The organism is Candidatus Enterococcus murrayae, assembly GCF_017315985.1.
Lineage (GTDB): Bacteria > Bacillota > Bacilli > Lactobacillales > Enterococcaceae > Enterococcus_A > Enterococcus_A murrayae.
The window spans coordinates 1-57,671 of sequence record NZ_JAFLVR010000011.1 but is presented as its reverse complement, the minus strand read 5'-3'; the positions used below and the strand labels follow the sequence as shown (position 1 = coordinate 57,671).

57 protein-coding genes, 1 pseudogene and 1 other annotated feature are annotated in these 57,671 nt (G+C 43.0%); of the genes and pseudogenes, 12 read left to right on the top strand and 46 right to left on the bottom strand.

The window, feature by feature from the left end; all coding sequences use genetic code 11:
• Positions 1-127 precede the first annotated feature (127 nt).
• The 10 genes from JZO85_RS05120 to ispE form a co-directional block, all read right to left on the bottom strand.
• Entirely contained in the window at positions 128-847 is a 720-nt protein-coding gene (locus JZO85_RS05120) for an ABC transporter ATP-binding protein (RefSeq protein ID WP_207107447.1), read from the bottom strand.
• Positions 848-851: 4 nt separating this feature from the next.
• Positions 852-1,094 (bottom strand): hypothetical protein, encoded by a 243-nt coding sequence (locus JZO85_RS23090; RefSeq protein ID WP_242550219.1) that lies wholly within the window; start codon positions 1,092-1,094, stop codon positions 852-854.
• Between the two features lie 3 nt (positions 1,095-1,097).
• Positions 1,098-3,278, bottom strand: a complete 2,181-nt coding sequence (locus tag JZO85_RS05115; protein ID WP_242550218.1) for a hypothetical protein — start codon at positions 3,276-3,278, stop codon at positions 1,098-1,100.
• 215 nt (positions 3,279-3,493) lie between these two features.
• A complete protein-coding gene (locus JZO85_RS05110; RefSeq protein ID WP_016179446.1) occupies positions 3,494-4,465 on the bottom strand; it encodes a ribose-phosphate diphosphokinase in 972 nt (323 codons plus the stop codon).
• Positions 4,466-4,562: 97 nt separating this feature from the next.
• Positions 4,563-5,930 (bottom strand): bifunctional UDP-N-acetylglucosamine diphosphorylase/glucosamine-1-phosphate N-acetyltransferase GlmU, encoded by a 1,368-nt coding sequence (gene glmU, locus JZO85_RS05105; protein WP_207107446.1) that lies wholly within the window; start codon positions 5,928-5,930, stop codon positions 4,563-4,565.
• A 258-nt stretch (positions 5,931-6,188) separates the two neighbouring features.
• Positions 6,189-7,007 carry a pur operon repressor gene (purR, locus tag JZO85_RS05100; RefSeq protein WP_088934160.1) on the bottom strand — a complete coding sequence of 273 codons (819 nt, stop codon included), beginning with the start codon at positions 7,005-7,007 and terminating at the stop codon, positions 6,189-6,191.
• Between the two features lie 237 nt (positions 7,008-7,244).
• Entirely contained in the window at positions 7,245-8,075 is an 831-nt protein-coding gene (locus JZO85_RS05095; protein ID WP_207107445.1) for a metal ABC transporter permease, read from the bottom strand.
• The gene (locus tag JZO85_RS05090; RefSeq protein WP_207107444.1) at positions 8,048-8,728 is read right to left on the bottom strand and encodes a metal ABC transporter ATP-binding protein; all 681 of its coding nucleotides are present in this window, start codon (positions 8,726-8,728) and stop codon (positions 8,048-8,050) included. Before JZO85_RS05090 ends, JZO85_RS05095 begins: the two co-directional genes overlap by 28 nt.
• Before the next feature lie 31 nt (positions 8,729-8,759).
• Positions 8,760-9,728 (bottom strand): metal ABC transporter substrate-binding protein, encoded by a 969-nt coding sequence (locus JZO85_RS05085; RefSeq protein WP_207107443.1) that lies wholly within the window; start codon positions 9,726-9,728, stop codon positions 8,760-8,762.
• A gap of 247 nt (positions 9,729-9,975) precedes the next feature.
• Complete coding sequence (gene ispE, locus JZO85_RS05080; RefSeq protein ID WP_242550217.1) at positions 9,976-10,827, bottom strand: 4-(cytidine 5'-diphospho)-2-C-methyl-D-erythritol kinase; 852 nt, start codon at positions 10,825-10,827, stop codon at positions 9,976-9,978.
• A 195-nt stretch (positions 10,828-11,022) separates the two neighbouring features.
• Here ispE and JZO85_RS05075 point away from each other — a divergent pair, with 195 nt between their 5' ends.
• Positions 11,023-11,427, top strand: a complete 405-nt coding sequence (locus tag JZO85_RS05075) for an Hsp20/alpha crystallin family protein (protein WP_207107442.1) — start codon at positions 11,023-11,025, stop codon at positions 11,425-11,427.
• Between the two features lie 83 nt (positions 11,428-11,510).
• On the opposite strand, the gene mprF is transcribed toward JZO85_RS05075, so the two are convergent.
• The 9 genes from mprF to yfmF form a co-directional block, all read right to left on the bottom strand.
• On the bottom strand, positions 11,511-14,072 hold the full coding sequence (gene mprF / locus JZO85_RS05070) for a bifunctional lysylphosphatidylglycerol flippase/synthetase MprF (RefSeq protein ID WP_207107441.1): 2,562 nt from the start codon (positions 14,070-14,072) through the stop codon (positions 11,511-11,513).
• Between the two features lie 289 nt (positions 14,073-14,361).
• Positions 14,362-15,918, bottom strand: coding sequence for a ribonuclease Y (gene rny, locus JZO85_RS05065; protein WP_207107440.1), 1,557 nt, complete (start codon positions 15,916-15,918; stop codon positions 14,362-14,364).
• A gap of 253 nt (positions 15,919-16,171) precedes the next feature.
• Positions 16,172-17,221 (bottom strand): recombinase RecA, encoded by a 1,050-nt coding sequence (recA, locus tag JZO85_RS05060; RefSeq protein WP_207107439.1) that lies wholly within the window; start codon positions 17,219-17,221, stop codon positions 16,172-16,174.
• A 123-nt stretch (positions 17,222-17,344) separates the two neighbouring features.
• A complete protein-coding gene (locus JZO85_RS05055; protein WP_207107438.1) occupies positions 17,345-18,592 on the bottom strand; it encodes a competence/damage-inducible protein A in 1,248 nt (415 codons plus the stop codon).
• Positions 18,593-18,791: 199 nt separating this feature from the next.
• Complete coding sequence (pgsA, locus tag JZO85_RS05050) at positions 18,792-19,373, bottom strand: CDP-diacylglycerol--glycerol-3-phosphate 3-phosphatidyltransferase (RefSeq protein WP_207107437.1); 582 nt, start codon at positions 19,371-19,373, stop codon at positions 18,792-18,794.
• A 35-nt stretch (positions 19,374-19,408) separates the two neighbouring features.
• Positions 19,409-20,275 carry a RodZ domain-containing protein gene (locus JZO85_RS23415; protein ID WP_207107436.1) on the bottom strand — a complete coding sequence of 289 codons (867 nt, stop codon included), beginning with the start codon at positions 20,273-20,275 and terminating at the stop codon, positions 19,409-19,411.
• 70 nt (positions 20,276-20,345) lie between these two features.
• Entirely contained in the window at positions 20,346-21,071 is a 726-nt protein-coding gene (gene ymfI / locus JZO85_RS05040) for an elongation factor P 5-aminopentanone reductase (RefSeq protein ID WP_207107435.1), read from the bottom strand.
• A 1-nt stretch (position 21,072) separates the two neighbouring features.
• Positions 21,073-22,365: an EF-P 5-aminopentanol modification-associated protein YfmH gene (yfmH, locus tag JZO85_RS05035; RefSeq protein WP_207107434.1), complete on the bottom strand. Its 1,293-nt coding sequence runs from the start codon at positions 22,363-22,365 to the stop codon at positions 21,073-21,075.
• Positions 22,358-23,620, bottom strand: a complete 1,263-nt coding sequence (gene yfmF / locus JZO85_RS05030; RefSeq protein WP_207107433.1) for an EF-P 5-aminopentanol modification-associated protein YfmF — start codon at positions 23,618-23,620, stop codon at positions 22,358-22,360. The genes yfmH and yfmF overlap by 8 nt, the downstream gene beginning before the upstream one ends.
• A gap of 265 nt (positions 23,621-23,885) precedes the next feature.
• On the opposite strand from yfmF, the gene mscL reads away from it, so the two are divergent.
• A complete protein-coding gene (gene mscL / locus JZO85_RS05025; protein ID WP_207107432.1) occupies positions 23,886-24,326 on the top strand; it encodes a large conductance mechanosensitive channel protein MscL in 441 nt (146 codons plus the stop codon).
• 29 nt (positions 24,327-24,355) lie between these two features.
• Here mscL and JZO85_RS05020 read toward each other — a convergent pair whose 3' ends face one another.
• The 13 genes from JZO85_RS05020 to JZO85_RS04960 all read right to left on the bottom strand — a co-directional run bounded on the left by JZO85_RS05020 (position 24,356) and on the right by JZO85_RS04960 (position 37,200).
• Positions 24,356-24,601 carry a Veg family protein gene (locus JZO85_RS05020; RefSeq protein ID WP_010742697.1) on the bottom strand — a complete coding sequence of 82 codons (246 nt, stop codon included), beginning with the start codon at positions 24,599-24,601 and terminating at the stop codon, positions 24,356-24,358.
• A gap of 111 nt (positions 24,602-24,712) precedes the next feature.
• Complete coding sequence (locus JZO85_RS05015; protein WP_207107431.1) at positions 24,713-25,270, bottom strand: sigma-70 family RNA polymerase sigma factor; 558 nt, start codon at positions 25,268-25,270, stop codon at positions 24,713-24,715.
• Between the two features lie 73 nt (positions 25,271-25,343).
• Positions 25,344-25,871 carry an NYN domain-containing protein gene (locus JZO85_RS05010; RefSeq protein ID WP_207107430.1) on the bottom strand — a complete coding sequence of 176 codons (528 nt, stop codon included), beginning with the start codon at positions 25,869-25,871 and terminating at the stop codon, positions 25,344-25,346.
• Entirely contained in the window at positions 25,871-26,704 is an 834-nt protein-coding gene (rlmB, locus tag JZO85_RS05005; protein ID WP_207107429.1) for a 23S rRNA (guanosine(2251)-2'-O)-methyltransferase RlmB, read from the bottom strand. The genes JZO85_RS05010 and rlmB overlap by 1 nt, the downstream gene beginning before the upstream one ends.
• Positions 26,694-27,092 carry a Mini-ribonuclease 3 gene (locus JZO85_RS05000; RefSeq protein WP_207107428.1) on the bottom strand — a complete coding sequence of 133 codons (399 nt, stop codon included), beginning with the start codon at positions 27,090-27,092 and terminating at the stop codon, positions 26,694-26,696. Before JZO85_RS05000 ends, rlmB begins: the two co-directional genes overlap by 11 nt.
• Positions 27,092-28,501, bottom strand: a complete 1,410-nt coding sequence (cysS, locus tag JZO85_RS04995; protein WP_207107427.1) for a cysteine--tRNA ligase — start codon at positions 28,499-28,501, stop codon at positions 27,092-27,094. The genes JZO85_RS05000 and cysS overlap by 1 nt, the downstream gene beginning before the upstream one ends.
• The gene (gene epsC / locus JZO85_RS04990) at positions 28,494-29,027 is read right to left on the bottom strand and encodes a serine O-acetyltransferase EpsC (protein WP_207107426.1); all 534 of its coding nucleotides are present in this window, start codon (positions 29,025-29,027) and stop codon (positions 28,494-28,496) included. Before epsC ends, cysS begins: the two co-directional genes overlap by 8 nt.
• 179 nt (positions 29,028-29,206) lie before the next feature.
• Positions 29,207-29,411: a binding site (T-box leader), on the bottom strand.
• Positions 29,408-30,865 carry a glutamate--tRNA ligase gene (gene gltX / locus JZO85_RS04985; RefSeq protein ID WP_207107425.1) on the bottom strand — a complete coding sequence of 486 codons (1,458 nt, stop codon included), beginning with the start codon at positions 30,863-30,865 and terminating at the stop codon, positions 29,408-29,410. (Overlaps the previous feature by 4 nt.)
• A 97-nt stretch (positions 30,866-30,962) precedes the next feature.
• Complete coding sequence (locus JZO85_RS04980) at positions 30,963-32,117, bottom strand: PIN/TRAM domain-containing protein (RefSeq protein WP_207107424.1); 1,155 nt, start codon at positions 32,115-32,117, stop codon at positions 30,963-30,965.
• 87 nt (positions 32,118-32,204) lie between these two features.
• Entirely contained in the window at positions 32,205-33,578 is a 1,374-nt protein-coding gene (radA, locus tag JZO85_RS04975; RefSeq protein WP_207107423.1) for a DNA repair protein RadA, read from the bottom strand.
• A gap of 18 nt (positions 33,579-33,596) precedes the next feature.
• Positions 33,597-34,103 (bottom strand): dCTP deaminase/dUTPase family protein, encoded by a 507-nt coding sequence (locus JZO85_RS04970; protein WP_207107422.1) that lies wholly within the window; start codon positions 34,101-34,103, stop codon positions 33,597-33,599.
• A 237-nt stretch (positions 34,104-34,340) separates the two neighbouring features.
• A complete protein-coding gene (locus JZO85_RS04965; RefSeq protein ID WP_207107421.1) occupies positions 34,341-36,140 on the bottom strand; it encodes a glycerophosphoryl diester phosphodiesterase membrane domain-containing protein in 1,800 nt (599 codons plus the stop codon).
• Positions 36,141-36,243: 103 nt separating this feature from the next.
• Positions 36,244-37,200, bottom strand: a complete 957-nt coding sequence (locus JZO85_RS04960) for a cation diffusion facilitator family transporter (protein WP_207107550.1) — start codon at positions 37,198-37,200, stop codon at positions 36,244-36,246.
• Between the two features lie 138 nt (positions 37,201-37,338).
• Here JZO85_RS04960 and JZO85_RS04955 point away from each other — a divergent pair, with 138 nt between their 5' ends.
• The gene (locus JZO85_RS04955) at positions 37,339-37,710 is read left to right on the top strand and encodes a TIGR02328 family protein (RefSeq protein WP_207107420.1); all 372 of its coding nucleotides are present in this window, start codon (positions 37,339-37,341) and stop codon (positions 37,708-37,710) included.
• Here JZO85_RS04955 and JZO85_RS04950 read toward each other — a convergent pair.
• The gene (locus tag JZO85_RS04950) at positions 37,700-38,446 is read right to left on the bottom strand and encodes a TIGR03915 family putative DNA repair protein (RefSeq protein WP_207107419.1); all 747 of its coding nucleotides are present in this window, start codon (positions 38,444-38,446) and stop codon (positions 37,700-37,702) included. The genes JZO85_RS04955 and JZO85_RS04950 overlap by 11 nt on opposite strands.
• A gap of 5 nt (positions 38,447-38,451) precedes the next feature.
• The gene (locus tag JZO85_RS04945; protein WP_207107418.1) at positions 38,452-39,747 is read right to left on the bottom strand and encodes a putative DNA modification/repair radical SAM protein; all 1,296 of its coding nucleotides are present in this window, start codon (positions 39,745-39,747) and stop codon (positions 38,452-38,454) included.
• Positions 39,748-39,934: 187 nt separating this feature from the next.
• On the opposite strand from JZO85_RS04945, the gene JZO85_RS04940 reads away from it, so the two are divergent.
• A complete protein-coding gene (locus JZO85_RS04940) occupies positions 39,935-40,150 on the top strand; it encodes a zinc ribbon domain-containing protein (protein WP_207107417.1) in 216 nt (71 codons plus the stop codon).
• A gap of 42 nt (positions 40,151-40,192) precedes the next feature.
• Here the strand turns inward: JZO85_RS04940 and JZO85_RS04935 are convergent, their stop codons facing one another.
• From JZO85_RS04935 to JZO85_RS04925, 3 genes are all read right to left on the bottom strand, one after another.
• On the bottom strand, positions 40,193-41,500 hold the full coding sequence (locus tag JZO85_RS04935) for a C39 family peptidase (protein WP_207107416.1): 1,308 nt from the start codon (positions 41,498-41,500) through the stop codon (positions 40,193-40,195).
• 200 nt (positions 41,501-41,700) lie between these two features.
• A complete protein-coding gene (locus tag JZO85_RS04930) occupies positions 41,701-43,005 on the bottom strand; it encodes a glycosyltransferase family 2 protein (RefSeq protein WP_207107415.1) in 1,305 nt (434 codons plus the stop codon).
• Entirely contained in the window at positions 42,995-43,507 is a 513-nt protein-coding gene (locus JZO85_RS04925; RefSeq protein WP_207107414.1) for a hypothetical protein, read from the bottom strand. Before JZO85_RS04925 ends, JZO85_RS04930 begins: the two co-directional genes overlap by 11 nt.
• A gap of 188 nt (positions 43,508-43,695) precedes the next feature.
• Between JZO85_RS04925 and JZO85_RS04920 the strand changes: the two genes are divergently transcribed.
• Genes JZO85_RS04920 through JZO85_RS04910 form a run of 3 tightly spaced genes read left to right on the top strand, consistent with a single transcriptional unit; the run spans position 43,696 to position 45,540 of the window.
• A complete protein-coding gene (locus JZO85_RS04920; RefSeq protein WP_207107413.1) occupies positions 43,696-44,160 on the top strand; it encodes a helix-turn-helix domain-containing protein in 465 nt (154 codons plus the stop codon).
• The gene (locus tag JZO85_RS04915) at positions 44,157-44,906 is read left to right on the top strand and encodes an ABC transporter ATP-binding protein (RefSeq protein ID WP_430732911.1); all 750 of its coding nucleotides are present in this window, start codon (positions 44,157-44,159) and stop codon (positions 44,904-44,906) included. The genes JZO85_RS04920 and JZO85_RS04915 overlap by 4 nt, the downstream gene beginning before the upstream one ends.
• A complete protein-coding gene (locus tag JZO85_RS04910; protein WP_207107412.1) occupies positions 44,896-45,540 on the top strand; it encodes an ABC-2 transporter permease in 645 nt (214 codons plus the stop codon). The genes JZO85_RS04915 and JZO85_RS04910 overlap by 11 nt, the downstream gene beginning before the upstream one ends.
• 109 nt (positions 45,541-45,649) lie before the next feature.
• On the opposite strand, the gene JZO85_RS04905 is transcribed toward JZO85_RS04910, so the two are convergent.
• Positions 45,650-45,967, bottom strand: a complete 318-nt coding sequence (locus JZO85_RS04905; protein ID WP_207107411.1) for a hypothetical protein — start codon at positions 45,965-45,967, stop codon at positions 45,650-45,652.
• Between the two features lie 164 nt (positions 45,968-46,131).
• Positions 46,132-46,971: an aldo/keto reductase gene (locus JZO85_RS04900; RefSeq protein WP_207107548.1), complete on the bottom strand. Its 840-nt coding sequence runs from the start codon at positions 46,969-46,971 to the stop codon at positions 46,132-46,134.
• Positions 46,972-47,184: 213 nt separating this feature from the next.
• Here JZO85_RS04900 and JZO85_RS04895 point away from each other — a divergent pair, with 213 nt between their 5' ends.
• Entirely contained in the window at positions 47,185-47,478 is a 294-nt protein-coding gene (locus tag JZO85_RS04895; RefSeq protein WP_207107410.1) for a hypothetical protein, read from the top strand.
• A 16-nt stretch (positions 47,479-47,494) separates the two neighbouring features.
• Here JZO85_RS04895 and JZO85_RS04890 read toward each other — a convergent pair whose 3' ends face one another.
• Positions 47,495-47,878, bottom strand: a complete 384-nt coding sequence (locus JZO85_RS04890) for an MmcQ/YjbR family DNA-binding protein (RefSeq protein WP_207107409.1) — start codon at positions 47,876-47,878, stop codon at positions 47,495-47,497.
• Between the two features lie 67 nt (positions 47,879-47,945).
• Complete coding sequence (locus JZO85_RS04885) at positions 47,946-48,677, bottom strand: GntR family transcriptional regulator (protein ID WP_207107408.1); 732 nt, start codon at positions 48,675-48,677, stop codon at positions 47,946-47,948.
• A 165-nt stretch (positions 48,678-48,842) separates the two neighbouring features.
• Here JZO85_RS04885 and JZO85_RS04880 point away from each other — a divergent pair, with 165 nt between their 5' ends.
• The 4 genes from JZO85_RS04880 to JZO85_RS04865 are packed head-to-tail and all read left to right on the top strand — an operon-like array spanning position 48,843 to position 52,836.
• On the top strand, positions 48,843-50,138 hold the full coding sequence (locus tag JZO85_RS04880) for a PTS sugar transporter subunit IIC (protein WP_207107407.1): 1,296 nt from the start codon (positions 48,843-48,845) through the stop codon (positions 50,136-50,138).
• Positions 50,131-51,156: an ADP-ribosylglycohydrolase family protein gene (locus JZO85_RS04875; protein WP_207107406.1), complete on the top strand. Its 1,026-nt coding sequence runs from the start codon at positions 50,131-50,133 to the stop codon at positions 51,154-51,156. The genes JZO85_RS04880 and JZO85_RS04875 overlap by 8 nt, the downstream gene beginning before the upstream one ends.
• A gap of 42 nt (positions 51,157-51,198) precedes the next feature.
• Complete coding sequence (add, locus tag JZO85_RS04870; RefSeq protein WP_207107405.1) at positions 51,199-52,218, top strand: adenosine deaminase; 1,020 nt, start codon at positions 51,199-51,201, stop codon at positions 52,216-52,218.
• A 3-nt stretch (positions 52,219-52,221) separates the two neighbouring features.
• Positions 52,222-52,836, top strand: a complete 615-nt coding sequence (locus JZO85_RS04865) for a YczE/YyaS/YitT family protein (protein ID WP_207107404.1) — start codon at positions 52,222-52,224, stop codon at positions 52,834-52,836.
• A 143-nt stretch (positions 52,837-52,979) separates the two neighbouring features.
• On the opposite strand, the gene JZO85_RS04860 is transcribed toward JZO85_RS04865, so the two are convergent.
• The 5 genes and pseudogenes from JZO85_RS04860 to JZO85_RS04840 all read right to left on the bottom strand — a co-directional run.
• Complete coding sequence (locus tag JZO85_RS04860) at positions 52,980-53,714, bottom strand: ABC transporter permease (protein WP_347401782.1); 735 nt, start codon at positions 53,712-53,714, stop codon at positions 52,980-52,982.
• Complete coding sequence (locus tag JZO85_RS04855; protein WP_207107402.1) at positions 53,698-54,618, bottom strand: ABC transporter ATP-binding protein; 921 nt, start codon at positions 54,616-54,618, stop codon at positions 53,698-53,700. The genes JZO85_RS04860 and JZO85_RS04855 overlap by 17 nt, the downstream gene beginning before the upstream one ends.
• A 78-nt stretch (positions 54,619-54,696) precedes the next feature.
• On the bottom strand, positions 54,697-55,602 hold the full coding sequence (locus tag JZO85_RS04850) for a sensor histidine kinase (RefSeq protein ID WP_207107401.1): 906 nt from the start codon (positions 55,600-55,602) through the stop codon (positions 54,697-54,699).
• A gap of 3 nt (positions 55,603-55,605) precedes the next feature.
• On the bottom strand, positions 55,606-56,307 hold the full coding sequence (locus tag JZO85_RS04845; protein ID WP_207107400.1) for a response regulator transcription factor: 702 nt from the start codon (positions 56,305-56,307) through the stop codon (positions 55,606-55,608).
• 774 nt (positions 56,308-57,081) lie between these two features.
• A pseudogene (locus tag JZO85_RS04840) lies at positions 57,082-57,671 on the bottom strand (glycosyltransferase family 1 protein); the annotation flags it as partial.

Genomic DNA, 57,671 nt, shown 5'->3' with positions numbered 1-57,671 from the left:
CTTTTTTTTGCTAATGGCACTGTTTTAATTATTAGATTGAACATGCTTGAAGTTTCTATTCACTCCCATATGTTTACAGCAAAGAAGCGTCCGAAAAATCGGACGCTTCTTTTTACATACATGCAAATTACACTTCCAGCATTTTTTCAGCGATCCGAGCCTCTGATCCGACAACATTCAATAGTCGATCATAGATTTGCCCGTCCTTCAAAAAGATGACATCTTTAGCGGCCTGAGCTACTTTGCTGTCATGAGTGATCATTACGATCGTGATTCCTAAGTCCTGATTGATCTGCTGAAATATTTTGATTACCTCTGCTCCAGCGTTGCTATCTAAATTTCCCGTTGGTTCATCTGCCAAAATAATTTGCGGCTCATTCATAAGTGCTCGGCAAATTGCCGCTCGCTGTTTTTCCCCTACGGATAATTCATGCGGCAATTTGTCCAGCAAATGCTCGATTCGCAAAACTTGGAAAAACGGTGTCATCCGTTCTTCTGCTTTTACGGTATCCTGCTTATCCAAAATCGCAGGCAACAGAATATTCTCTCTCACAGTAATACTCTCCATCAAATTAAAATCCTGAAACACGAAGCCAATTTTTCGTCTGCGTATATCAGATATCTCATCGGGAAAAAGTTTATGCGTCACTCGGTTCTCAAATACTACCTCTCCTGTAGTTGGCGGATGCATCAGACCTAAAATTTTTAGCAGCGTGGTCTTTCCACAACCAGAGCGCCCCATGATACAAGTGAAATCTCCATAATTGATAGTCAGATCAATTCCCTTGAGTACTTCTTGCCGCCCATAATTTTTAGTAATAGCCGCGGCTTTAATGATTGGCTCCATTTACTTACCTCCACTTTTCAATTCTGCGATAGATCAAGCTTGCGATAACCAGCCAGCCTAATAAATAAATACTGTAATCCATTAGGAAGAAGCGGCTAAATTCCAGCCATTCCTGCCTCGAGAAGAATCGCAGCATCCCCATAATTCCAATAAAGCCAGCACTCAGCAGAAACCCAGCGACTATCGGCAGCAACGTAAAGAGACCCACCTGCTGTTTTAAAACCCTTCGCTGCTCTTTTTCCGGCATTCCTTATTGATCCAATAGTCTCCTTCGAGCGATCAAACTGGCCTGCTCGCTCTCAAATTTTGCTACCAACAGCCCAACACTCATAAAAATGCATACAATTAACGTAAAAATCAGTAGTAAAATCTGCAAATAATTCTCCGTAACGACATTATCTTCACGTTGTTTTTTTTCGTATATCGGCTCGATTGTTGAATCCCATCGCTTATCGTCTATATAGCTTTTCTTCAAGAAGCTCAACGAATTACTATTTTTTTGGACGCCATTAACCAAGAATAATTGACGAGGACTTTCCTTCTTGGCAAGTTCTCTAAATTCTTCATCTGCTAAAACAAGAATATTTTCCTGCAATCCTCGTTGAAACATACCAGTTAAGACTAAACGTTCTTGACTTTTTATATTGCGCATCGGAAAAATCAAATCAACATTTGCTGTGTTGTAGCTTTCCAGTGGTGTACCGACCCTTAGGCGCGGTCGCGTGCTTTGGGGATCCCAATCGATCGGTTGTCCGCGAATACTGATCGATTGCTGATAAACCACATGCCATTGTCCTTTTTTTAAATGCAGCGGGTGTTTCGCAAGTTTATTTGCTTGTCGCAGCTGCTGGTACGACGTCTCCGAAATACCGATATGCTGTCCTTGTATAAACATGACAGGTCGACTAGTTCCGAACGCTTCCCATTCAGGATCGCCATCGACAGATGTTACTGGATAGAAAGGATATTTTTCCCACGCTGCTTCGTTCTGATTCAAGGTTGCTTCTACCTGCTGAACCTCCGGCTGTTTGACCTTTGCGACTACTTCATAAGGAAACAAATCGGATACCGACGTTTGTTGAAAGGTCACTAAGCGTGGTAAAAAGAAGCCGATTGTTAATACCTGTAATAGCGTCGCTACTATTAAACTATTCATACTTTTATGGAATCGGTAAAATAAATCATTGCGTGAAAGCAATAGACTGATTTTTCCACGCTTGTATTTAACATAGAGTCCGCCTCCGCCTAGAAATAGTCCCCATAAAGCAACGACCAGTGATCCTACCACTAATAATGTCTCCGCTGATTTTCGACGGTGGAACCACCAAAAAGTAATAGCTAGTGCAATCAAGCCCACTAATAGAAACAGTAGTGTCCAGCGTTGGTTCGGCCGATCCGGCTTTGCCTGCTCTCGCGGTTCAAACTGGATCAGGCGTAATATTTTCTCCTGATGAAAGGACATTGCCAGTGTCAACAGACCGACATACAGTAAGAATGCCCAGCCAAAGCCAGATAGTTCTCTGGCAATCAGTAAACTAAGTGTTCCGCCAATCAGGATTCCCGCTAATGCACAAAAACTAAATTCTTCTAAAAGCATTGCCAAAAAGGTCTTTTTTCGAATGCCTAGCTGAATAAATAATTCCATGTGCTTCGCTTTAAAATCAACATACAAGCCATCCATAAAGGCCAAAAACAATAGCAGCAATAGCAATAGAACGCCGCCTGACTCAATAAAAATCCGCAAAAGCCCCGTCCTATCAAGGATGGAATCCTGCGTATGGGTTCCACTAAATTCCTTATAGGTAAAAAAAAGAATTACTAGTGTAAAAAAGACCAGTGCATTGGCAACTATCAGCAGCAAATAATTCTTTTGATGAAAGCGAAAATTCCTACGAATCATCTGGTGAAACGCCGGGGGATATTTTCCCGGAAAGGCTAATCGTCGTTTGCGATCTTCATTATAGGATTTTTCGATTTTTTGCAGCTCTGCATATTTTCGATCCCGCTCAATTTTATCTTCTAAATATCGATTCAAAAGAAATTCCAGTGCACCCAAAATCAAGATTAGAACAAGCCAGATACTGCTAGAATAGAATTGAATGAAAATGAAGTAAAAGAACATCGTGAAATACAACCATGCTACTTTAGCTGATTGTAAAAAAGAGACGCTTCGATGACGAGTGGTCAAAACGGCATCAAGGATATAGAGCAGTGCTAATATCAGAAATATTCCCGTACCCACTAAAACGCCAATCCCAGAAGAAAACTCGTTTTGCCAGAAATGTAAAAAATTCCCGCTGATGAGACTGCGAAGCCAGACCTCAAGTAAGCTGAAGCGCTGATTGACACCGCCGATTATTTTTAAAAATGAAGCAATTATTAAAACTCCATAGCCCGCAGCCATGGTAATTCGATCCATTCTCTTTTGCATGATACCCTCCTCAGACAGACTTTTACACTTATTATCATATCAGAAGGAAGTTCTCATGAAAGCGTTTATTCCAAATTTTTTGATCCATTAAATTATCTTCAAAAATAGGATAACGTGAGAAGAAGCGCATTTTCTTATGTTTATAGTTTTTTCTAATTTGCGAGAAGTTGCGCTGAAAAAAAGGCATCCTATTTAAGGATGCCTAGTAAGTAAAATTATTTTTTATGTGTTTCAAACAACGGGCTGACTGGTTTGTTTTCATGGATACGTTTGATCGCATCCCCCATTAATTCACCAACACTGATTTCGTCGATTTTATCGATCTTGCGTTCATCAGATAAGTAGATTGAATCTGTTACAACTAAATGTTCGATCGCTGAATCTTGGATCCGCTGCATTGCCGGACCGGATAATACAGGATGCGTACATGAAGCGTATACTTGTTTCGCACCAGCTTCTTTTAATGCATTTGCAGCTAGTGTAATCGTACCAGCTGTGTCGATCATGTCATCGATAATGACACATGTCTTCCCATCGACCTTCCCAATGATATTCATTACTTCGGCAACATTCGCTTTCGGACGACGTTTGTCGATGATCGCGATTGGTGCTTTCAAGAATTCGGCTAATTTACGCGCACGTGTTACCCCACCATGGTCTGGTGAAACAACCACGACATCGTCGCCGCAAATCCCTTTTTCTAAGAAGTAATCAGCGATCAATGGCGCGCCCATTAAGTGATCCACAGGGATATCAAAGAATCCTTGGATTTGAGAGGCATGAAGATCTAACGTCAATAGACGTGTTGCGCCAGCTTTTTCGATCATGTTAGCAACAAGTTTAGCAGTAATTGGTTCCCGTGCACGCGCTTTACGGTCCTGACGGGCATACCCGTAATAAGGCATTACGACATTGATTGTTTTTGCACTCGCACGTTTCAAAGCATCGATCATAATCAAAAGTTCCATTAAATTATCATTTACCGGACTACTTGTTGACTGAACGACATAGACATGACAGCCGCGAATACTTTCTTCAATATTTACTTGAATTTCACCATCGCTAAATTGGGTAACTGAACTTTTTCCTAGTTCAACACCGACTTCTTCAGCGATTTTCTCAGCTAAGGGACGATTTGAGTTCAAAGCAAAAATTTTCAATCTTGGATCAAAATAGTGTTTCGACATGGGGACCTCCACTTTCTTTTTAAGCATACGTTACCGATTATATACCATTTCAAATAAAATACTAGTCATTTCCATTTAAGAAATCAAGAGAATTCCCTTAAAATGGCAAACGATTTGCATATCCTGCTTTATTCACCTGACGGGCACGAGCAATCGCCATATCTCCTTCAGCGATATCATCCGTAATCGTCGAACCGGCTGCTGTGACGCTATGATCTGCGATAGTGACTGGTGCGATGATATTTGTCCCTGAACCGATAAAGACATGATCACCTACATTAGTATGATGTTTGTTCTTGCCGTCATAGTTAACAAAAACAACACCGCAGCCAACATTGATATCTTTTCCAAGCGTCGCATCGCCAACGTAAGTCAAGTGACCGACTTTGGTATTTTCACCGATCGTCGCCTTTTTGACTTCTACGTAATTCCCGATATGCGCATTCGCACCGATGTCTGCCTGCGGACGCAAATGGGCATTAGGGCCAACATCTGCATTTTTACGAACAATACATTCTTCTAAGACGGAAGCTTTGATTTCTACATTGTCTTCTATCGTGCTGTCGACGATTTTGGAGTGTGCGCCGATAATACAATCCGAACCGATTACAGTCTTTCCTTGAATTTGCACACCCGGCTCGATGATCGTATCTGAACCGATCTCGATTCCGGCATCTATATACGTAGTTGCCGGATCAATAAAGGTCACACCATTGACCATATGTTGACGATTGATCCGACGACGCATGATCCCATTCGCATTCGCTAAAGCAATACGATCATTTACACCTAATGATTCTTCAAAGTCCTCTGTTTGATAGGCAGCGACCGTTTGATCTTCGTTCTTTAATATTTCAACGATATCCGTTAGATAGTATTCCCCTTGCGCGTTGTTGGTACCGATTTTTTCCAGCGCTGCAAATAACTGTTTATTATCGAAGCAATAGGTTCCCGTATTGATTTCTTGAGTACGAGCTTCCTCTGGCGTCGCATCTTTTTGTTCAACGATTTTTTCTACGATGCCGACATGATCTCGCAGGATACGCCCGTAGCCTGTTGGGTCTTCTGCATGAGCTGTCAAAATCGTCGCACTTGCCTTTTTCCCTTGATGGTAATCAAAAAGATTATTCAACGTTTGAGTCGTAAGCAAAGGCGTGTCCCCGCTGATAACCAAAGTGGTTCCTTCTTTGCCTTTTAAAAATTCTGCCGCCTGCATAACCGCATGACCCGTACCTAGTTGTTCTGCCTGCAGAGCGTATTGACTGCGTTCACCTAACTGCTCTTTAACCATTTCCGCGCCATGACCTACGATCGTTACGATCTCAGTTGGCTGTGTTTCAACCACACGTTCAATGATGTGCTCCACCATCGGTTTTCCCGCTACTGGATGCAAGACCTTGTATAATTTTGATTTCATGCGAGTTCCCTTACCCGCTGCTAAAATAATCGCATAACGATTTTCCAAAAGAAGTCACTCCTATTTCGTTTTAATGTATTCATTTTCCTTAAAAAATGAGTCTGATCCTCAACACGCATATCATTCTACTAATTATGCTGAAAGTATAACGTAGAACTGACATCCTATTTCGTTTTAATAAGCACTGAAATTTCTATTAATTTTTAAACACTCATACTATTTTACTAGCCCGACGCAAAAAAGGCTAGTCCGTCAGACCCTCCATAAAAAAACTGGAGAGCCCAAACAGCTTAGCATTTCTAGCAGCTATTTATCAAAGCAGTTGCCTGGTACGACCGTGATAGTCTTCGTGCTGGTGTCAACATCCTGCACAAACAACAATGAATTATAGTCATCGATGGCGCGTTCGCCTTTGAACTTAGATTCTGCAAAAACAGTGATTCCCACAAGCTCCGCTTCAAATTCTTCAATCAAACTCTTCATACCATTGACGGTCCCGCCGCCCTTCATGAAGTCATCCACGATCAAAACTTTCGAACCGCGCTTCAAACTGCGTTTTGATAATTCCATTTTTTCAATACGTTCAGAAGAACCGGAAACGTAATTTACACTGACAGTTGATCCTTCCGTGATTTTTGAATCCCGACGGACAATCACGAATGGTGCGTTTAAATAATATGAGACTGCTTGGGCGATCGGCACCCCTTTTGTTGCAACAGTCATAACTGCATCGACTTTCTTATCCAAATATTGAGCAGCAATAATACGACCAACTTTACGCAGCAAGTCTGGTTGCCCTAACATATCAGACAAATACACGTAACCTCCAGGCAATAAACGATCTTCCTCTGACAAACGCTCAGCTAAAGAGCCAATGTATTCCTGCGCTTCCTCATCCGTAATGCTCGGTGTAAAAACAACACCGCCTGCTGCACCTGGAATTGTTTCTAAGAACCCTGTTCCTCGTTCTTTGAAGGTTTTCTTTACAATGGCTAAATCTTCACTGATAGAAGATTTTGCCGAACCATATCTGGCCGCAAAAAAAGTCAATGGAATCAAGTCATGTGGATGATCCAACAAATATTGTGTCATGTCGATTAATCGTTCGCTTCGACGCACTTTCACGTAATTCACTCCTATTTCGTTTTAATATTTTTTTCTCGATGAAAAAAATTTTGATTCTCAACGCGTATTCATGTCCTGCTTCCATAAAGAAAGAGCACACGACTGCCTATTCTGATTTATCGTTTCCCATTATAAGGGTTTAACCAATAAAATTCGAGCATTTTCTCGTTTTAAAGTCGAAAAGTTCGGAATTTATTAATTATTCCACAAAAAAAGAGGAAAAGCTTTCGCTTTCCTCTATTTCTGCTGCTGTTTTCGCTGAATCATGATCCGTAATTGCCGAATGCCATTAAGGATTAGGAACAATAAAATGAAGCCCAGCGTGATCGTTGCCCCTGGCGGTGTATCTAAATAATACGAACCAGTCAGTCCGCCAATCATTCCAACGAACCCAACAAGGACGCTGACTAGGATCACGATGTTGAAGCTTTTTCCCACGCGCATCCCAATCGCAGCTGGCAGTACCATAATCGCCGAGATAAGCAAAGCTCCCGCGATCGGAATCATAATAGCGATCGCCACCCCCGTCACAACATTGAAAATCATCGACATCGTGCGGATCGGCAAACCGTCTACAGCCGCAATATCTTCATCAAAGGTCAAAACATACATCGGACGTTTAAATAGTAAAAACAGAACGCCGACTAAAACAAACAATATTCCTAGAAAAATGACCTGCTCCCATGTGATCGTTACGATCGATCCAAAAAGATAAGATTGGATGCTGACTGCCGAGCTTCCCGGTGCTAAACTCATTAAAACCAATGCTACTGCCAAGCCCGCTGCCATCAAAATCGCAATAGATATTTCCGAATAAGAGCTGTACATATTCTGTAAATATTCCATGATAACTGCCGCAGCTACAACGACCAGCAATGTGGTGCCAGTTGGATTCAAATTTAAGAAGAAGCCCAGCGCTACTCCGGCTAATGAAACGTGGGACAGCGTATCCGCCATCAGTGATTGACGACGAATGACCAAAAACACCCCCAGCATCGGCGCAATTCCAGCAATAAAAATAGCCGCTAGGAAGGCACGTCTCATGAACTCATATGAAAGCAACGCCATTTGGAATTCTCCTTTCGCACCAATCGGATATGTCGATCAATATATTTTTTGGTATCCTCATGATCATGAGTGATCATCAAAATACTTTTGTCGTGTGCGTGTGCACTATGACGCAGCAACTCATAAAAATCATTCCGAGATTTTTCATCCATCCCGGTGGTTGGTTCATCTAAAATCAACAAATCTGGATCTTTTGCAAATAAACGAGCCAGACTGATTCGTTGCTTTTGTCCGCCAGATAACTCGCCGACTTTTTTATGGCGCATGTTCCACATGTCCACCGATTCCAAAGCCTTCTGTACATGCTCGTAGTCTCGTGAAGATAGTTTTTTAAACCATTTGCCCTGCGGATAACGCCCAGACTCTACTAACTCCAGAACAGTGCTGGGAAAACCAGCATTAAAAGAGGCCACTTGCTGCGGGATATAACCGATACTCAATTTTTTCCCTTGGGCATTCTTCTTTGCAATCGTGACTTTCCCGCTACTGGGCTTTAATAAACCTAATGTCGCTTTGATCAATGTCGATTTTGCGGCACCATTTTCTCCAGTCAAAATGACAAACTCCCCCGGATCAACGTGATAGGACACATTTTCCAAAACTGGTTCGTTGTCATAATAGAATGAGAGGTCTTCCACCTCGATATACGACATTTTCGTCTCTCCTTTTAAAATAATTCTCCTACTAATGAATACTTTCCTTCAAAGCCTCTAAATTTTCTCGCATCACAGAAACATAATCTTCACCGTTTTTGATTTGTTTTTCCGTCAAGCTTTCTAACGGGTTCAACACTTCCAGCTTTACGCCCGTCTCTTTAGACAATGTTTCGGCAACTTTAGATGAGGCATTCTCTTCAAAATAAATCACTTTGACCTGATGATCGTCCACATAATGCTTCAACTCGCTCAAACGACTAGGAGAGGGCTCCTGATCTGGCGAAATTCCTGCGATCGCTTCTTGTGTTAACCCATATTGCTTAGCTAAATAGCCAAAAGCCGCATGCTGTGTCACAAATGTTTTGTTCTTCGCATCCATAAATGCCGTTTGATAGTCTTTGTCCAATGTTTTCAGCTCATCAATATAACTTGCCGCATTTTTTTCAAATGACGCTTTATCCGCTGGATACTTCTTACTTAACTGATCCCGAATCGCTTCAACTTCCTTGATTGCTAAAACAGGATCCAGCCACACATGAGGATCTAAATCGTGGTCATGCCCGTGCTCTTCGTGTTCTTTTGCATCATGGTCATCATGAGCTTCCTCATGGTCATGATCAGCGCTATCCATCAAAGTAATGCTTTTAGAAGCTTGAATGATGGCTGTTTTTTTCGTATCAATGGTGTCCGTCAAATTATCCGTCCATGTTTCCAGCTCTGGACTATTATAAACAAACACATCCGAATCTGAAATTTTAGCTAAGTCTTTAGCTGACGGCTCAAAATCATGCGGCTCCGTACCTGCAGGGATCAGCAATTCCACATCGCCTTTGTCCCCAACCACTTGCTTGGTGAACTCATACATCGGGTAAAAGGTTGTCATCACCTGAATTTTTTTATCAGATGAGACTTCTTTTTTCTCTTCGCTGCCACAAGCAGTCAGTAAAACTGATAGTAACACAGTTCCTATTAAAAGCAGTCCTTTTTGCATCTTCATCTATTAAAACACCTTCTCTTCTCTTTTTAAGACAAGATTTAATTTAACAGATGTTTTTCTATCCGTCAACACAAAACGTAAAAATTACGATTTACACCCGAGTAATCCTGTTAAATCGTAAAATAAATGACCTGTCATTCATATGAAAAGCGAGACCTGTATCCGATTCATTTCTTTTTCGATGTTATTTTATATTGTCTGATAGTTAAAATTTTCCGAAAAGCAAAAAAAATAGACCCCTTGAGATCTATTTTAACGTACGAACGAGATAGACTTCATCGCAAAAACCCTTCAACGCATTAAACACATGCTTCGCTCGCGAATATTTCCGACACAAGGCATAAACTGTCGGACCGCTGCCGCTCATCATTGCGGCATCAGCACCATACTTCAGCATACGATCCTTCAGCTGTTGGATAACCGGATGCTTCCTAATCGTCACAACTTCCATTGAGTTGCCTAAATTTTCTGTCATTCTCTGATAATCATTTTCTTCGATCGCCGACACAAGTGCAGCAATATCAGGATGATATAAATCCTCCATCACGATTTGAGCAAAAATCGTCCGTGTTGAAACACTCATTCTCGGTTTCACTACCACGACCCAGCATTGCGGCATCGGAGCGATCGGCGTGACCTTTTCTCCAAAACCTTCAACTAATGATGTTTGTCCATATACGCAATAAGGAACATCCGAGCCGACTTCCGCACCTAAGCTGGCTATTTCTTCAATCGACAGACCTAAGTTCCATAAGCGATTCACTGCTCGCAGTGCTGCCGCAGAATCCGTCGAGCCTCCGCCTAATCCTGCCGCCACAGGAATCTCTTTATGGATTTTGACCCGCAGTCCTTTTTTTATATCAAAGCGCTCCTTGACCAAATCCAGCGCCTCATAAACATGGTTCTTTTTATCCGTGGGTAAAAAAGCCTTGTTGGTCTCAATAATGATTTTATCTTCTGGAATCTCTTCCAAATACAAACGATCCGCTAGATCGATGCTCGCCATAACCATCGCCAGCTCATGCAAGCCATCCGGTCGTTTGCCTAAAATGTCGAGGCCCAAGTTGATTTTTGCTGGGGCTTTCTCCATAATTTCCATTTTCTCACCCGTTCAAATTTTTCACTAGACGATTCTATCATAGCCCATCCTAAATGTATAGATAATTCATTCTAGCATAGGCACCCCAAATTAGTTGAATAATTCCTCCCGAGGCTTTACCATGAGATTAGGAGATGCCGCAGCGAATTTATGTGTTGTCAGAAAAGTATTCATTACGAATTAGGAGGAAACGATATGAATCTACTACCGAAAAACGATTGGCTAGATGGAGAAGATTTAGTTGGCAAGCTGATGAACACGTTTTGGGATGATCGGAAAATGAGTGTAGATATTCGCGATTTAGATGATCATTATGAAGTAAAAGCAGATCTTCCTGGATTTGAAAAATCAGAAATTTCCGTTCATTACAACAATGACATTCTTTCAATCGATGCCGAGCACACAGCTGAAAATGAAGTCAAAAATGATGGCCGCTTTGTCCGCAGAGAGCGTTCCAGCAGTGCTTACCACCGTCAATTTGTCGTCAAGGATATTGTTGAAGAAGAAATCAACGCAAAATTTGAAAATGGCGTACTTACTTTAAAACTGCCTAAAACAGAGTACGAAGAAAAAAATGGCAAATCGATCACGATCGATTAAGACCAGAATAGAAAAAAATACCGACCGCCAAAAGTTAGATGGTTTGTCTAACCTTTGGCGGTCGGTTCAATTTGTTCATTCTTTTATACTTCGATCATCTCTTCTGAAATGGTTACCCCTTTATTCTTTCCTCGACCAATCAACAATAATAGCTGCAAAGCAGAGAACACGAAGCTGCTGTCCTTCATATAAGCAAAGTATCTCGGACGCCAATGATCGACATAAACCGTTTTTTCTTCTGCTACCTGCTGAAAGGCATAGATTGAATGTCCATATTTATAAATCAAGTTCATGATCCGTTCCTCTAAAAAGGCAAAGGAGGTTTCGCCAACCTTCGCTAACGGTGCCATGCCTTGATAGACTTCACCATAGCCCTGCTTTTTCAGCTCATCCATTAAATGCAATTTCAAAAAGGTCGGCAATTCGTTAGGAACATCATTTCGAAAACGTAACAGATCAAAGGAGGCTTTTTCCTGATCAACCGGCTGCTCTGTAATAAAACCAACAATTCGATTCTGCGGATCACGAGCGATTCCAACATTACTAGTTTCGATATAAGCGCGATCAAAACGTCCCACAGAGAAACACTTCTCTTTTTCTCCATTCAGCCATTCATCGGAAATTTCCTCCAGCTCGTCAAAGACCTCTTCCGGCAGCTTCTCAAAATAGATAAACTGATATCCTTCATTAGTCAGTCGTTTAAACTCAAAGCGGTCCGAAAAAACATCCAGCTTATGCTGAGTGAAGTCTGTCACGCCCGTTTCACCGATCTTATCAAAATGGAAACCTAAATCATGTAAAAGGAGTACGTACTCTTCCGATATCTTATAAAACGCTAACTGATACCCAAGCTTATCGGCATGCTCCATAAAAGCAAAAGTTGCCGCCTGCCATTTTTCAGGATTTCCCACGGGATCTCCTAAAACAAAACACTTATTGGCTCTCGTTTGAAACCCAAAAACAATTTGATCATTGCCATTTTCTTGATAATAGAAATATTGATAGCCTGACACTCGTAAATAGTGGCTGGCCGGTGTACCGCCATAACGATTAATCAGATAATTGAATCGTTTTTCATCCCATGCCGCTCCAATTTTAGTCTCGCTTTGTGTCAAATATTGATAGAGAATGGCTAAACACAAAATCGATAAAATCAATCCGATTAAGCCGGAAAACCAAATCTCCTCTGACGGAAAAGCAAAATACTTCGTCGACAAACGTTCCGTACTCCAAATTTGTCCACTGTGATAGCCGGCCACTGCATAGAAGATGAACAGCAGACCGAACAAAATACCGTCAAAAACCAATCCACCCCAAGAATAAATAAAACGTTCCCGATAGAATTCTTTGCGAGACATCCAAACGATCAGTAAAATCACCAAGTAAACCACAATCAAACGAACGGATGCCGTTCGAGCGACTGTATTGATAATCCCGAAGATCAGCAATAAAATTGTCGGCCAGAATGCCCGTTTTACCTTCTGCGAGATTCCCCGGGCAAAGCCCAGCAGCAAGAATCCGATCAACAAATTCAGCGTCTGATCCAAGAAATCAAATGAGAATGGCAGCAATACTTGAAACAATCGACTGATATTTGACAAATTCGTCAATGTCGATAGCAAAATCATCATAATTCCCGCAAAATATACTGCGCTGACCATGATCACATGAGCCAGTTTTTGTGAAAGCAGCCGCGGTAAATTATCAAAGTAACGGTTCATTTTGACACTGGTATTGGTCAAAAAGATCACGATCCCTGTGACAAACGGAACTAGATAATAGAATATCCGATAAAATAATATCCAGACAACTGCAGTACTTTGATTCAGACCGAGGTGTCCTAACCCTAAAATCATCATGACATCGAAGGTCCCAGCACCTCCTGGTACCATCGTCAGCATCCCTAAGCCCGTTGCGATCACAAACATTGGGTATACTTCTCCAATATTTAACCGCACACCCATGAGATAACCAACTGTTAAGAAAACAGCTAAGGCCCCAAGCCATTGGCCTAATGAAGCTAAGTATAGTTCAAAAATTTGCTTCATTCGAAATTCTTTAAAAATCGTCCGACGGCGGGCATAGACAAAGCCGAATAAAATCGGTGCAAAAGCTCCGCCAATCAATAGCCAAAGTCGGTATCGAACGAACGGATTCTGCGTTCGAAAGAAAAACAGATCTAAAGAGGTGATAAAGGCCATAATGGACAGTCCTGCCAGCATGAAAATAGCAATTTTAGAGATAACGGCTAAAACCTTTTTCTTCTCCATCCCTTTGCCATAAAAGCTTGAGCGCAGACTCACTCCGACGACCCCGCCAAAGCCGGCTAAGTTATTGATTGTATTGGTGGTCCAAGCCGAGACCAGCCATTCTTTGCGATTCATTCGTGAACGTCCCGCTGTTTCCAGCGTCGTAATTGCCACATGATCATACAAAAGCATGGGCAGAACGCCGCATAGGCCGATCCCAAACATACTTAATAATGAAACCTGATCCTGTTGTTTGATCGTTTGCCAAACGGTTTGCCAACTCATTCCATGGGCGATATTTTTTACCTGATTCGCGACAAAAAATAAGACGATCCCAAAGAAGATAATCTTGAGTAAGGTAGCATAGCGTTTGAACCAGCGACTGATAGTCGTCATCCTTCTACTCCATTCTTTCTTTTCTTGTACTCTATTTTAAATGAATTCTTGTTTTGAAGCTATCCTTTTAAAATTATGATTCCCTTAAAAATATATTTGTTATAATTTTGACGCAATTCTTCATGATTTCATGGAATAATTGAAGCTATATAATAAAATTGCTGGTATTCAAATTGCAGGAAAGTACGTTTTTCAGTTCGCATAAAGTCAAGAAGTCATTTTTACAGGGTTGCCGTAAAATTATGAGTAAAAGGGAAAAAATAAAAAGCCTCAAAACTGAGGCTTTTTACTATTTTGCATAATCGGTTGCTCGTGTTTCACGAATAACGACCACTTTGATGTGTCCTGGATAATCCAATTCATCTTCGATTCTGCGGCGAATGTCGCGAACTAAACGAACGGAATCTAAATCAGAGATTTCTTCTGGTTTGACCATGACACGTACTTCACGCCCTGCTTGGACAGCAAAGCTTGAATCCACTCCGTCAAAACTATTTGAAATATTTTCCAAGTTTTCCAAACGACGGATATAGTTTTCTAAGGACTCGCTCCGTGCCCCTGGTCTAGCGGCTGACACTGCATCGGCAGCGGCTACTAAAACAGAGATTACTGAAGTTGCTTCTGTATCCCCATGGTGAGAGGCAATAGCATTGATCACAACAGGGTTTTCACGATATTTGGCAGCTAACTCTGCACCAATTTCAACGTGAGAGCCTTCGATTTCATGATCGAGTGCTTTACCAATGTCATGAAGCAAGCCTGCGCGCTGTGCCAATTGAACATTTTCGCCTAACTCTGCAGCTAAAACGCCCGTTAGTTTGGCCACTTCGATCGAGTGGTTCAGTACATTTTGACCATAGCTGGTCCGGAAATGTAACCGTCCTAAAATCTTGATCAAATCTGGATGCAAGGTGTGGGCGCCCACTTCAAAGGCTGCCTGTTCCCCGTATTCACGAATACGCTCATCCATTTCTTTGCGAGATTTTTCAACCATTTCTTCGATCCGTGCCGGATGAATCCGACCATCTTGAATCAATTTCTCTAACGTCATACGGGCAATTTCCCGTCTGATTGGATCAAAGCCGGATAGAACGACTGCTTCTGGCGTATCATCGATGATCAAATCGATCCCCGTCAATGTTTCCAATGTCCGAATATTACGGCCTTCACGTCCAATAATGCGACCTTTCATCTCATCATTTGGCAGCGTAACTACCGAAACAGTCGTTTCAGAAACAGCATCGGCACCACAACGTTGAATAGCCATCGCCAAAAGATTTTTGGCTTTGCGATCGGCTTCTTCTTTCGCACGTTGCTCAGATTCCTTGACCATCACAGTTAACTCATGGTTCAATTCCTCTTCAGTCGTCTTCATAATTACTTCTTTCGCTTCATCTTTCGTTAAAGAAGCAACTTGTTCCAATTTTGTTTGTTGTTCTTCAATCAGTTGTTCTACATCTTTTTCTCGCTCGTCAATTAATTGCTGTCTAGCACTGATTTTTGTTTCTTTTTCTTCCAGTGAGTGCTCACGCTTCTCGAGAGAGTCGTCTTTACGATCTAAAGTCTGTTCTCTTTGAAGCAAGCGATTTTCTTGCGATTTTAATTCTTGTCTGCTTTCTTTCAACTCACTTTCAACTTGTGCGCGATACTGCTGGTTTTCTTCCTTGGCTTCCAACAAAGCTTCTTTCTTTAAGGTCTCTGCTTCTTTATTTGCATGCGTAATGATCCCTCTAGCTGTGTTTTGTGCCCCATCAATTTCTTTTTCATGGCGTGCTTTTGCTGCCACGAAACCCAAACCAAGACCGACAATTAAACCGATGATAGCGAGGAGAATAGGAACTAACATTAAATCCACCTCCGTACTATCTTATTTACCTATCTGTAGTTTTTTGATAAACGAATGTCAAATTATCAATATGCCTACTTGCATATGTGTGAGAGTCACACAACTTTATTCTAATGTTTGTCTGATAGCGTGTCAACTTTATTTCTCTTTTGCCAACGGCTCTAATAAAGCGCTTTGATTTGTTTTGAAAAGTCACGAAAAAAAACACTAATGACCCCGCGACTACGCATTGTCATTAGTGTCCATTTGTTTTTTATTCATCTAATGGTAGTTCTTCTTGTCCGGCTTCATCTGCTTCCGCCACATCGCCTTCTTCTCCGATGCCGTAAGCTGCCCGAACCCGCGTAGCGACCTCTGCCATCATTTCTGGATGATCCGCCAGATATTTCTTGGCATTTTCACGCCCTTGGCCGATTCGGTCCTCTTTATAGCCATACCAAGCGCCGCTCTTGTCGATAATGTCTTGTTCTACAGCCATGTCTAAGAGTTCGCCTTCTTGCGAGATTCCCCGACCGTACATCAAATCTACCTCAGCGATTTTAAACGGAGGAGCCACCTTGTTTTTCACAACTTTGATCTTCGTACGGTTACCAATGATGTCTGTCCCGTTTTTCAATTGTTCAGCACGACGGACTTCTAAACGAACCGTTGCGTAGAATTTCAATGCACGTCCACCAGGGGTCGTTTCAGGGTTACCGAACATTACGCCGACTTTTTCCCGAATTTGGTTGATGAAGACGGCGATCGTCTTCGTTTTGTTGATCGAGCCGGATAATTTACGCAATGCTTGCGACATCAAACGAGCTTGCAAACCAACATGGGCATCTCCCATTTCACCATCGATCTCAGCTCGAGGGACTAACGCCGCTACCGAGTCAATCACAATAATATCTACTGCCCCACTGGACACTAATGCGTCCGCGATTTCCAGCCCTTGCTCACCAGTATCTGGTTGAGAAAGCAGCAGCTCATCGATGTTTACGCCTAAACGTTGTGCGTATTGAGGGTCCAATGCGTGTTCAGCGTCGATAAAGGCCGCTGTCCCGCCATGTTTTTGAACTTCCGCGATAGCATGCAATGCTACCGTTGTTTTACCAGAACTTTCTGGACCATAAACTTCAATAATCCGTCCGCGAGGGTAACCACCCACACCCAATGCAACGTCTAGCGCTAAAGAGCCGCTTGGAATCGTTGAAATCTGCTGGTCGACCTTTTCTCCTAATTTCATGATCGAACCTTTTCCGTAGTTCTTTTCAATCTTCTTCATTGCAGCATCTAAAGCTGCCTTGCGATCATTAGCCAATAACTGATCCTCCTATTTCGTATAATAAACATGCTTTCCACATCATTATTGCTTTTTCAATATCCCTAGTTTATCGGTTTAAAATCAAAAAAGCAAGCAAAAAACGAACAAACATTCGGTTTTTTAATTTTTATTTAGAATTGCTCTTCGAAGCATATCCAAGCCCTTCATCACTGAACTATGTCGAACGTAAAAACGATCACGAGTAAAATGGTTCTCTGTGACGATCGTTTTGCCATTTTTTTGTGCTAATCCAATATAAACAGTCCCTTTTGGTTTTCCTTCTAATTCATCAGGGCCGGCCACGCCAGTAAAGGACAACGCATAATCGGTACCAGCAAGGCGCAGAGCAGCCTCTGCCATCTCCTTAGCACATTCTTCGCTGACAACACCGGTGCGCTCTAAAAGAGCCGGATCAATTCCTAGGAAGTCCGCCTTTGTCTCTTTTGAGTAGGTTACAAAACCTCCTGGGAAAACTGCTGAAACTCCTGGAATCGTGCCTAAAGTTGCTTGAAATTCACCCGCAGTTAAACTTTCTGCCGCTGTAATACTCAAGCCTCTTTCTTTTAACAAATCTACGACAACTTGAACTAAGCTGTTCTCTTCACCATAGCCGTAAAAGAATTCGCCAACTTTGGCTAAAATTTCTGCTTCTGTCTGATCTAATAAAGCATTCGCGGAGAGTTCATCTTCCGTTTTCGCAGTGATGCGCAATGTCACTTCGTTGGGCTTCGCGTAAGGCGCGATCGTCGGATTCGACTGCTGTTCGATCATTTCTGCCAGATCGGTCACTAATTTCGATTCACCAATACCGAAAAAGCGCAATACTCGTGAAGTTAATTTTTCTGTCGTAGGAAATTCCTTCTCCAGTAATGGACGCGCCTGCTCCAAGAACATCGGTTTCAGTTCACTTGGAGGTCCTGGTAATAGAATGTAATTATTTTTTTCACCTTTGTATAAGCAGCCGATTGCTAGACCCGTTCGGTTCGGCAATGGGATCCCATCTTGCAATGTTTCGATTTGCCGCAAGTTATTCGGTGTCATAGTGCTTTGCCGTTGTGCAAAGAACCCATTTAATGCCTCTAAGCCTGCTTGATTTTGAACGAGTGGAACACCTACATGGTCAGCTAATACATTTTTTGTCAAATCATCGTCAGTTGGTCCTAACCCGCCGCATAAAAGAATCAATTCACTGCGTGTATCCGCTAATTGAAGCAATTCTTCCAAACGCTGCGGATTGTCGCCAACAACGGTATGGAAATAGACTTCGATTCCCATATCCGCTAGTTTTTCTGATAGGAAAGTCGCATTGGTATTCACGACCTGCCCTAATAAAAGTTCTGTGCCCACGGCAATAATTTCTGCTTTCATTCGTCCCTCTTCTTTCTAAAGATACGCCATTTTTTCTCAACTATAACAGAAAAAACTGAATTTAAGGAGTGATTGGCAAACTTATTTATCGGTGTACGCATGATCACTCTATTTTTGGTTTTTTTAGTCTACTTCATTTTAATGTACGCAAACGACGTAAAAAAGAACGATACCTAAGAGTATCGCTCCAAAATTTCTATTACATCGAGCCTTTAAAGATCGATGTGTTTTTAGCAAAGTAGTCATATCCTGAATAAATCGTGAAGAATAGGCAGACATACAACATGATTTGATCCACTGGAATACCGATAAAATTAAACGGTACGTTGTTAAGGTAAAGCAATACGATCCCAACCATCTGTGTGGCCGTCTTGATTTTCCCCGGCATCGCTGCGGCCATAACACCGCCGCCTTGCTCCACAATCAATAGACGCAAACCAGTTACTGCTAATTCACGACAAACGATGATAGCGATCACCCATGAAGGTGCTTTTCCTTGCTCCACTAATATGATAAAGGCTGTCATTACAAGCATCTTATCCGCTAATGGATCAGCAAATTTTCCAAAGTTAGTCACTAACCCGCGAGCTCGGGCAATTTTACCATCTAAGTGATCCGTATAGCTGGCTACTGCAAAAATAATTGCTCCGACTAGCTGCGTTACCGCTAAACTAGTATTTCCGATTTGCAATGTTCCCCAATCCCATGGCGCCAATACAACGATCATGAACACCGGAATCATAAAGATCCGAATGACAGTCAATTTATTTGGTAAATTCATTGTTGATTCCTCCTAATTCTATTTAACACACGTCCCTAAGACGCATAGGCGATATTCAGCGTCACATTCTTTTTCAGCAACGAGTCTCCCGGCTGAAAATCAAGTGTCTGATCATTGACTTTGATTTCAGCATATTTCGCCATCCCTACAGTAATCACGGCTTGGGCTGCGTCGTCTGGCAATTCGGTTGTTTGTGATTCTCCTGGTTGCAGCGTGTATTGATACGTCAAAGCACCGTTTATCTGTACACCGACCCATACGCGTTCTTTTCCCGTGAAAGTGATTTTTAATGGTTTTTCCGCATTCTCCACTTTCATCGTTGCCTCGTTCGTTGTATTATTTTCCATCGCAAACGCCATTTTAGGTTTTTCCGGTTTCTTCGATGATTCCGTTGTCGGTTTCGGCTGCGTTGATGAAACCTTTTCCGCTGAGGATGAAGAAACATCTGAACGTTCAACTTGAACAGAACTATTTTCTGGAATAATTGCAGTCTCTTGATGGTCTAACCAAGTTATGTAGCCTACCACAGCAATAATCGCTAATGCCACGAGTCCCAAAACGACCATCGGCATCGTCGCCCTAAAACGAGCGCGGGTAGGATTTTCAGCATGTTTATTTTTTCTTAGCTCGTCGACAGTTTCCAATTCCGGATAACTCGGCAACGGCTGATCCTTGCCATCCAAAACATCGATCAAATGATTGCCGTCAAGTTTCACCTCATCAGCATATTGTCGAATGAACGTCCGCAAATAGTAATCACTAGGCAATTCTTGAAAGTCGTTTTCTTCGATTGCCAGCAAATAACGTTTTTGGATTTTCGTGCGCTGCTGCAGTTCATCTAGACTGATTTTTTTATCGATACGGGCTTTGCGTAACGTTTCTCCAATATTAATACTAGCCACTTGATTCTCTACTCCTAATTCATAGTTTGGACTGAAATCCTAATTCATAGTAATGAAGCAACGCTTGTCCTTATTCCATCCAACCGCCAGCAACAGGCAGAACAATCCCCGTTGTATAACCGGCTTCTTTAGAAAATAAATAGTTGCAGGCTGCCGCGACCTCTTTGGGATCTGCTAAGCGGCCTAAAGGGATTTCTGCTTTCAAATCAGACAATTCTTGTGAATCCCAATTGTCATTCATTTTAGTCTGTACAGCTCCGGGTGCGACAACATTCACAGTAATACCTAATGTTGCAACCTCTTTGGCATAAGCCTTCGCGAAGGCTTCCTGAGCTCCTTTGACAGCACTGTAGACCGTTTCCATACTGCTTCCGCGATGTCCGTAAACAGAGCCGATGAAAACGACTCGACCATTTTTATTGGCGGCCAATTTTTCTTGCAGTCCCTGCAATAAAAGCAGCGGTGTTTTCAAATGAACCCGCCACAAAGCCTCCATTTGGTCAGCCTTCGTCTCTGGCAACAACTCGTAAAAAGTGAAGCCCGAAGCAAAAACAATCCCATCAACTTGGAATAACTGTTGCAAAAAATGAGGGATTTCCGCTTCCCTCAACATGTCTAAGGATACCATAAAAAAATCTTGCTGAGGATAACGTTTCTGTAAGTCTGAAACGAAATTTAAAACTTTTTCTTTTTGCTGATTGTAGTGGCAATAGAGGGACCAGCCTTGCCCCGCCAATTTTTCGCAAACGGCTCGCCCGATATCGCCGCTTGCGCCCATCACTAATGCATAAGGCATCTTATGCCTCCTTCTCCATATAAAAGCGGGTGAACGCCTCTTTACGGATAAATAATTCTCCCGCAGCTAAAACATCGGCCAGTTCAATTTCCTGAATGATTTCTGGCATATCGAACAATGTCCATTCACCATATAAAGATTGAGTGAATTGATTTGCGACATATTCTAAAGAATTTAATGATTGGAAATATTTCCCTAGCATTTTTTTCTTCAATAAAGCCAGATTCTTTTCATTAACCTCCGGATCGGTCGCAAAATTCAGTAAAATCGTCGTCAAATGATCGGCCAGTTTTTGCGGCTCTTCACTGTCTCCGCCAAAATCAGCAAAATAGAAACTGCGATCCAACGAAAATTCATACCCGAAACTGTCATCCAACAGCCCTTCATTGTACAATCGCAAATAATTTTGTGAGGTTGTTCCTACCAACATTTGGAACAGCAGATCCATTGAAATTTTGAAGATCAAGCGTTTCTTATTATCAGCAGGCAGCTCCGCCAATCCTTTCACACCCACGATCGCTTTTGGTATCGTGATTGGCATTTTTTCTTCACTAAGCTTGATGATCTCGTCGGGTGTTTCTTGCGGAAAACGTCGTTGGATTGGTTCTGGCGCTTCAAACGTTTTTTCCGCTTGATTCTTACGAATGAACGCCATCAAAGCTTCCGGTTCCAGATTTCCTACGACGAATAGCGTCATGTTGCTAGGGTGATAAAAAGTATTGTAGCAAGTATACAGATCTTCCGCTGTAATCTCCGCAATAGAATCGATTGTTCCAGCAATATCGATGTGCAGCGGATGTTTCGGGTACATATTCTTTAAAATAGCGAAGAACTGCTGCCAGTTTGGATCATCTTGATACATTTGGATTTCCTGACCAATGATCCCCTGCTCTTTTTGCACGGATTCTTCAGTGAAATATGGCTCTTGGACAAAATCTAATAGTGTCGCTAAATTCAATTCCAATTGATCCGTCGTTGAGAACAGATAACTCGTTCGAGTAAAGCTGGTGAAAGCATTCGCTGATGCACCCTGCTCACCAAATTTTTGGAATACATCCCCGTCTTCCTTTTCAAACATTTTGTGTTCTAAAAAGTGGGCAATTCCGTCGGGGACTTTAATGTAGTCTGTTCCGCCACGCGGGATAAATTCATTGTCGATCGAACCGTAATTCGTGCTGAACAACCCATATGTCTTATGATAACCAGCTTTTGGCAATAAATAGACGGTTAAACCATTTGGTAAAACTTCTTTATATAAGGTCTCGTTGATTTTTTGATATGCTACTTTAGCCATTCTGCTGCCCTCCATCTAAAAAGAAGATTGCTTGCAGACGTATTTTTTTAGCGACCCTTTGAACATCTTTTGGTGTCACAGCCGCCAAGCGTCTTAGCCATTCTTCGTCTGTTAGTTTACTTTGCGGCAACCATTGCGCCAAGTAAGTTGTCTCGATTGTATTTTGCATGCTGTCTAACCCTAATAAGTAATGATTCTTCAACATCGCTTTGGTTTGCTGAAAAGCCAAATCAGTAAATTGACCAGCCTGCAGTTCGATCAATTGTTCATCAATTAAATGCAATACTTTCTCACGGTCATCGCTATTGATTCCAGTCTGCACCTGCAAGTATCCGCGGAAGGTATCAAAGGAGCTAGAGGCGTAATAAGCCAAGCTCGCCTTTTCCCGAACATTCATAAATAATTTCGAATGGGGAAAGCCGCCGAATAAGCCATTAAAAACCAGCAGAGCGAAGCGCTCCATATCTTCATAGTAAATATCTGTCGCGTAAGCCAAGTTCAATTTTCCTTGTGTCACCGTCTCTTGTATCTGCTGTTCGCGAATCACATTGTCCTGGTTTTGATAATAATAAATGGCAGGGAAACTTTCTTCCCGATCAACAAACGGCAGGCGCTTGAACAGCTCTTCCATTTCTGCTTCTTCCACGTCACCGATTACAAACAGATCTACTTGATCTTGGGTAATCATCTCATAATAATACGCCGCTAGATTTTCATTCGTTTCATTTTCTAAATCGGCTACCGTACCAAAGCTTGGCACCTTTTGGGCTTCATCTGTGAAATAGGTTTCTTTGATCTTTAACGATGCCATCGTTTGCTTGTCTTCGTGCAGGGTTTCGATATAGCTTTGCAGATTTTCCTTTTCTAATTGAAACGTCTGTTCATCAAATTTCCCATCTTGAATATTGGGATAAAACAGGACTTCCCGCAAGAAATCCATTGCAGCAGGCAAAAGTTTTGGGTCATCGACGTATTTTCCATTAACCACGCCCAGGCCAATATCTAACCAGTGTAAATTTCCTTTTCGCCCAACATTTAAGCCAAAGCTGGCACCATAGAGCTCAGCCAATTGAGCACTCAGCTTCGTCTGATCAGGATATCGTAACGAATTGGTTTCTAATAAGTTCGCCAACAAAGCACGTTTGGTCATGATCTCTTTTGTCAGACGGGTCGTCATACGCCCATAAAATTGAATTGTTTTATACTTTTTCGTCGGAATAACGTGCAGGCGCACGCCTTTTTTCAGTTCAATCATTTATAAAGCTCCTTATTCCTATTTAATGTATTCATTTTTTACATATTGCTGCAAGATAAACGATAGGTGTACTTTCTCCACGCGTTTGCCTTCTCTGAGAAACAGGCAAATCTGCAACAGTATTTTTGTCTTATCACTAAGGCTAATTATAGCACAGGCATGATCTAAGAACTGGAATCAGCTCTAGCGGACAGGCTGTTTTATTTTAAATTTTTTTCTTCTTTCGCTATACTGAAAACAAGGACGAAGAGAGAGGAGTGTCACGATGTTTAAAGAATTTAAAGAGTTCTTGATGCGAGGAAACGTCATTGATCTTGCTGTTGGTGTTGTTATCGGTACTGCATTCACCGCTATTGTGACCAATGTCGTTAACGGATTGATCACGCCATTAGTAGGGTTGATCGTTTCATTATTTACAAAAGGAAAAGACTTAAACGAAGCAATGTCTGTTTTAGACTGGACACCAGTCAAGGGTGTTACCTTTGCCTTTGGTGATGTTGTCAGCGCGTTGATTACCTTCATTATTACTGGTTTTGTGCTATTTTTGATCGTCAAAGCTGCCAACAAAGCCAAAAATACTGCTACAAAAAAAGAAGCTGCTGTACCAGAAGTCAAGGTCCAAACAGCCGAAGACTACTTAGCGGATATCCGCGATCTATTAGTGGAACAGAATAAAGCAGCACAGGAAAACGTGGAAGACAAATAAAAACCATGGAGCGTTATGCTCCATGGTTTTTAAATTGCTTCTGTTAAAAATTCGATCTCTACTGTACGAGTCAATACATCGGAATAGCTGTATGAAACACGTTCGAAAGAATTTTCTTCTGGGTCCAAATCAACCACAAAAACGGAAGGATAAGTCTCGGTTAAGATTCCTTTACGTTGTGTCTGGCGCTTGCGTCCCGTCTGAGCTACAAGCATAATCGGAGCACCAATACGATCTTCCAAGTTTTTCTTGATAGTCGCTAAAGTTGTTGGCATACAGTTCACCTCAACATATATTATAGCACAAATATAAAACTTTTCAATGTTATCATAAGATAAAAAAATTTGCAACTTCTTATCTGACTATCAGTTAGAAAGCCCTTTCAATCATTCGTTCAGTTCATCTATTTTTTTCTTGATTTTATTTTTAGTCCGATTCAGTGCATTATGGACCGCCTTTTCTGTTTCATCCAAATATAGCGCGATCATTTTGGGCTCTACCCCTTTTAAATAATAATTCAAAGCTCGAAGCTCTAAGGGAGACAGCACAACCTCCCCCGTCAATAGCATCTCACTAATAAACAAATCCTCTTCTACAAACTCATGGTACTGAAACTGTTCACTGAAGGCTTCAGAACCGACTTTTTCGATGGAAACGGCCTGCTGTTGGGCGAAACGCTTTTTAGCCCGCTGGCGACGCAAAAGGGAACGGATACGATTTTCAAAAATCATTTTGTAGTACAAACCGAATGTCGTTCCACGACCTTTGCGATAACTTTGCATCGCATCATTCAACGCGATCCGTCCTTCCTGCAGCCAATCATCTAAATCAAAATCGCGTATGTGATACCGAGACTGCATACTGTATACGATTGGCACATATTGACTAAACATTTCTTCAAAGGCAACACTATCAAATTGTTCTGAATCATTCTTTTCTTCCATTCCAAAAAAACACCCCTCTCACAAGTAAAAGCATACACTTTGTCTAAAAATGAAAGGAGTGTTAAAAGTAGATTTATTTTTTTCGGCTTAATTCGTCTAACTTCTGTGACAACTTTTGTAATTGTTCATTATTCCATGGAGAATTGCGGCGAAAATTTTTAAAATGCGTATCTTCGGTATCTCCAGTTATCAATGCTTCCGTTTGTTGAACAGTCTTATACAATTCACGAGCAGAGGTTCGCAAGGCTCCCTGAGAAAAGATTGTCCATTGTTCCGCTAAATCACTGGTCGCTACGGTGACTTGAGTGAGACGATCATTCAATTCTCCTGCGATCCGTTCAATATAGCTGTCAGCTGTTTCATCCTCTTTTGTAAAAACAACTGTCAGCTGATATTTTTTATAGCTTTGAGTGATTCCAGGGACAAACTGCGCATCAAACACGACGATCGTTTCCAATCCTTGGTACTTCGCAAAATTCGACAGACGAAACAACAACGCTTCCCGCGCTTCTTCCAAACGCTCTTGATTTTTTAAGGTGGTCAATTCCGGCCATGCACCAATCATGTTATAACCGTCAACGATCAGCAACTGTTTTTTCATCACTGGTCACTTCGCTTTCGGAAGACTTCATACATCAATAAGCCAGCTGCTACACCCGCATTTAGGCTTTGTACATGACCGGTCATCGGGATCGTCAGCATTTCATCGACTTCTTTTTTCAAGCCGGCACTCATGCCCTTTCCTTCATTGCCAATGATTAAGGCAATCGGGCCAGAAACTTTCCACTGACGATAATCAGTACCTTCCATATCCGTGCCGAAGATCCAATAGCCGGCATCCTTCAATTGTTTGATACTTTGAGCCAGATTTGTCACTCGCGCGATTGGCACATATTCCACCGCGCCAGTCGACGCTTTCGTCACGACAGGCGTAATCCCTACTGAACGATGCTTTGGAATGATTACGCCGGACACACCGCTGGCATCTGCTGTCCGTAAAATAGACCCGAAATTATGGGGATCCTCCAGACTATCTAAAATCAGTAAAAATGGTGCTTCTTCAGAAGATGATTTTGTCAGTAATTCATCCAAGGTCAAATATTCATAAGGGGTTATTCCCATAACAACACCTTGATGAACCCCACCGTCACTTAATGTATCCAGCTTCTGCTTTGGTACCCACTTCACCGGAACGGCTTGTTCTTTTGCCAAAGCTTTCAATTGATCGATCTTATTGCCATGTGCGTCTTCTTGTAAGAATAATTTGTTTCCGCGGCCAGCCTGCAGTGCTTCTACACTGGCATGATGACCGAAGACAAAATTATTTTCTTCGGACTCAACCGCATCGATCGGTTCGTTGCGGTGATCTTTAGGTCGATCATTTTTTCGCTGATTGCGGCGATCAGTTCCCCGCCGTTGTTTTTTATCCTTCATTTACTTCGCCTGCTTTCTCTAAACACCACTTAATCAATTCTTCCAATCGTTCCTGCCGCTCTAATAGATGCAGATAGCCCATCAAGGCCTCAAAACCAGTGGACATACGATAGGTCATGATATCGGTATTTTTCGCAGAGGTATAGCTTTTGGCATTTCTTCCACGCCGATAGATCCCCTGCTCTTCTTCTGTCAGCATACCATCTTCGATCATTTTTTGAATCAACATTGCTTGGGCTTTAGCCGAAACATAATGAGTCGCCATATGATGCAGCTTATTCGGACGTGTCTGTCCTTCTCGAACAAGATAATCCCGCACATGGGTTTCATAAATAGCATCGCCAACATAGGCTAGTGCTAAGGCGTTTAATTGTTTATAGTCTGTCATTATGCTCTTCTCCAACGAACGCCTTGAGGAGTATCTTCTAAGAGTATCCCCTGGTCTTTTAATTGATCACGAATTTCATCGCTGCGGGCAAAATTTTTGTCTTTGCGCGCTTGATTACGTTCTTCAATCAATTGGTCGATTTCCTCATCCAATAGTCCCGCCGTTTGGAACTCAATGCCAAAAACTGCCAGCATCTTTGTGAATTCTTCTAAAGCTGTTGTCAGAACTGCTGCTGAAACCTTATCCTGTTCACTATAATTATTTAGCCATTTAGCTGCTTCATAAACCACGGTGATTCCATTGGCCGCATTGAAGTCATCGTCCATTTCTTCGATAAAGCGATTTTTCAAGGCATGCAATTCACTTAATCTTTCTTGATCCTCCGCTAATTCTGCTTCTGCCGTCGTTTGACGGAAGGCCGCATTTTCAAAGGCTGTACGTAATTTTTGTAAATTTGCTTGTGCGTCCTTCATTGTCGCCTCGCTGTAGCGGATCGGACGGCGGTATTGTGTCGTCGCCATAAAGAAGCGTAAAATTTGCGGATCAATTTCTTTCACTAAATCATGAACGGTCACAAAGTTGCCTAGCGATTTACTCATTTTCGCATCGTCTTCACCAATCGTTACATAGCCATTATGCATCCAATAATTTGCAAATCGCTGACCCGTTTTCGCTTCACTTTGAGCGATCTCATTCTCATGATGAGGAAATTCCAAATCCTGGCCGCCGCCGTGGATATCGATCGTGTCCCCTAAATGTTTAGTCGCCATTACTGAACACTCGATATGCCAGCCTGGCCGACCTTCACCCCAAGGAGATTCCCAAGAAATTTCATCTGGCTTCGCACTTTTCCACAACGCAAAATCCAATGGGTCCTCTTTGATTGCCTGCTCCGCTCCAGTCCGCTGGCTTGCACCAACCTCCAGCTCGTCAATCGACTGATCACTTAGTTCCCCATAATGTTCAAATTTACGCGTACGGTAATAGACATCGCCTTTGGCTTCATAGGCATAGCCCTTTTCAATCAAAGCTTCGATAAACGCTAAGATGTCGGGAATATGATTGATCACTCGCGGATGCAGAGTCGCTGGCTTTACATTTAACGCCGCTGTATCTTCTTTAAAGGCCGCGATAAAACGGTCTGCTACTTCCGGTGCCGTGATTGACAATTCGTTGGCTGCCTTGATGATCTTATCATCCACATCGGTGAAATTCGAAACATAATTCACTTCATACCCGCGATATTCAAAGTAACGGCGGATTACATCAAAGGCAATCGAACTGCGGGCATTTCCAATATGGATGTAGTTATAAACTGTAGGCCCGCAGACATACATTCGAACTTTATTTTCTTCAATAGGTTGAAAAATCTCTTTCTCTCGTGTCAATGTATTGTGTATTTTAATCATGTTGAATTTTCTCCCCTTTTATTTTGACTATTTTTGCAGGTATACCTACAGCGGTCGCGTCAGCTGGTACATTCTTTAATACGACAGCACCAGCCCCGATTTTCGCTCTTTCACCGATCTCAATCGGTCCTAATATTTGGGCATTCGCCGATACAAATGCCCCTTGACGCACAGTCGGATGCCGTTTCCCAGTATCTTTTCCAGTTCCGCCCAACGTTACGCCATGGAACAATACAACATCTCGCTCAACTTCCGCTGTCTCACCGATCACTACACCCATTCCATGATCGATAAAAACACCTGAAGCAATTTTGGCACCCGGATGAATCTCAATCCCTGTCAAAAAACGCCAAAATTGCGAGTGAATCCGTGCCAGTAAAAACCAGCGATGCCGGTAAAGAAAGTGCGAGAATTTATGGAAAAATAATGCATGGACACCTGGATATGTAAGAACTACTTCCGCGCCTGTTCGGACTGCCGGATCATTTCGTTTCGCTGCTGCGATTGCTTCTTGCCACCAACCCATTTACCTCAACTCCTTTTACTCTTTTTTCTGTCAGCGTTCCTCCCTAACTTGGAAAGCGGGCAGATTTATAGTGATATTTTCATTCTCCGATACAGCTAGCTCTTAATAAGGCAATCATTTTTCTAACCTGCTGAAGCAGGAAGAAAAACTGACAAAAAGGCGTCTTTTGAGGTAATTCCTCAAAAGACGCCTTTACGTGGTCCCACTTTTGTTTGCAATAAAGTCTATTGCCTTGAAACAGGTAACGTCTGTGAACCGTCCTTAGCTACGTATCGCCAAGACCACTCGGAGATGCATTTCGCAAGCATAGATCTGACTGCTTTCACCACCCGCAGTCTCTCTGAAAAATCGCCGCTTACTACTTCTTCTCTTCTTTGTGTTTACATTACTTGATCTAAATGTGATAAGGCCTTTTCTTTGCCTAATAATTCAACTGTTTCCGGTAATTCTGGTCCGTGAACCACACCGCTGACAGCTACACGGATCGGCATCCAAAGGTTTTTCCCTTTGATCCCAGTTTCTTTTTGAACTGCTTTGATCGCTGCCAAGACGCCTGCTGCATCTACTGTTTCCATCGCTTCTAGTTGTGCTTTGAAGGCGTTCAAGACTGTTGATACACCTTCACCTGCTAAAACTTCCTTCGCTGCATCATCTAGTTCAAGATGCTCTTGGAAGAACAAGCTGGATACTTCGGTAATTTCTGCTGCGTAACTCATTTGCGGTTGGTATAAGCTGATTATCCGTTTCACCCAATCTTTACGCTCAGGTGTTGGATTTTCTTCGACTTTACCAGCCTGAATCAAATATGGCAAGCACAAATCTGTTAATTTATCTAAATCCATCGCTTTGATGTAATGGTTGTTAACCCATTCTAATTTCTTTTGGTCAAAGGACGCAGGTGATTTGCTCAAACGTTTCGTATCAAACAGCTTGATCAGCTCTTCTTGAGAAAAGATCTCGTCTTCGCCAACTGGTGACCAGCCCAGAAGAGTAATAAAGTTGAACATCGCTTCTGGCAGATAGCCTAATTCACGATATTGCTCGATGAATTGTAGAATGCTTTCATCACGCTTACTTAGTTTTTTACCCGTTTCTGTGTTGATGATCAAGGTCATGTGACCAAAGGTTGGACGCGGCCAACCAAAGGCATCATAGATCATTAATTGCTTTGGTGTATTGGCAATATGGTCGTCGCCACGCAATACGTGGGTAATCTTCATCAAATGATCATCAACTGCCACTGCAAAGTTATACGTCGGCATGCCATCACGTTTTTGAATGATGAAATCACCGCCCACATTGTCAGATTCAAAGCTGATTTCACCCTTGACCATATCCTCAAAAGCAAAGCTGGTGTTGCGAGGAACTCGGAAACGAATCACTGGCTCTAACCCTTGAGCTTCTTTTTCTGCCTGTTCTTCTGGAGTCAGATTGGCACATTTGCCTGAATAGTGAGGCATCTCTCCGCGCGCACGCTGCGCTTCACGTTCTTCTTCCAACTCTTCAGAAGTACAGTAACATTTATACGCCAAATTGCTCATTAGTAATTGATCGATCAGCGGCTGATAAACTTCCCGACGTTCTGATTGACGATAAGGACCATACTTTCCAGGATTTTCTGGTGATTCATCCCAATCAATCCCTAACCATGCTAAATTTTCCAGCTGGCTTTTCTCTCCGCCTTCAATGTTTCTTTTTAAATCGGTGTCCTCGATCCGAATGATGAACTCTCCATCATTGTGGCGAGCAAATAGATAGTTGAACAACGCTGTTCGGGCATTTCCGATGTGTAGGTGTCCAGTCGGACTTGGTGCGTAGCGCACACGAATTTTTGACATATATTAGTTCCTCTTTCCCGCTTATTTAGTAAATGAAAGCCATTTACTACTCAACCCAAATTGTACAATCAATCCACGGTTTAGTAAAGCTGCACTGTTATTTTGCAGTCTTTTCATGTGTGTAGTCTAACTTTTTCTCAGGTGAATCATCTTTGATGTTGCGGCTTGAATGCGCAGGCTTCGCAAAAATCATTCGCCCAGCGGCGGTTTGCAGGGCACTCGTCACGACTACTTCGATATGCTCATTCATGTAATGCTGACCATCTTCCACCACGACCATCGTCCCGTCATCCAAATAAGCAACCCCTTGTTGGCGCTCTGTTCCAGCCTTCACCACTAAAACATTCATGTTCTCGCCTGGAATCACGACTGGTTTCACCGCATTGGCTAGCGCATTGATATTTAAGACTGCCACATTTTGGAATTCTGAAACTTTATTCAAGTTATAGTCATTGGTTACGATCACACCATCTAATAGCTTAGCCAGTTTAATCAATTTACTGTCGACTTCGCTGATATCTTCAAAATCGCCATCATACATTTCAACAGCAATGCCGTCTTCTTTTTGCAATGAATTCAAGATATCCAAACCGCGGCGTCCCCGCACACGTTTCAGGCTATCGCCAGAATCGGCAATATATTGCAATTCATATAACACAAAGTTGGGAATCATCAAGACTCCTTCTAAAAAGCCGCTCATTGCAATATCATAGATTCTCCCGTCGATGATGACGCTCGTATCTAAGATTTTATACTTATGAAAATGATCATCCGCTTTACGCTGTAAAACTTCGCCGTCGTTCGATTCCGCTTTTTTGCTGCGGCCGCTGAAGAATTTCTTCAATTCATCGATCCGCGTCGTTCCCATTCGAAATCCTAAATAGCCTAACAGCAGCATGATCAAGATTGGCAAAGCGCTGTTAATAAATGGAAGCGGGATCTGATATAAAGGGGTCGTCCCAATCAATCCTAGAGTCAATCCGAGGATTGCACCCACCACTCCAAATAAGATATAAGTCAAGCTAAGTTCATTTAATTGTTTTTCAATTTTTTTCACACCAACTGTGATTGGTTCTACGATTGCCAAAGAAATAATATAAAAAATAATTGCACCGATAAGGCCGTTCGTAAGTGAATTATTCAACCACATGTTGTCTGCATAACCAATCGCTGTCCATGCTGTCGGTAGGAAAGTAACTCCTAAACTAATCCCAACAATCAAAACGATTACTGTCAACACACGTTTCTGCATGCCATCCCTCCTAAATTCTATTATTTATTTTAAGCTAAAAAGCTTTGAATAAAGGGTGTGCCGGAAAATCTCCCGACACAGCCTTATTTACCGAAATACTTTTCTTAGTGTTTCTCCTAATGTCGCTACTGGAACCAGCTCGATTCCCTTTGGCGGCGTCCAATCAGCCATATTGTTCTTAGGCAGATAGATTCTTTTAAAGCCTAGTTTGCTGGCTTCCTTGACCCGCTGCTCAATACTGCTGACTCGCCGAATCTCACCAGTTAGACCGATTTCACCGATAAAACATTCGGTTGCTTCCGTGCCGTTTTCTTTATAGCTGGAAGCAATCGCTACAGCCACAGCCAAGTCGATGGCAGGTTCATTTAATTTTACACCGCCTGCTGCTTTCAGATAAGCATCCTGATTCTGCAGCAATAGGCCCGCGCGTTTTTCTAAGACCGCCATGATCAAAGATACGCGATTAAAATCCAATCCGGTCGTCGTTCGTTTCGCATTCCCAAAAACGGTCGGAGTCACCAAGGCCTGCACCTCGACCAGAATCGGCCGACTGCCCTCCATCGCAACAACAATAGCAGAGCCGGTCGCGCCTTCTAGGCGTTCTTCCAAGAACACTTGGGAAGGATTCGCCACTTCGACAAGCCCATTTTCCCGCATCTCAAAGATTCCGATCTCATTGGTAGAGCCAAAACGGTTTTTTACCGCCCGCAGAATACGAAAGCTGTGGTGTTTCTCCCCTTCAAAGTATAAAACGGTGTCCACCATGTGCTCCAACATTCGCGGTCCGGCGATGTTTCCTTCTTTTGTCACGTGGCCCACAATGAAGATGGCGATTCCATTCGTTTTAGCAAGCTTCAATAGCTCAGCGGTTGTTTCACGAACTTGACTGACCGAACCTGCGACACTCGTGATATCTGGCTGGGTCATAGTTTGAATCGAGTCAATGATCACGTAATCTGGCTTCAGATTTTCGATCGTCCGGCTGATCTCGCCCATATCTGTTTCCGCATACAAATAGAAGTCCGTATCGCTTGAGCCTAAACGCTCTGCCCGCAATTTTATCTGCTGGGCACTTTCTTCTCCGGAAACATACAGCACATTGCCGCCAGTCGCCGCTAATTGATGGGATACTTGTAATAATAAGGTGGATTTCCCGATCCCAGGGTCCCCACCAATCAATACCAATGAACCTGGAACGACTCCGCCGCCTAGAACCCGATTCAACTCTGCTAATTCTGTTTGTATTCTGGTCTCTTTTTTGAAGACAACATCCTTCAACTTGGTGGGAGTCGCGCGCTCACCGGTTAGACTGACGCGGTTGCGCCGATCTTCCGGATGATTCTGCTCCACTTCCTCCACCATCGTGTTCCAGTTTCCGCAGTTAGGACACCGCCCCAAATACTTGGGCGAAACATAACCGCATTCTTGGCAGATAAATTGTGTCTTGGTCTTTTTTGCCAAAACGTTCGCCTCACTCGTTTATTTTTTATCCGATGAGCCGAATCCGCCTGTTCTTTCAGCTTCAGCTGCATCGTTGTCGGCTTTAAGAAACGGTAAGAAAATGCCTTGTCCGATTCGTTCGCCCTTTTTAATCTGCACATCCGTCAAACCAAAATTCGAAAATTGAAACATAATATGTCCCTCGTTGTCAGGGTTATTATAATAATCGCTGTCGATCACTCCTACACCGTTGCTTAATGTTAAGAAACGCTTCAGCGGATTGCTGGATCGATTCGCTAATTGCAAATACTCGTCTGACCCCATGTAGGCTTTGATCCCAGTAGAAACCAATACCGGCTTAACGATTTTTTCAGATACTTCCGATCCCTTGGTAAAATGCTGGATAATCTGTTTCCAAACCGCTGGAATCACGATGTCCTCTGCTGCTTCAAAATCATACCCCGCAGCATTTTTCGTTGCTCGTTGGGGCAAATTGATTGCCTTATCTTGATAAGCTTTCGTAACTTCAAAACCTCTTTTTTTCATTTCAAGCTCCCTTTTTATACTACTGAATTGATTTTCTTAAGAAAATCGCTTCTATTTTCAATCGGTATTTCATTCCACTAGACAGTTGTTTCTTACTCACTAGTTGATTTCCTCAACAATAAAGTCAAACAGCCCGCCTTTGTGAAATATATAGCTATTCTACCATAGAGCGGGCATCTGTTCGAAAATCTTTTACGAAAACTCTATGGAAATTTAATGAATTTTTTTCGCTCTTTCCTAGTTCTCACTGATTCGTTCATCCAATGCCGGCAGCCGATTGATATACATTTCGATTCGCTTGGCATACGAAGGACTTTCTTGATAGGTTTTAATCTGCTCCTGCAGCGTTTTAAGATCATCTGTTACAATACCGTTGACGTTTAACGAAACCATTCGATCCATTGAATCCGCGTCATTGACTGTCCAGGCATAGACTTCCTTTTTTTCCAGATGGGCTCTTCGAACGAAATCGCCTGTCAAGGTTGTTTCTTCCATTGTATAAGCGTTTGCCGGTGTTTGCGGGAATACTAAATTATAAGGTAAGACATAACTGACATACAACTTTGGTGCTTTTCTTTTCAGCTCTTCTACTATCTTATAGTCCAGAGAATGGATTCGATGGTGATGAGTCAAAATATCGTCTTGATATTTTTCGATGAATCGATCCATCATCTCTTTAGAATCCGTAGCATTCGTTTTGATTTCAATCAATAATTTCTGCTGATGCTTGTCAGCAAAGGCTAAGTAATCATCAAAGCTGGCGATTGGAGCTACATGCCCATTTTCAACTGCCTGCAGCTCTTGGCTCTCACTCAAGGTTAATTCATGAGTCGCAGCATTTTTTCCAGTTAATTTTCTGAAATTCTTATCATGAAAAACAACGAACTGATGGTCTTTGGTTTCCTGAACATCCATTTCGATATAATCCGGCTTTTCCTTGATGGTAGCGGCCATTGCTGGGATCGTATTTTGCACCCCGTTACCATTATCGACACCACGATGAGAAATCGTTAACGGAATAGAATCCTCTACCCCCGCCAAATAAAGGACGTTGCTAAGCAATGTCGTCCCACCCAAAAAGATAACCAATATTCCTGCCGCAATCCGTGTCCACAGACTTGGGCGAATCAATCGCAGCGGATGTTCACTGCTGATCACCAATGGATAAAACTTTTGAACCAGCATACTGAAATACAAAACAGTCGCCCAGGCCAACATTAACTGGCTGAAAAGCTGGATACTTGTCAAGGTAAGCATCGCACCAATCGCAGGAAAGGGTTTTGGCAAGAAATCCAAGACGACCTGCAGTCCATAGCTCACACCATAGCCCACATATGAAACGATCGTCAAGAACACAGTTAAAATAAAAATTCGCCACGCATAATGCCAATACCGATGATGCGTCAATTCTAAGCTTCTCGCCATCGCCTGTTTGGGCGGCTCGTCAGAGAAAATCATCAACGGCAGCACAAACAATAAACGGATTCCAATATAAGATACTGCAACAGACGCGACCATTAATAATAGAAGAAACAGAATATTTTCACTTAAATAATCCAAAATGAAAACTGGAATCGTGACTTTGCTTAGCAACGGCGTCCGAAAAATCGCATTGGCAAAGGGCAAAATCAACACAAAATAAAATAGAAAGAAAAAGAAGGTGGCTGGACGCAAATGACGCATTTGATAAAGCGATTGCTTGAAAAGCTCCCACAGCGACCGTTCCTCCTTCGTTTGGATACTTTTGATGCTGAACAGTTGAAAGGTGAATTGCAAGAAAACCAATGTCAGCACCAGTGCCAAAAGCAGCAGCAAGGCTGCTAGGACCCCCGGATGTTTCGTTATGATCGTCAGAATATTTGTGTTAGAAACGTAGGGAATCTTCCCTTGTCTTAAAATGAAGGCGATTGAAAACTGGACACTGGGAATTACCAGCATTTCTAAAACAATATTCGTTCCGATGATCAAAAGAATATAACTGCCCCAATGACGGAGAAATTCTCGTGAATAGGTGAAAAAGAATTTTAATGAAGACATTCGTCTCTCTCCTTTTAATAATGATGGAAATGGCTGTCAGCCTGAATTCGAGAACTCATTTTACTCCCTAAAAAGCTGAATTCGGAAAAATCGGGCACAAGAATTATGTGTCCGATTGAGTTTGACGTTTCCGATCATAATCTGGATCGAACTCGTCAGTTTCGATATAAATATACGCCTTTTTATCCGGCAAAGCCTTGCGAATCACACGTTCGATCTGATTGACCACCTCATAGCTGACCCCTTCATAAGAATCAGCAATATCGATCTTCGCAGCAATCATAACTTCTGTGGGGCCCAAATGAACGGTTTTGATATCAATGACTTTTTTGACCTCGTCCCGTTTAAAGGCATCTCGAATCTTCAGCAAATCATTTTTAGAAACACTTTCGCCAATGATCAGGCTGTAAAATTCGCGCGCCAAGAAGATCGAAGCAAACAGCAGCATCATCCCAATCAACAGCCCGCTCAAAGCATCAAACATTGGATTGCCAGTAACCATCGTTAATAATGTCCCCGCAATCGCCAAGACTAAACCGATCACCGCACAGAAATCTTCCGTAAAAATAATCAGGATCTCACTATGCCGGCTTTCGTGTAAAAATGTAAATAAAGGCAGCTTCTCTGTGTTCAGCTCACGTATTTCTTTGATCGCTACCCGCAAAGAGCTTCCTTCGACTAAGATCCCGAAAACTAAGATTACTAATACAATCAAAGGATTGGCGACCTCATGACTGGGATGAAATAGTTTTTCTACCGCTTCCCAAATTCCTAATGCGCCCCCGCCAAAAAACAGCATGGTCGCTACGATCGTACTGAAAAAATATTTCGCCCGTCCCTCACCGAACTGATGGAGCTCACTTTGTCCGCGAGCAGCACGCCGATTACCAAACAATAGTAAAATTTGATTGCTGCAATCCACCACACTGTGGATGCTTTCATTCATCATCGCGGCGCTGCCGCTAAGCATGTAGCCGATAAATTTACTGACTGCGACTAATACATTCGCTAGCAATGCAGCCAGCACCGCCATCGACCCTTGCGTTTTTTTCTCTTCCATATGATTCACTCGCTTCCTGATGCCTCCTATTATAAAACAGAACGGAAAAATCATAAAAGCAAAGCTCTTCAAGCAAATCATTCGTCAGTACTGGCGTTTTATGAAAAAATCAATTAAAACGAGAATGGAGGAAACAATATGAGGCTTTGGCATGAAGCATTGATTCCATTGCTCCCTCGTCAGCAGCTGTTAGGTCAACATCGGGAAGTTGCGGCGTTGCGTGGGAAGGGCTGGGGAAAGAAACACGCCACAGTAGATTACGTCTTTGTTCATCCTTACTATAAGCTATATCAATTTCATTTACTGGTTATGGAGGAGATGAAGCGGCGCGGCTATGCCCCAGGTTCCTTGTGGTATGACCCGCTGTATCGAGGAAAGAAGCTTCCGCCGATGTCCGGTATCGAAACGCTTCCGACTACCCACCCTCTATATCCAGAACACGATGAAAGCTACTTGGAAGAATGTCTCAGCAACCTCGCTCAAAAAGGTGTGTATTTGTCTAAGCCTTGAATTCGGTCATGTTTCCGCGAAAGCGCAGCGGCAGATGATTGCGCTGCGCTGTATAATTCGCCCGTTCATCGATCGTGACCGCCCGCAGGAAGGTTTTCCACTGCTGACGAATGACCTGCTCATCGCTGGCTTCAGCAAATTCCGGACAACTGGTATTTTCCATCAAATGAATGTCGCCATGATCAATGATTCCCAGTAGTTCATGGGTCTCGTCGTAGATCATGATTTTCTCCTGCGGATAGCGCTCCGCAAAATGCGGGCAGAGATACGGCATCACATAATGCTTCGGATTGATTTTGCTGAATAGGACGTCTCCGACATATTCAAAGCGAACAAAGCCGGTTAAGGCGTGATTTTCTCCCAGCATCGTTCGAATGCTTTTTCGTAGTGCTAAAATCGCTGGGTGCCCTAAATGATTCTCTAATAAATCCTTCGTCTGCAAAGCAATCTCAATGGCATCCAGCAAATGGCGCTCCTTCCCCTCAAGCGTGGCATAAAAGCCGTTTTTAATAAAAAGAAAATTTTCCGGCCGCAGCCGCTGCCGTAAACGGCGATAGATTTTCTCCCCGCGGACTGGATCCGTTTCGACCCATTCCGCTAAAAACAAACTTTCTACCGCCGTTTCCGGTGATAAAATCAGCGTTGGAAATTTCTTCTCGCGAAAACTGCGGTCCACGACGGTCATAAAACCAAGAAAGCTCCCGTCATACTCCCAATGCTCCGTTGATTCTCGCAATGTAATCACCTACTTTTCGCATGTTCAAAGCGTTCTACATCAAATAAAGATAATTGTTCACTCGTCGATTGGGTGTTGTGTTTCTTTAATACCTGATATTGCTTCGAGGAGATCAGGGAAGTAATGATCCACTCAGGGTCTTTGATCAAGCCCGCAGGTGTCTCGTGGTTGCAGGCAATGAAATATTGTGCCCGCTTGATAACGATCCCTAATTTTTTCAAATCAGTCAGGTGGAGCCGATAATATTTTCGTGCCTTCACAATATTTTGTGCGCTTTTCGGACCGATCCCCGGTACCCGCAACAGCTGATCATACGGCGCAGTCTGAACATCTACCGGGAAACGCTGGTAGTTTTGCACCGCCCAATTGGCTTTGGGATCAAGATAGAGATTAAAATTCGGCTTGTCCTCCGATAAAATCTCATCGGCCGTAAACTTATAATAGCGCAGCAGCCAATCTGCCTGATACAGGCGATGCTCCCTTAATAACGGCGGCTCTGTCGTCACTGCCGGCAATAGATTGTCTTGATTGACTGGAATATACGCTGAATAATAGACACGCTTCAGCTGGTATTTTTGATACAGATTTTCTGAGATCTTTACGATCGAACGATCACTCTCAGGACTGGCTCCGATAATCATTTGTGTCGATTGCCCAGCCGGCACGAAGCTCGGCCCGCGCCGAAGCGCCGGTAAAAATTCCTGTTCTTTCTTTACCGTCGTAATCTGCTTCATGGGTTTATATAGATCAAACGGATCTTTGTCCGGAGCCAGTAACTTCAGGCTTTCGCGGGAAGGCAGTTCGACATTGACGCTCATGCGATCTGCCAAAAAGCCTAATTCTTCAATCAATTTTTCATCCGCACCGGGAATCGCCTTGACATGGATGTATCCGCGAAAGCCTTTTTCCTCACGCAAAATTTTCAACGTCTTGATCAAAAGCTCGCACGTGTAGTCCGCACTTTTAATGATTGCTGAGCTTAGGAACAAGCCTTCGATGTAATTGCGCATATAGAAATCCATAGTTAAATCCGCCACTTCCTGCGGCGTGAAGGTCGCTCGGGGAATTGCATTTGATTTACGGTTGATACAGTAATGACAATCAAAAATGCAAGCATTGGTAAACAGTAATTTTAGCAACGACACACACCGGCCATCCGGTGTAAAGGAATGGCAAATACCTGAAGCCTGTGTGCTGCCGACTGTCCCTGGCCGTGTATTATTTTCGACGCCGCTGCTGGAACAGGAAACATCGTATTTCGCAGATTCAGCTAGAATGTCAATTTTTCTTTCCAGTTCCATCGAAAATCACTCCTTGTTCATCATCAAATGACTCATGCGCGAACGTATGTTCTTATTTAACCAAAAAAAAGACCGGTTGTCAAAATTAATTTGATAGATACTCCTAAAGACGGATGAAGTCGGCGGCAGATTTGCTATAATTTAAATCAATAAGTAGCAAACTTACTTAATAAAAGGAGTGGGAATAATGGAAAGGAAACAATACGTTTGTGATAAGTGTGGGTCGCAGCATTACACATCTGATCAGTTCCAAGCAACTGGCGGAAACTTTGCGAAGATTTTTGATGTTCAAAATAAAAAATTTACGACGATCAGCTGTAAGCAGTGCGGATATACAGAGCTTTACCGTGGTGAAACTTCTGACGGCTGGAATATCCTTGACTTCCTAATGGGTGGAGGTTAAACAAAAAAAGCGGCAATCGCCGCTTTTTTTGTTTGTCCTCGATTATCGAACAACCACTGCATATTTTCTTGCATTATAGATGTTCTCGAAAGTCGTTCGGTTCAGCCAATAAGAGCCGCTGATGGGATCAGACACGTGGACTTGGTTGCCGGCTTTATTAAAGCCATCCAAGGTGACCGCGTGATTATTATTGGCCGCAACACCAAAGCTCCAATTTCCCCAACGGATTGGTTGAAAATTGATCGTTACCCACGCTACGACAGGATTGCCGTTTTTCACTTCATTAATCAGCGTATTCATCGAGCTGCCAGAAATATTTTGAACATTTCCGTATTTTTGACCCCAGCTTGTCAATGGGGCGGGATAAATCGCTGAATAGGTGTAAGAATTCTCAACAAATGGCGAGCCAACGAAGCCAGTGTTTGGATTCCCATTTGATGACTTAGGAATCGTATTTAAGAACGAGCGCAGACTCCAATTGGTCAGCTTGCCCTTGTACTGCAATGCTTGAAGCAAGGAAGCTCCTTCACAGCCGCTTGGTGCTCCCAGCGCATATTGATCATAATTTCGTACCCCTAGTAATCGGTAGTCCTCATAACTCTGCTCACCGCTGCCGAGCGCATACCATGCAATTCCTTCATAGCGCCAGCCGGCCCTTTTTAACTGATCTCGCTCCGAGGTAATCGGCGTGTAATGGTGCGAACCGGCTTTAGCGTTCGGATTATATAAGCGATAAAGAGGTGTCCCTCCATTTGGTGAATACCAAGCGATCCCTTCATAACGCCAGCCAACTTTTTTTAGATGATCTCGTTCACCGGCATTTAACGTATAGTGGTGGTCCCCCGCATTCGGATTGTACAAGCGATAAACAGGCTTTCCGTCAGCGGGTGCCTGCCAACCAATTCCCTCATAGCGCCAACCGACAGAACGCAGGTGATCTCGTTCACTGAGCGTTTTTGTATAAAAATGTTCCCCGCTATTCGTGTTGTACAGGCGGTACATCGGGAGCGATGCCGCCGCTCTAAAGGTCCGAGTATTCCCTTGGACCAAATCTTCTTTCGGTGCTTGAGTCGCATTTGCTTCTTCCTGGCCGTCCTTGCGAGGAGGTTCTAGCTCTACCACGTCGCCATTTATCACCGCTGTTTGCGGCTGCGAGGCAGAAACGGCAGTTTGATCTGTGGATGATTCCTGCGGCTCAGTCGAAAGAACGCTTTCAGAAGTTTGGCTTTCTAGCGCTGAGCTGCTTGCAGCTATCCCAGAGCTTTGGGTACCTTCCTCTGCGTGAACAAACGCAGGTGCGGCAAATGCTGCCAACGTCAACGAACAAACCAACAGAACACTTTTTTTCATTTGAACATTCCTTTCCTGATTTCATTAAAAATAGAAGAGCAAGCAGCTCTTAGTGAAAATCGCCAGCTTAATCTCATTGATTATTGTACGTTCTCTGGTTCATTCCGTCTCCTACCGAGCTTGTTCAATAATGTACAAAAAAATGCCCATTAAAAGTTCACAAATGGGCATGAACGCTTAACAAGCAAAAGTTGAAGAGGTTATTTACTGATCGACACTCGTGTTGGACTGACCCATGTTCCTGTACCAAAGCCTAGGATCGTTTTAATCGCCGGGATAAAGGTCGTCGCGATCGTCAAGGCGTTCATCATCCAATAGATCAGCATATAAAATGGGGCAAAAATCAGGTATTTCAATTTACGTCCGCCGTCATCAATAATGAGGGCAGCCGCAACTTGCAGAAAGCCGGCCAGCATCTCAAAATTGATGAAAATAAAGGATAAGGTCAGCAGATGGAAGATCTGGTGATACTCCCCATGCACCAGCAAATGAATGATCGTCCCAATAAAAATCGCCAGAAAAAGCCAATAATACAGACTCCACAAAATACTAACTGTTTGGTCTGCAAACAGCAGAAACTGCTCAAAATAGTTGAACGGATGCAATGCTACCTTCTTCATATTTGTCAGCCAGACCTCCGTACCACCTTTGGCCCAGCGTTTGCGTTGACGATAAAGCATCTTCAGTGTATTTGGTACCCCCATGAAGAACATAATGTCTGGTGCAAAGGTGGGAATCCAGCCGTTTAGCTGCTGATCCCACGCGATGCTGATGTCTTCGGTCGCACGATCTTGCCGAAACAAGCCGACATCGATCAAGGCATCCTTGCGATACATCGTATTTGCACCGCTGTAAGCATACATTGTTCCCAGCGTCCCTATTTGGCCTCTTTTAATGACTCCGACGATACTTGAAAATTCGACGGTCTGGGCTTTTTCGATAATTTTTGACCGGTTCTGTACATCCATATTTCCTGTTACTGCTGCCACATTTTGATCGGCCTCAGTCCTAAAATAGTTTATGTATTTCCAAAGCGCATCTGCTTCGGGAATCGTATCTGCGTCGTTGCTTAATATGTACTCCCCTTTAGCAAATCCCACACCGATATTAAACGCATGTGCTTTGCCCTTATTTTTTTCAATACGCAGCACTCGCAGGCGGGGATAACGGTCCTGCAGCCGGGCTAAAATCCCTGGTGTCTGATCGGTGGAACCATCATCGGTGACCAGCACCTCATAGTTATGGTAATTCAACTCGCTGAGCAAATATACCAGCGTATCTTCAATCACCACTTCTTCGTTGTGCGCAGGTACCATAATTGTCACCAGCGGCTCTTCTGCAGTCGGAATTTCTTTGAAGTCTGTTTTCTTATGACGAAATAGCAAGCGATAACAAATAACTTCAATCAACCAAACAAATGCCCCTAGTACTGGATAACTGACCAAAATAAACAGCAACACATTCACTACCGCGTTTAGGACCGGATACCCCGTGTCAATCGTCATGCTGTTCAGCCTCCCTATAGAGTTTGCGAATGGTGTCGTCTGCCAGATTTTTTTCTTCCGGTACAGAATAATAGCGGGCCTCATGTCGTGTCTCTTCTGAACCAAAGCGCTCCGTATAAAAAGCATTCAGCGTCGTTTTTCTAGCCTGCAGCCCTTCCTCATCGTAAAGCTTTTCCACCAGCTCGTGGTGTTTGATTCGATAATTATTGCGTAACGTTAGAAAAAGAACGCCCACCGAAATGATGCCCAAAGAAACAAGAAACTGAAACCCGGTGTGATAATAGATTGCTTCTCCTGCGCGATCGTTCCACACATGATAAAACTTCGAATTATGCTTCAGCAGCGTCGATGAAATCGTCCAATAAATCGGGATGGATACAGCAATCCAGCCAACGATCGTCAACAGGCCGATATAAAATTTATTCCACCAATGACCTTTTTCAAAAAAGGAATCACGAACAAAACGCTTCTCTGCCTCATGACGATTCTCATTAACCTTCATCTCTAGCCCTTCTTTCTCGATTATTATGACTCCATTTTCTGAAAACACAACAATTTTGTTCCATTTATTAAAACGTTTTAACCTTTTTTTAAATGGAACCGCAACCAGAGCTAACCATTTTTGTTGCGATCCGTTGGTTCTATTTTCGATTCAAGTAAGCTAAAGTAGATTTAAGGGAGATGAAAAGTATGAATAATCAGAAAAGTCCGATCGCGAACAACTTGCGTTCATTAAGAAATCGAAACAACTGGTCCTTAGAATATGTGGCAGAAAAATTAGAGGTCTCACGTCAGGCAGTCGCCAAATGGGAAAATGGAGAGTCTTTGCCTGATGTCATGAAATGCGATGCTTTAGCTAATCTTTATGATGTTACTTTGACTGATTTGATCCGTCACAATCAGGAAGATGAAGGAATACCTATCGGCCCGGCCGGCAAGCATATTTTTGGAATCGTCCCTGTCGGCTCCCGTGGACAGATCGTTCTGCCGAAAAAAGCTCGTGACCTTTTAAGTATTAAAACCGGAGATACCCTAGTAGTTCTCGGCGACACAAATCCCGCATCAGCAGGTATCGCCTTGATCGATAGTGAGATGTTTATGCGAATGACAGGAAATACGATCGAATCGATTTTCGATAAGAAGGAGGAATCATGATGAACCTGCTGGAGGTAACAGAGCTTTCGAAAAACTATCCGACATTCTCGTTAAAAAATGTCAGCTTTGACGTTCCAGAAGGTCAAATCATTGGGTTGATCGGTGTCAACGGTGCAGGAAAAACAACCATTTTAAAAGCGCTGTTAAATCTGATCCCCGTGGATCATGGAACGGTCAGAATGTTCGAAAAGAGCTTCTTAGAAAATGAACCCGCCTGCAAGCAAAAAACTGGCGTCGTGTTAGGCGGAATCGATTTTTATAAAGAAAAGAAAATCAAGGATATCACCGCGGTCACTAAACGGTTTTATGAAGACTGGGATGAAGCAGCTTATCAAAAATTTCTAAAGCTGTTCTCCCTAGAGCCGAATAAAAAGGTCAAAGAGCTTTCGGCTGGAATGCGGGTGAAGTACCTGATCGCCTTGGCGCTTTCCCATCAAGCAAAGCTATTTATTTTTGATGAGCCCACCAGCGGACTCGATCCGGTATCGCGGGATGAGCTGATCGAGATCTTTCTTCAAATCGTTAAAAATGGAGGGAAAAGCATTCTTTTCTCCACCCACATTACCTCCGATCTAGAAAAGTGTGCGGATGCGATCGTTTATATCAAAGAAGGAGAGCTGGTCAAAGCCGCTCCTAAAAAGGAATTTATCGACTACTTCCAAACGCTGAAACGGCCGGACGAAACAGAAGCTCTCAGCTTGGAAACTATTATGGTACGAATGGAGGGGAAAAATTATGATTTCTAATCTACTGTACAAAGAGATCCGCTTAGCCGCGCATCCCAACCTGTTTATCTTCACTTTGATGGGACCGCTTATCTTAATTCCCGGGTATCCTTATACAATGATCTTCCTATTCAGCTTAATCGGAAATTTCGTTAATTTGATGTATACACGGGAAAACAACGACATCTACTATTCTACCTTGCTGCCGCTGAAAAGAGCCGAAGTCGTTTTAGGAAAATGGCTGGTTCTGCTTGTTTCCCAACTTTTGACGATCGTGATCTCCTTGCCGTTTGCCTTTTTACGGCTGCAGCTGTTGTCGCAGCCTAATCCTGTGGGGCTTGAAGCAAATACTGCCTTTTATGGGTTCGGCCTGATGATCTTTGCTTGTTTCAATTTCATCTTCTTAACAAGTTATTTTCAAACGGTCTATAAGGTCGGAGCTTCCTTTTTGAAGGGGCTGGTTCCAGCAACACTTGTTGCGATCATCGTAGAGGTTCTCGTGCATTTTCCAAAGCTAGCTTGGCTGGATGCGGTCACCTTTGATGGCCAAATCAAACAGCTGCCTATTTTAGCGGCGGGAATTTTGATCTATAGTGTTGCGATGTGGGCGACATACAAACTATCCGTTCGGCGATTCAGCCAAGTGAATCTATAAATAGGGCTGCTATATGCAGGTTTCCCCATAATAAATACCCCTAACCAGGACTTGAGGATTTCTCAGTCCTGGTTAGGGGTCGCTTGTCCGTCTAACGCTCAAAACGTTTTTACTTTTCGTAATAGCCTGTCCAAGAAAGCCCGTCTTCATTGGCTTTTGCTCCGACAAACTCTTTTTGCGTAGATTTTCTGACTAATTTTCCCTCGCCCGTCAGGTCATCCATCAGCTCTTTATGACGCGAATACGTCACTTTTTCTAATTCATTTAGATCGCGATTAGTGAAAAAGTCCTCACTGCGCTCCACTTGCTCTGCCTGAGAAAAATCAGGTGTCGCCTTTTCTTCAACTGCCACATCCTTCTTTTGAGTAAACCAAAAGAATAGAAATGCCGCAGCCAGCACACCAACCAGTGCCACTACTTTTTTCATTGCGTCCTCCCCTGAAGCATCTTCTTACTTTTCAGTATGCCACAAGTGAAAACGTTTTTGAATGAAAAATTAATTTTTATCAAATAATCTTTTTTTAAAAAGGAAATAGAATGGATTGGCTTATTTTCTTATTAAAATTAAAACAAAAAAATCATCTTTGCTGATTACTCGAACTCTTCATATTCATTTGGGTCCTGTCCATCAATCCGTCCATCCGGTTTTTCCAGCAGATTGATCCGCTCGATTTCAGTTTGCGATAACTCAAAATCATCAATCGCTAGGTTTTCTCGTTGATGCTGCAGATTCCGTGATTTGGGAATCGGAATGATCCCCCGTTGCCCATGCCAGCGTAAAATAATTTGCGCTGGGGTCTTGTCATATTTTTCAGCCAGCTCAACAATCACTGATTCCTTCAGCGCGTCGCTGCCGCGGCCTAAAGGACTCCATGCTTCAGAGACAATGCCGCGTTGCTCATTCGCTCGCACCATTCGCTCTTGTACCCAGTAAGGATGGATCTCGATTTGATTCACCGCAGGCGTCACACCGGTTTTTTCAATGATTTTGTCTAAATGCTCCGATTCAAAATTAGAGACTCCTATGGAACGGATCAGCCCCATTTTTTGTGCGGTCACTAAAGCTTGCCAGGCCTCCACGTACAAACCGCGTTTTGGCAGCGGCCAGTGTATCAGATATAAGTCAAAATAATCCAATCCCATGCGGAACAAGGATTCTTGGATCATCATCAACGCATCCTCATAATGATGGTATTTTCCAGGCAGTTTTGTCGTCACAAAAAATTCAGAGCGCGGAATCCCGGAACGGCGGATCGCCTCGCCTACAATTCCTTCACTATCATAATTGGTGGAGGTATCTAACAGACGATAGCCATCCTGAATCGCCGTCAAGACTTGATCAAGTCCTGCCCCTCCGCGAATTTGGTAGGTACCTAGACCGATCGCCGGTATCTGATGCCCGTCATTCATTGTAATCAATGGTACTTTCATCATCAAACTCCTCCTTCTTTTAACCTATCCCGCTTTTTGCATTGAAAAAGCAGATTCCGTAAGCTTTCGCTCTCATTTCTACCTTACCATCAAATTCTGATAACTGTTAAATCCTCTGCTCAGCTTTCGAGAATTTATTTTTGAAAATAGGCAGAAAAATTTTGGGGAAAGAGGTATACTACTGAATGAACACATTAGAGGGAGAAGATTACATTGGATTCAATTATTTGTATCGTTTTGGGCATGCTATTTGCGAATGGTGTTCCCCACTTTGTCAAAGGTATCACTGCTGAAAAATGGGACGTACCTTGGAAAAAACCGGCTTCTGCCTCTACGAATGTTTTATGGGGGATTGCGAACTGGCTGATCGTTGTGATTCTCTACGCGCTCTTCAAGCCAGACATCAATAGTTTTGATGCCGCCTGCTTTTTAATTGGTATGGGTATTACTGGATATTATCTGGCGCTGCATTGGTCAGAGAAAAAGAACGAAAATGACGCTGCTTGATTAGCAGCGTCATTTTTTATTCTTCGATTTCAGCTTTTTGCTTCTTCGTCAGCTTTTGATACACCAATTGATAAGAGACTTCGATCAATTGCTCAATCGCCTCATCATTCAAGTCATCACTGGCCAGCTTGATCGAGTTCCAATGATTTTTGTTCGTGTAATACCCTGGAATCACCGTTCCCTTATAAATCTCCCGCAGCTCCTCGTTTTTTTCAGGCAGATTTTTCAAGGTGATGATCGCATCTTCGCTGGCTTGATCATTCATCATGCCAAACATTTTCCCCTGCAGGTCAAAATAAAGGACTTCCCAATCCTCGCGAAAATAAACCTTCGCTCCCTTCAGCTTCTCGCCAAAGATCTTAAACCGTTCGATCCGCTGTTGAATCATTGTTTGTTCCATAGCTCCTCCTTAATATGCTGACTGCCAGTCTGACTTTGGGCAGCTTCATGGCTGCGCTCTACTATTTTTATTTTAATGAACTAACCGACGTGTTATAGGTGAACTTCTGATAATGATTTCTTACGATCGTATATTCAAACGGAAGCCCCGTTTCCGTAAACACGATCTCCTCAGTTACTGTGACAGGCTCATGGGGTGTAAGCTGCAGCTCTTTTTGATCCTCTTCATCAGAGGGAGCCGCAAAAATCGAGACATACGAATTCGTCAACGAAATCCCCATTTCATTGATAGCGTAATCATAAATCGAGTCTTTAGCGATCTCCTTTGTCAGCTTAGGAAACAACTGAATCGGGATATAATTGGTTTCGATGGAAACAGCCACTTTATCAATATACCGGACCCGTTTAAAATGATAGGTGAAATCATTCTCCGTTAATAAAAGTGCCTTGCGTATTTCTTCTGGCGGTAAAATCACTTCAAACAACAGGATTCTCGAACTGATTTCCTTTCCCTGCTCCGAAAATGATTTAGTTAAGCCAATCGGGCCCCTTTTTTGATGGCTATAGTCGTCATAGTTTTTCTTGAATAATAAGTTTATAAATGTTCCTGAACGGGCCTTCCTAAATAAAAGACCGTCCTCTACTAAGGAGTCCATCGCCTTTTTCATCGTACTTCTGCTCACTTTAAAGGCTTCACTCAAATCTCGTTCGTTGGGTAATTTCCCTGAAGGGTATTGATCTTCTAAAATATTCTTTTTGAGCTTTTCTGCTATTTGATCATATAAATTGAGAGAATCCATCCTAACCTCCTTATACAGCCGCTTTTCCTCCTTATTATATCCAAGAGAAATTCTTTTTACAACAATTCTGGTACGTTCCAATTTATTATGTGGTTGACTCCAATACCACGATGTGGTTTAATAACCTTGAAAGTGCTTTCTAAAAAAATATGAGGAGAATAATTTATGAAGAAGTTAACCGCGTTATTAGAGAAATATTTGCTGCCTTTTGCTGATATATTTAGTAAAAACCGCTACCTTGTCGCTATCAAAGACGCTTTTCTGATCTCTCTGCCCTTTACTATTTTCAGCTCCATGTTTACTGCGATCGCTAATATCCCCTTTTTACCGAATATTTTTGGCGAAAAGGCGATTACGCAATTCCAAGCATTTGTTTCACCAACCTTCTCTTTAACTATGGGAGTCATTTCTTTTATCGTCGCTGCCGGCATCGGCTACAGCTTGTCGAATCACTACAAGGTGAATCCTATTTACGGCGCAATTGTTAGTTTGGTTTCATTTATCATGATTACACCGATGACAACCGCTACAGAAGCTGGCGAGGAGGTTCTCAATGTTTTGCCCCTTTCTGAGGTCGGAGCCGTTGGGATGTTTGCCGCAATTATTATGTCTATCCTAGCTACTGAGATTTATCGGTACGCTATCCAGCATAACTGGACGATAAAAATGCCTAGCAGTGTACCAAAATTAGTGTCCGATTCTTTCTTTTCCTTCATTCCAATTGCCGTAGCGTTGATCGCTGCCTTTGCCATTCGAATGATTTTTGAAGCGACTCCTTTTGAAACGGTCAACAACCTGATCTATCAAGTTCTGCAAAAGCCGTTAACTTCTTTAGGAACATCGCTTCCTGCAACGATCATTGTTGGAATATTGGTCAATCTGTTCTGGTTCTTTGGTCTTCACGGCCATGTCATTGTCGGCAGTGTGATGGTCCCTATCTGGAATGCTCAGTCCTTTGATAACCTGACCGCTTTCCAAGCTGGAAAAGACTTGCCTCATCTGGTTACCGGTCAATTTACTGACTTTTTTGTACTAAATGGCGGCTATCTTTCAATCCCTGTGCTGATTTCCCTGCTGTTTCTTTTTAAGAAGCGTACGGATTGGAATGATCTAGGAAAAATCGCCCTTGCGCCAGGTATCTTCGGTGTTTATGAACCATTGATTTTTGGTCTGCCGATCATGCTGAATCCGATTATGTTCATTCCTTTAGTTGCTACACCAATCATTACAACAACGCTATCCTACCTTGCGATGAATCTTGGTCTAGTTCCATTTACAACAGGCGTCGCATTGCCTTACACAATGCCGCTGATCGTTAGCGGCGCCATCGTAACAAACTCGATTCGCGGAGCCATTTTGCAAATCGTTTTATTGATCATCTTAACCTTTATGTGGTACGTGTTCTTAAAAGTATTAGATAACCAAAACAGACTGGAAAGGGAGCAAACGGTTCATGACTAAAGAAAAAATGCTAGGAGCGTTATACGGCGCCGCTGTCGGTGATGCTTTAGGTGCACCTACGGAATTACGAACTACCAATCAAATCCTCGAGACGTTTGGAGGATATGTAAAAGAATACACCTTAGCGCCAAAGGATACTTTTGCCAGAGACTATCCCGCTGGAACCATTACGGATGATTTTAGTATGTCCTATTATTTGATGCAGGCCATCATCGAGCATGAGGGGAACTTTACAGAAGAAATCGCTCAGCAGGCCATCATCAATTGGGGCGCAGATGACTATTATTTTGACAAATTTGCCGGTCCGACTACTCGAGCAGCGATAGAAAACATGAAGCAGGGCCTTCCTACCGATGTTGATCCATTCGGTTTGATCAACTACAGCGGTCTAGCGACAAATGGCGGTGCAATGAAGACGATCCCGTTGGCCTTATTGGCTAACGGCGACTTGGAGAAGGCGCTGGAATATACTATTTGGATGTGCAAACCAACCCATTTCAACAGCAATGCGATTTCCGCGGCGGCGGCCATCTGCTGCGCGGCGACACATGCGCTGACAGAATCCGCGACCTTAGAAAGTATTGTCGCAGCTGCTGTATGGGGGGCCGAAAAGGGCCGAGAATACGGCGAGCAGCAGCAGCATATATCCGTTGGAGTGGATATTGCCTATAAAATTCAAGAGGCCGTGAAGATCGGCGGTCAGGCAGCCAGCTTTGAACACTTATTAAGCGAAACCGCTGATAAGGTCGGCACGAACTTCCTTGTCCAAGAATCAATTCCCGCTGTATTTAGTCTGTTGGCCGGAACAGAAGGGAATACGATGCTTGGCATCTATGCCGCAGTCAATGTCGGCGGCGACACAGATACCATTGCTTCTATGCTGGGGGGAATTCTTGGCGGGTTCAACGGCAGCCAAAGTATTCCGCAAAAATACATTCATGATATGGAAAAAGTAAACACAACACTCCCACTCCAATCAACGATCGAGACGTTTGTAGCCCTATGCTCCTCCCGATAAAATCAGAGGAGCATTCCAAAACGTGAAAGGAGGACGCCAAGAGTGAAGAAAGAAACGATTCGGTCCCTGCCAAAAATTGAATTGCACTGTCATTTAGACGGCTCCATTCAAATCGGCACTTTAGAAAAGCTGGCAAAAAAAGCTGGGATTCCCTTGAACTCGTTAACGAAGGCAATTGCACCAAAAAAATGTCATCATTTAAAGGAATACCTAGAAAGCTTTGACTGCATTTTACCCTTGCTGCAAAGTGAAGAAAATCTGACCCTCGCGGCCTATGATCTGATTGAACAAGCGGCTGAAGAAACGATTCGGTATATTGAGATTCGTTTTGCCCCGCTGCTGCATCAAGAACAAGGGTTGTCGATCGAACAAGTCCTTCGTGCTGTTTGTCGAGGAATCCAGCACGCACAGAAACAATTTGACGTTCAGGCAAATCTGCTGATCTCCGCGCTGCGCCATCATTCTAATGCAGCGAATCAGCAATTAATTGATACGGTCACGCAATTGAATTCAGAAACGATCGTCGGTTTTGATTTTGCCGGTGATGAGCAAGCAATATCAAACGAGAAGATCAAGCCCGCTGCCGACTACGCATCAGCTTCAGGTCTGAAGCTTACTTTACATTCAGGCGAATGCGGATGTGCTCAAAATGTCGTCGAAGCGATTCGCTTAGGCGCTGTCCGAATCGGGCATGGTGTAGCAATCAAGAGCGATACCGCCATCATGGATTATTGTGCCAAAAAGGGAACTTTGCTGGAGCTGTGTCCTACCAGCAATATCCAAACCAATGCGATCAAGGAGTGGGCAGACTATCCATTGCGCAAGTTTTTAACTCACAATGTCAAATGCTGCATCAATACGGACAATCGAACGGTCTCTCAAACCACCTTGACAGAAGAGTACCTTCTTTTGGCAACCCACTGCCAATTGAGCTATTTAGAAATGAAAAGACTGAATCTAAACGCGATCGAAGGTGCCTTTGCAAGTCAGCAGCTAAAGGATCAGCTAGTCCAACAAATAAATAGTGGTTATGCTGATGTCATCCCTTCGTCAGAGGCTTAGAGCATGACGCTTAAAATCAATCTGTTCAAGGTTCTGTTGGGAACGCTTTTATCTGCCTTCGGACTTTCCTTAATGATTACCAGCAGCTTAGGTGTCGATACCTTAAGTGTTGCCTTGTTCGGAGTTATGAAGATCTTTCCGTTAAAATTCGGTTACTTAAGCCTATGCTTCAATCTTTTCGTTCTAATGATCGCTTTTCTTTTTGACCGCAGGCAAATCGGCATCGGGAGTCTTATTAACGGTATTGGTATTGGATTAGGCGTCAATTTTTTCACTTCCTTCTTTACGCTAAATACCTCCTCTATCATCAGCCAGTTAGTTGCTTCGATCAGCGGTGTATTACTCTTTGCTCTAGGTATTGGAATCTATGTTTCCGCACAATTAGGTGCCGCTGCCTTGGAATGCTTGACCTTGATGGTCGTCAACAGTTCAAATTTTTCGATCAAGACTGTTCGTATCCTGATCGATAGCACGATGATTGTAATCGGTCTTTTACTAGGCAACGCTAATTTAGGCATAGGCACTCTCCTATGCGTATGTACTACAGGGGTCATTATGGAAGGTGTCCTAAAATTCCAAAGCCGCCTGATTAAAAACAAAAAAATTGATGCAGGGTGAGTCCCTGCACCAATTCATCGATGAGTTAAATAGTAAGCCCCCTATAATTCTTCCCTGTTTCCATCCATGGGGGAGAATTTTTTGTTGAAGCGAGGATTTTGTCTGAGAAAGGGGATTCGCGTTCGCCATTTCAAGTAGGCATTTTACAAATCCTGCCGCTTAAATAGCCAATAGGCTGCAACAAAGCCGATAATCCCTGTCAAAAAGATGCTTCCCAAGGTTAATAGATCATCTTTGAATGACAGCTCGACTAAGCTTTGAACAACTACCGCTGACCATGGCATGAGACGTGCAAAATTGAATGGGATATTGAGCGCAAACATTTGGATTCCAGTAAATGCTAAGGCGGCCATGATCGTCGGATAAAACAATTTCCGCTGCAGGACACTCACCGGCAATAAAGGCAGCGCTGCGACAAAAGCCAAAAAGCAGTATTTAAAGAGTGTCGTCACCAGAGTTTTGGTTCCTGTTGCGCCAAAAGTGTCTGGATAAATCAGCCAGCCGCCAATCGTATAAATGATTACGACACCAATCAGCGTTCCTGTATACCAGATGAACCAAATCGCTAATTTGCCTAAAAGAAAGCGGAAGCGTGAGGTGGGAGCCGTCAAGACATTATTGATCGTGCGATCCTCATACTCCCGCTGCATTAAGAAGGTGACAATGAATCCGCTCATAATTGACAGTAACGAGCCGACAACTAGATAGACAGTCGGCAGCCAAACGCGATAGTCTTCTATCGGGGATTCAACGATGACTAAATCCTTAAAGACCATAAAGGCCGCAGCGAACAGTGTCAGCAGTGAACAAACCGCAAAGATGCGATTCCGTTTCAGCTTCATCCATTCAGCAGAAATTACATTACGCAATGCCGACACCCCCCGTGATCTTTCGAAAGTGCTCTTCTAAATTGACCGAGCCGACAAATAAACTGGAAACCTCGATCCCGTTTTTTCCGAATAGGCGATTGATTTCTTGCGGTTCAAAGGAAAAATCAAAAATTTTGATCGTATCATTGCCGTCCACTGTATAATTGCTGAGATTCAGCTGCTCCTCTAATAGACGAGCAGCCTGATGAATATCCGATACAGTAACACTGATATATCGCTGATTGTGTTGTGCAATTTTTTCCAGATCACACTCCTCCAGCAGCTCGCCATCGTGCAAAATACCGATGATATCCGCGATTTGCTCGATCTCTGATAATTGGTGACTAGAGATTAAAATCGTCTTGCCATGAACCTCGGCCAGCTCCTTCAGCAGCCTGCGGATTTCAACGATGCCGATCGGGTCCAGCCCATTCGTCGGTTCATCTAAGATCAGCAGCTCCGGATCTTTCATTAATGCATTGGCGATTCCCAGCCGCTGCTTCATCCCTAATGAGTAATTGGCAAAACGCTTGTGTTCAGCATGCGTCAAATCAACCAGCTTCAAAGCCTCCGCCACACTGTTTCTTTGTGTCTGTCCCTTCAGCTTAGAGAATACCTTCAAATTTTCCTGACCGGTTAAATACGGATAAAAGCTTGGTGTCTCGATGATATTTCCAATACGCAGGTATACTTCCGGATGCGTATTAGGTGATTGACCAAACAACAGTACTTCACCCGAACTTGCTCCTGCCAAGCCCAACAGTATTTTCATGATCGTCGTTTTTCCTGCGCCGTTGCGCCCCAAAAGTCCATAGATTTTTCCTTTGGGAATGGCGATCGAGACGTCCTTGACTACCGTCTGATCATGGTAGCGCTTCGTCAGCGCCGCCGTTTTTACAACATATTTTTCCATGGCGACCATCCTTTCTATACTTCTAGCTTAGCAGGGCTACCTTGCCTTAACCTTGTCGAACCCTTATTTTTTTCTAGTTTATTTAGGCAGTGTCAAGGAAAATTGTGTCCCTTCGCCTAATCGACTGCTGGCACTGATTTTTCCATGATGAGCTGTGACTAGTTCTTGGACGATCGCCAATCCCAAGCCATTGCCTTTCGAGCCTCGAGCTTCGTCTCCTTTATACAGGCGGTCAAAAATCCGCGGGAGATGTTCCTCCGAGATCCCTTTGCCGTTATCGGTGATTTCAAGCTGAACCTGCTGCTTTTCTTCCGCCAACTTGACCGTAACCTTGTTCCCTTGACTATGGTTTAAGCAGTTTTCCAATAAGTTATCGATGATCCTGCGAAACGCTGAAGCGTCCACTTTGCAATAAAACTCTTCTTCAGGAATGTCGATTTCATAAGTAAATTGCGGTTCCAGTCGCGGAATCCAGTCACTGATACTCTTCCTCAGCAGCTCGCACACATCGACTGTTTCGAATTGATAGCGACGTTCCCCTGATTCAAGCTTGACCCATTCAAAAAGAGTACTGATATACTTTTCTAGTTCAAATGCTTTTGCCTGAGAAGAATGCAGATAATGCTGCTGCTCCTCTTCCGTTACCAATCCGTCGTTGATTGCCTCTAAGTAGCCTATCAGAGAGGCCAAGGGCGTACGAACATCATGCGACAAGCTGGTGATCAGCTTGCGATATTCATTCTCAGAAGTCCGCAATCCACTAAGCTGCCGCTTGATATCTGCCACAATCTCGTTCAACCGAAAACAAAGCTCCGCCACATCCGTTGCTTCATCCGTAACCATTTTTCGATCGAGGTTCCCTTCAGCGATATCTTCCAAAACAAGCAGCGCTTGGGCAAGCTGCTGTTTGTTTTTTCGAAGACGGGCAATTAGATATAAACAACCTGCGGCCAGCAAAACGCAAATACTACCTACTATTGCCATCTCCTATCCCTCCTGATTAAAACGATAGCCGACCCCGCGAACCGTTTGGATAAAGAAAGGCTGGGCAGCATCCGCCTCGATCTTCTTTCGCAGCTTACTGATGAAGGACATGATATTACTATCATCAAAAGCATATTCATCGCCCAAAACCTGCTGATAAATTTGACGTTTCGTAAAAATTTGTCCCTTATGCGCTGCCAGAAAATACAAAAGCTCAAACTCTTTTCCCGTCAATGCCAAAACTTTATTATCCAATAAAACAACTCGCGTCTGTGTATCAAGGGTTAAATGCTTTAGATTGAGAGTCTTTTCCGCACCAGCAGTCCGATTAAATGTTGTATAACGCCGAACCAAAGAATCGATCCGTGCCATCAGTTCCGCCATGCTAAAAGGCTTCGTCAAATAATCATCCGCCCCCAGCTGCAGCCCGCGAACCTTATCCGACTCTTCATTCTTAGCCGTCAGCATCAAAACTGGAACCACGCTTTGCTTGCGGATCTCCGTCAAAATACTCAACCCATTGATTTGCGGCAGCATGATATCCAACACAATCAAGTGATAGTCACCTGTCAGCGCCATGTTCAATCCGCCAGCTCCTGTGTAGGAAATATCTACTGTATACTCAGCATTTCTCAAATATTTTTCTATGATAGAACAAAGCTCCTGATCATCATCAATGATCAATATCCTGATTTTCTCTCGCATCGGCCTTCTCCTCAAAAAAGTAATTATTCTATTGTTAATTTTAGCAAAGTTCAAGAGGATTTCGGAAGGAAGTTGTGTGGAAAAGAAAAACACCATCCAAGTTGGACGGTGTTTTGAGGTTGGTTGGGGAAAGACGGTGTATTCCAGTGCTTTTAGATTTAGACGGACTCGGAAGTCATGGAAGCCTTAATCACTGAGAAATTTACATTCCACTGTTTTTAGATTTAGACCATTAAAAAGAGAAGTTCATCTTCTATCATTGAAAAATTTACATTCCACTATTTTTAGATTTAGACTTACCCAGGCAATACCGAAACACTTTTTGCATTGAAATTTACATTCCACTATTTTAGATTCTGATCCCGTCTTAAATTATACCTGTTACCGTCAGGCCTTAATAGTACTTTTCTGTCGATCTCAGTTTTACCCCTTCACTCCTCTGCAAACATAACAAGATGCATTAAAGGAATCCTTTTCGTTTCAACCGTTTCGCCCTGCTGTCGTAACTACACGATTTATAGCTTTTTTAGGGTCGACAGATTGATCTAAAATCAGCGTTTAACTATGATTGGTGTGCAGTTATTTCCGAGCTTCTCGTAGAAAATTTAACTTATTATTCGAATAAACGCCAAATAACCATACACTTCAGCTAAAAAAATGTATGGCTATCTGGCTATTCGAAATTTTTTAAACTACGTTAACTCGGATTTTTCCATCGACAAATAAGCCTTCATGCTAAAAGGACGTCCTTAGTCCGACATAAATATGCTGTTTCTACTTACGTTTTCTTTTTGGCTTCCCTTTCCCTGTTTGCCTTTTCTTCTCCTTTTTTGATCTGGATGCCTTTTTTCCTTCAGGCGTCCGCTTCATCAGCTCCTCTTTCCGCTCTCGTTCTTGTTGGGCTTTGCTCTTCGGTTTCTGATAAGGCTTATAGGGCATTTTTTCAGCGGCGGATAGGGCCATCGGTTTAGGTTCAGCGGCTTTTGGCGCTTGGTTTACTATAGAAGCTGCGGGTTTGTTAGTTGGCTCGGCTTTTTGTGCTGCCGCGACGGGACTTTCAGATTCACTTGCAGTCCGCACTTCTTCCTTTGGCGCTTCCTCTTTCAGCTCTGCCATCCGTGTATCAGTCAAAACGATCCCTTCAGGTAAAAGGGCCTTCACTAATTTCAGCTTCTCTTCGTCCGTCATCGTACTGAAGTCAAGACCAGATGATGCTTCCATTTTTGGCTGAGTCGCAACTGCATTAATCGGCTCAGTCTCATCCACGACTTTTCCCTTTTTGATTTTAGGATGACGGGTACAATTTTGGATTTCAGAATTTTCTAGTTTTACAAAACGGCGGATACCGTCCTTTTCAAAGATCG

Excerpts from the sequence above, each read along its gene's own strand:
- JZO85_RS05090 (WP_207107444.1), bottom strand. The coding sequence starts at position 8,728 with ATGTCGTATATCGAGGTGGAAGACCTCTCATTCTATTATGACAACGAA.
- pgsA (WP_207107437.1), bottom strand. The coding sequence starts at position 19,373 with ATGAATTTACCAAATAAATTGACTGTCATTCGGATCTTTATGATTCCG.
- gltX (WP_207107425.1), bottom strand. The coding sequence starts at position 30,865 with ATGTCAAAAATTCGTGTGCGCTACGCACCAAGTCCGACTGGACACCTA.
- JZO85_RS05010 (WP_207107430.1), bottom strand. The coding sequence starts at position 25,871 with ATGAAAAAACAGTTGCTGATCGTTGACGGTTATAACATGATTGGTGCA.
- JZO85_RS05085 (WP_207107443.1), bottom strand. The coding sequence starts at position 9,728 with ATGAAGATGCAAAAAGGACTGCTTTTAATAGGAACTGTGTTACTATCA.
- ispE (WP_242550217.1), bottom strand. The coding sequence starts at position 10,827 with ATGGAAATTATGGAGAAAGCCCCAGCAAAAATCAACTTGGGCCTCGAC.
- JZO85_RS05075 (WP_207107442.1), top strand. The coding sequence starts at position 11,023 with ATGAATCTACTACCGAAAAACGATTGGCTAGATGGAGAAGATTTAGTT.
- JZO85_RS04970 (WP_207107422.1), bottom strand. The coding sequence starts at position 34,103 with ATGAAAAAAAGAGGTTTTGAAGTTACGAAAGCTTATCAAGATAAGGCA.
- JZO85_RS04875 (WP_207107406.1), top strand. The coding sequence starts at position 50,131 with ATGACTAAAGAAAAAATGCTAGGAGCGTTATACGGCGCCGCTGTCGGT.
- JZO85_RS04905 (WP_207107411.1), bottom strand. The coding sequence starts at position 45,967 with ATGAAAAAAGTAGTGGCACTGGTTGGTGTGCTGGCTGCGGCATTTCTA.
- JZO85_RS05055 (WP_207107438.1), bottom strand. The coding sequence starts at position 18,592 with ATGAAAGCAGAAATTATTGCCGTGGGCACAGAACTTTTATTAGGGCAG.
- cysS (WP_207107427.1), bottom strand. The coding sequence starts at position 28,501 with ATGATTAAAATACACAATACATTGACACGAGAGAAAGAGATTTTTCAA.
- JZO85_RS04935 (WP_207107416.1), bottom strand. The coding sequence starts at position 41,500 with ATGAAAAAAAGTGTTCTGTTGGTTTGTTCGTTGACGTTGGCAGCATTT.
- JZO85_RS04920 (WP_207107413.1), top strand. The coding sequence starts at position 43,696 with ATGAATAATCAGAAAAGTCCGATCGCGAACAACTTGCGTTCATTAAGA.
- JZO85_RS05000 (WP_207107428.1), bottom strand. The coding sequence starts at position 27,092 with ATGACAGACTATAAACAATTAAACGCCTTAGCACTAGCCTATGTTGGC.
- JZO85_RS04855 (WP_207107402.1), bottom strand. The coding sequence starts at position 54,618 with ATGGAAAAATATGTTGTAAAAACGGCGGCGCTGACGAAGCGCTACCAT.
- JZO85_RS05120 (WP_207107447.1), bottom strand. The coding sequence starts at position 847 with ATGGAGCCAATCATTAAAGCCGCGGCTATTACTAAAAATTATGGGCGG.
- epsC (WP_207107426.1), bottom strand. The coding sequence starts at position 29,027 with ATGGGTTGGTGGCAAGAAGCAATCGCAGCAGCGAAACGAAATGATCCG.
- rny (WP_207107440.1), bottom strand. The coding sequence starts at position 15,918 with ATGTTAGTTCCTATTCTCCTCGCTATCATCGGTTTAATTGTCGGTCTT.
- JZO85_RS04850 (WP_207107401.1), bottom strand. The coding sequence starts at position 55,602 with ATGGCAATAGTAGGTAGTATTTGCGTTTTGCTGGCCGCAGGTTGTTTA.
- JZO85_RS04940 (WP_207107417.1), top strand. The coding sequence starts at position 39,935 with ATGGAAAGGAAACAATACGTTTGTGATAAGTGTGGGTCGCAGCATTAC.
- JZO85_RS04915 (WP_430732911.1), top strand. The coding sequence starts at position 44,157 with ATGATGAACCTGCTGGAGGTAACAGAGCTTTCGAAAAACTATCCGACA.
- rlmB (WP_207107429.1), bottom strand. The coding sequence starts at position 26,704 with ATGAAGGATAAAAAACAACGGCGGGGAACTGATCGCCGCAATCAGCGA.
- JZO85_RS04900 (WP_207107548.1), bottom strand. The coding sequence starts at position 46,971 with ATGAAAGTACCATTGATTACAATGAATGACGGGCATCAGATACCGGCG.
- mprF (WP_207107441.1), bottom strand. The coding sequence starts at position 14,072 with ATGACGACTATCAGTCGCTGGTTCAAACGCTATGCTACCTTACTCAAG.
- JZO85_RS05095 (WP_207107445.1), bottom strand. The coding sequence starts at position 8,075 with ATGGCGTTGCTTTCATATGAGTTCATGAGACGTGCCTTCCTAGCGGCT.
- JZO85_RS04845 (WP_207107400.1), bottom strand. The coding sequence starts at position 56,307 with ATGCGAGAGAAAATCAGGATATTGATCATTGATGATGATCAGGAGCTT.
- yfmH (WP_207107434.1), bottom strand. The coding sequence starts at position 22,365 with ATGGCTAAAGTAGCATATCAAAAAATCAACGAGACCTTATATAAAGAA.
- JZO85_RS04865 (WP_207107404.1), top strand. The coding sequence starts at position 52,222 with ATGACGCTTAAAATCAATCTGTTCAAGGTTCTGTTGGGAACGCTTTTA.
- JZO85_RS05020 (WP_010742697.1), bottom strand. The coding sequence starts at position 24,601 with ATGCCAACAACTTTAGCGACTATCAAGAAAAACTTGGAAGATCGTATT.
- ymfI (WP_207107435.1), bottom strand. The coding sequence starts at position 21,071 with ATGCCTTATGCATTAGTGATGGGCGCAAGCGGCGATATCGGGCGAGCC.
- JZO85_RS05110 (WP_016179446.1), bottom strand. The coding sequence starts at position 4,465 with ATGTCGAAACACTATTTTGATCCAAGATTGAAAATTTTTGCTTTGAAC.
- JZO85_RS04965 (WP_207107421.1), bottom strand. The coding sequence starts at position 36,140 with ATGTCTTCATTAAAATTCTTTTTCACCTATTCACGAGAATTTCTCCGT.
- JZO85_RS04880 (WP_207107407.1), top strand. The coding sequence starts at position 48,843 with ATGAAGAAGTTAACCGCGTTATTAGAGAAATATTTGCTGCCTTTTGCT.
- JZO85_RS04980 (WP_207107424.1), bottom strand. The coding sequence starts at position 32,117 with ATGCAGAAACGTGTGTTGACAGTAATCGTTTTGATTGTTGGGATTAGT.
- JZO85_RS04885 (WP_207107408.1), bottom strand. The coding sequence starts at position 48,677 with ATGGATTCTCTCAATTTATATGATCAAATAGCAGAAAAGCTCAAAAAG.
- JZO85_RS04945 (WP_207107418.1), bottom strand. The coding sequence starts at position 39,747 with ATGGAACTGGAAAGAAAAATTGACATTCTAGCTGAATCTGCGAAATAC.
- JZO85_RS04910 (WP_207107412.1), top strand. The coding sequence starts at position 44,896 with ATGATTTCTAATCTACTGTACAAAGAGATCCGCTTAGCCGCGCATCCC.
- mscL (WP_207107432.1), top strand. The coding sequence starts at position 23,886 with ATGTTTAAAGAATTTAAAGAGTTCTTGATGCGAGGAAACGTCATTGAT.
- JZO85_RS04960 (WP_207107550.1), bottom strand. The coding sequence starts at position 37,200 with ATGGAAGAGAAAAAAACGCAAGGGTCGATGGCGGTGCTGGCTGCATTG.
- JZO85_RS23090 (WP_242550219.1), bottom strand. The coding sequence starts at position 1,094 with ATGCCGGAAAAAGAGCAGCGAAGGGTTTTAAAACAGCAGGTGGGTCTC.
- JZO85_RS04925 (WP_207107414.1), bottom strand. The coding sequence starts at position 43,507 with ATGAAGGTTAATGAGAATCGTCATGAGGCAGAGAAGCGTTTTGTTCGT.
- yfmF (WP_207107433.1), bottom strand. The coding sequence starts at position 23,620 with ATGATTGAACTGAAAAAAGGCGTGCGCCTGCACGTTATTCCGACGAAA.
- JZO85_RS04890 (WP_207107409.1), bottom strand. The coding sequence starts at position 47,878 with ATGGAACAAACAATGATTCAACAGCGGATCGAACGGTTTAAGATCTTT.
- JZO85_RS05115 (WP_242550218.1), bottom strand. The coding sequence starts at position 3,278 with ATGCAAAAGAGAATGGATCGAATTACCATGGCTGCGGGCTATGGAGTT.
- JZO85_RS05015 (WP_207107431.1), bottom strand. The coding sequence starts at position 25,270 with ATGGAAGAAAAGAATGATTCAGAACAATTTGATAGTGTTGCCTTTGAA.
- JZO85_RS04955 (WP_207107420.1), top strand. The coding sequence starts at position 37,339 with ATGAGGCTTTGGCATGAAGCATTGATTCCATTGCTCCCTCGTCAGCAG.
- JZO85_RS04930 (WP_207107415.1), bottom strand. The coding sequence starts at position 43,005 with ATGACGATTGACACGGGGTATCCGGTCCTAAACGCGGTAGTGAATGTG.